We start from the raw sequence: 57,671 nt of genomic DNA, 5'->3' as shown, positions 1-57,671 counted from the left end.
AAAGACAAAATGAATGAATTTCACCAAACTGTAAAAGATGCTGCTAATATTTTAGAAAAACTAGAAATTCCATATAGAACAGTAGCATTAAGCACAGGAGATTTAGGTTTTTCTTCTAAACAAACATTTGATTTAGAATTATGACTTCCTTCAGAACAAAGATTTAGAGAAGTTTCATCAATTTCATTCTTTGGTGATTTTCAAGCAAGAAGAGCATTAATTAGATATAAAAATGAAGATAATAAAACAGAGTATGCAAATACTATAAATGGTTCTGGTATAGCTATAGATAGGGTTTTTGCTGCTATTTTAGAGCAATATCAAAATGAAGATGGAACAATTGATATTCCAAAAGTTTTAGTTCCTTATATGAATGGTTTAACCAAAATTTCAAAGTAAAATCCACAAAATATCTTACACTACCTTTCACATTAATTTTTTGATGAATTCAGCCTCAAAGGGCTGAGTTTTTTTAACCCCCCCGCCCCTTAATTGCAATTAAGGGCCTTGTTTTTCGCCAAAAAGAGCAAAAGGCACAAACAAGATTACGCCGACTTCGTCGTCTTATCTTGTGTCTTTGGAATCATTGTCGTACCACTTGTTCCATTTTGTTTAAAATTTTTTCGTTTATGGTTATAAATTTTTGTAATAATTCAAATTCTTGGTTATCAAATTTATCTTTATTAGTTGAAATTTTTTTGTCAATCATTTTATAAAAACTTTGTCCGCGAGTTTTAGTATCTTTTATTATTTTTTCAATTTCTTTCTTTTCTAAAAGTTCAAAATCATATTCCTTTTTGTTCTCTCTACTAAATTCTTCATTTATCTCTCTTGTTGTTCATATTTCATTTCCAATTCTGATTTTTATATTTAAATCACTATCTAAAACAGCAACAAATTCCGTATTAGGAATTCCGAATGTTTTTTCAAAAGTATTTTTATCTAATGTGTAATATTTTTTTATCGATTCTAAAAACAATTTGCTTGTGAATTTTCTTTTTATAGGGAGATAAATTCTTAATTGTTCTGGCTGTGCTTTTGTAAAAACATTATTTTTTGTCACTTTTTTCTTGAAATTCTCGTTATAAGAGTTTATGATATCATTGTGATTTGAATTTAAATCTTCTATGGATTTAAATTTTTTTTTGAAAAAATATAAAGGATAAAATTGTTGAGAACTTTTAAATGATTCTTCTACATTAGGTTTATGAGTAGCAATGCTGCTCGAAAACACCTGTATACCCCTATTTTTCAACTCTTGAACCATATTGGTTTCAGGATTTATATAGTTAAAAATGTTGTTCTTTTATCAGTAATAATTAGTTTTGGAAAACCATATTTTTCAAAAAGCATTTCAAGTAATTTCATATAACCTTTGTTTGTTTCTTGTGTATCAGCATAAAAAGCAAGAAGTTTTCCTGAACTTGCATCAATTGCGTGATAAATAAAAATCTTTTGGTCAAGTGATTTAATAAAATATTCATAACAAGCGTCAATTTCAACAATTTCACCAAATTCTAAAGCATTTTTGCTTATAATTCTTCTGTTATTATTTTAATCTCTTAATTCATTTTCTTTAGCAATTGCAAAAATATGGTCGGAAATTTTTACTTTTATTTTTCCGCTTTCAATTCCACTAATTCTTTTTTTAATGTCTGCTTTAGTTTTCTTTTTTGTATAAGGAGTCATTAAACATTGTTGGTTTGTTCTTCTTATTACAGTAGAATAAGAAGGTTTTTCTTTCATATTTTGCATTTCATCTTCATAGAAATATTTAAGTGGTATTCCAAGAGTTATCGCTCTTTGTTTTATTATATTTCTTAATTTCATCATTATATTTAGTAATAAATTAATCAAAAATATCATCTTTATATTTTTTTTAGAATGATCATTTCTGGCATTTTTATGTTTTACATAAATTGATTTACCAGCATTTTGTTTAATTAATTTTCTATGTCTAGTGACAGTTTTGACTGAGATATTTAACAAATTAGATAATTCTTTATTGGTTTTTTCTATGTTGTTTCTAATAAAAGTTAGTTCTTTTGCTCTCTTTTTTTGTCACTTTGTTATTTCGATTTCTGTATTTTTCATCCCTATTCTCCTTTAGCAAATATTCAATTATTATTATATATTACTAAAGAGGACATTTTGATTAGTAAATACCCCGGGACATTTTGATTAATAATTTGCATTTAGTATAAAAATAAAAAAATAATATGATAGAATTTATGTATTGAAAGAACGGTCGCTAATTAGCGGATCCCTTATTTATGTTCGTTTTTTAGACTTGGTATGGGGAACAAAGAAAACTCACTTTAAAAGTGAGTTTTTTAAATTAAATAATAGATTTATAAATTTCATATTTTTACTTCTATTAATCTTTATAAGCACTCTTCAAAAAGTATGATATTTTTTTATTTAATGTTTTTAAGTATATTTTCTATTTCATTTACCTTGTTTAATCTTTCTCAAGGTAAATCTAAATCATTTCTTCCAAAGTGTCCAAATGAAGCAGTTTGTTGATAAATAGGTTGTTTAAGATTTAAATCTCTAATAATCCCTGCTGGAGTTAAATCAAAAACATTATCTATAATTTCTAAAATTAGTGCATCACTATAATTAGATGTATTAAATGTGTTAACATTTATTGAAATTGGTTTACTAACACCGATTGCATAAGATAATTGAATTTCAATTTTTTTAGCAATTTTTGCTGCTACTAAATTTTTAGCAACTCATCTTGCTGCGTATGCAGCACTTCTATCAACCTTTGTATAATCTTTTCCACTAAATGCTCCACCTCCATGTTTAGCTGCACCACCATATGTATCTACTATTATTTTTCTTCCTGTTAATCCAGCATCTCCAATAGGTCCGCCTATAACAAATTTTCCTGTTGGATTAATTAAAATTTTATAATTATTATTTAAATTATACTTATTAGAAATAAATAGCATAATCTCTTCTTTTATAAAGGATTTAAAGGCATTTTCGTCATAATTAGCATCATGTTGAATTGACATAAGTATAGTATCAATTCTAATATTTTTTTCATCTGTATAGTCGATGGTTACTTGACTTTTCATATCTGATTTAGCTCATTTAAATTTATGACTCACTCTTAACTCTTCTGCTCTTTTAACTAATGCGTGAGCAAGGGTGATTGCTAAAGGCATAAATTCTGGTGTTTCATCAGTTGCATAACCAAACATAATACCTTGATCACCTGCTCCTATTTCTCCGTCTTTTTTATCAACTCCTTGGTTGATATCTGGACTTTGACTATTAACGTTAGAAACAATAGTAAAATCACTTTCACTATATCCTAACTTCTTAACTGTATTTCAAGCTACTTTAACAACATCTACATAAGTCTTAGTTGTTATTTCTCCTCCTATAATAATTAATCTATTAGAAGCCATAACTTCACATGCAACTCTTGCATCTGGATCTTTCTTTAAAATAGCATCTAAAACTCCATCACTAATTTGATCACATATTTTATCTGGATGTCCCTTTCCTACACTTTCACTTGTAAATAATTTTTTATACATATTTTTTCTCCTTGTTATTTGTTTTTTTAAAAAATAAAATTCTCTAATTTACAAAAGAGAATTTTTGGAACATTAAAGATTTCTATACATGACAGATATTTAATATCCCAAGGGTTTCCACCTTGCATTGCAGGTTGGCTCACTTCAAAGTTCCCTTAAACTCAGTGACTCTTAATGTATTTTTTTACACTAAAATGATACAACATTTTCCCAAAAATAAAAAAAAATAATTTTTTTTGGCAAAAAGTTAAAAAAATGGTAAAATTTTAATGAAAAATAAACTTTTTAGCAAAATGAACCAATTTTTACCCCCCAAAAATTTAAGAAAAATAGGATTTTGCAAAAATTGAGTTATATTTTTCAAATATGCCTGTTTTTCCCATATATTTGGAAAAAATAGTTAATAAAAAGTAAACAAAATAGTAAAAATAATATTTCGTATAAAGTTTATTCTTTTTAACAAGAATCTTTCTTATTTTTTTGATTTTAATTACCTCGAAATTAAAGAAATAAAAATTTCAATTAATGATTTTCTCTCTGATTTTAAAGAGAGATTTTTTTATTTTTATTAAATTAAAATATTTGAGTTGTAGTTATAAAAATTGAAGTTCATCACAACTTAAAACTAATGTATTTTTTTAAATGATTAATTTAGTTTTATTCTTTATACTTCTCCCTTTTTACATAGTTGTTAAATGTTGCTTGTAAGTCTTATAATAAATTTCAATATATTATTTTTATTTCTATATAAATAATTTAATATTCTTTGGTATTAAGATTTTTATTAAATTGCTTAATTTAGTTTTTTGTTTTTTTATTTAAATTTTAATTTTGTAGTTACCGATATTATTTATTAAGTTTTTTATTAATATAAAATAAGAATTTTGAAAATCATATAGGATTTAACTATTTTAAATTAAAAGAAAAAAATTTTTGAGTTGATTTTAATATTAAGCACTTCTAATTTTAATTGTTAATATTATCTACTTATTTTGTTTTAATAAATTAAAAATTTTATTAATATATTTTGATTTATAATTAATGTTTTTTAAAATATTTATTTCTTAAATTTATTTTTTATTTATATTAAATAATTAAAAAATTTTGTATATTTACAAGAAAAATACAACTCTTTTTTCTTTAAATTTAGACTAAAAACAAAGAAAAATGGACTTTTTTACCAAAATCTTTGTTTTTTTTTTTTTTGTATAATGCTTTATGAAAGGAGGTTTTATGAATAATAAAAAATCAATTATTTCTAAATTATTTTATTTATTGAAAGGTTATACATATTTTGAAGAAAGTTGAGAAAATGTTTTAACATCAGGAAAATTAGATGAAGTTGATATGAGTGAAGAGTGAACTTGAAAATGACATTTAGAAGGTTATAAAAACAAGAAAACAAATAAAATTAATGAATTTTCTCTTTCCTATGAATATGATTATAAACAATATCAAACTATTTCAAATTTAGTTCATCCTATTACTGTAAAATCAGAATCTAAATCTGAACCAAAATATTTTTATAATTCCGATGTCAATACCTTAGAAGAAATTTATAAATTAGCAGGAAATGAATCTGTATTAGAATGTTTTAAAAATCCAACATTAAAAGACAAATCTTTAGATGAATGATTAAATTTTGATGCTAAATTTAAAAATTATACATTCAATCCATTTTCTTTAGAAAATATAATCTATGTTGCTTTTAATGAAAAAGAAGTAATATTTAAAAAATATCTAATTAGAAAAATTGTTGAAAAAATTGCAATTGAATTCTTCAATAATGCAAAAGAAAATGTTAAAAGAAGCAAATCTTTAGAACAAGCTGAAATTTTGGATTTTAAAATTTATAAAACCAAGATACTAGATAAATTAAAAGACTATTCTTTGGTTGAAATTTCAGAAAAAACAATTGAAACTTGTTGAAATGAAATTATTAAATTAAAAATAAAAGAATATGAAAAAGAAGCATATACAAATTCAGAAAAAGTATTAATATTTTCAAATTCATCAGCTTTTGAATTGGCACTTAAAAATCACAATCCTTACTATCAAGCAGGAGAATTTATACTTTTACAAGATGCTGATGAAGAGAATAGTAATCCAAATCCAAAATATGGAAGCATAAAAATTAGCGGGCAAGAAAAGAAAGTCCTTGCAGCACAAGGACAAGGTTTTCTTGAAGCAGGTACTATGGTTAATATTCAAAGAGAAAAGCATGGAATCTTTTATGTGACTAAAGTTAAAAAAATAAAAAATTAAGAAAGGATATTTAAAAAATGATATATATAATTATATCTGTTATTGTTGCAGTTATCGTAATAGGTGCTGGTGTTTGATTCTTTTTAAAGAAAAAGAAAGAAAAAGAAGCACAAAGAAAAAAAGCGGCTTTTGAAAGAAAAAAATCAGAATTAAAAACTAAAATAGAAACTCTAAAATCTCCTGATAAAGAAAATAATTTAGCAAAACTTAATTCTATGCAAGTTGAAAATAATACAATTAAGGATTTAGAGACTTTCAGTACAGAAATCGATAATTTAATAGCTAAAATGCTTTTAGAAGAAAAAGAAAGACAAGAAAGAAGAATCGATCTTGCTGAAAATGAGTTTACTGTTATTGAAAACAAAAATACAAAAATCATTACCCAATTTTTAAAAACTCCTGGAACATATTACTGAGAAGAAGATGAAGAAATTAAAACTTCTTTATTTGAAAACGAAGGAGCAAGCAAAGCAACTTTTGGTTTAGACGAAACTCCAATGAGATTTGATATTAACAAATTGTTTACCAAAGATAACAAAAGATTAAATATTGAATTAGTATTAATGTGAAAGGTTTTAGAACCAGAATTATTTTATAGACAAAAAGAAGCTCATAAGAAAAAATTAGAAATTGGTGTTAAAAACTCTATTTCAGATTTTATAAGAAGCAAAAATTGAGAAGAATTATCAGGTATAAACAATCAACTAAAATCTAATTTATTAAAAGAAATTGAATCAATTGTATCTAATACAGGTTTAGAAATAGTTAATTTAAATAATGATATTAATTTAGACGAAGATGATGTTAAAGCATTAAAAGAAATTAACACAGCAGAAGAAAAAAGTAAAATTAAAAAACTTGAAACAGAAGATGAATATTACAGATTAAAAAGATTAGCAGAAGCAGAAAGAGACTATATTGAAATTATAAAATCTGCAAATATTTCAGAAGAAGTATTAGTTTGAAAAGCCATTGATAAATTATCCGATTTAATCAAATCAAAAAACACTAATACTCTAGTTGTTTCTCCAAATTTAAAAGAAACAGCATTGGAAATAGTTAAAGGCGAAACTAGCGTAAACAAAAAATAATGATAAATAAGAGAAAAGAGAATATAAGTTCCATACTATATCTAATCACAATTCTAACATCGATAATCATTAATTCGATTTTATCTTTTAGTGAAATAAATATTTCATTTCTTAAAGAAAATGAGCAGTTTTTTGTACTTATAATTTATATTGCGTTTTTAATATTTTTTCAATTCTATCTCATTTGGAATATTATAAGAAAAGGAACATTTTCAATATTGTGATGATTCTTGACTTTTTCTCTTGTCCCGATTACAAATGTTTTATTTAGTGTTTCTATTCTGTTTTTTAAAGGTGCTAATGAAATAGATTGGGCATACAAAGTAGGATCATGATGTTATGGAATTGCTTTTTCGATATCAACATTATTATTTATTTTAGTTTTAGTTATATTTATAAGGAGACAAAAAAAATAAATGTTTAAAAAAAATAAACAAAAAAAAGTTAGAACTTGAGAAGATGATTTGTGAGAGTTTCAAAAAAGTATATTTTTTTTTAAAATTATAGTTATTATATGTTTGCTTTTATTATTTTTTAAATTATTGTATATTTGAACAAGTTGGTTCTATATTATGAAAGATCAATTATCAACTACATTATGAGTGGTTATGTTTTTAGTGTCACTGTGGTATATTTTTTTTAGTTATAAAACTTTAAAAAAACCTTTTTATATTTTTAGAACTATAACTCATATAGCATTTTCATCTTTTTCTCTCATTGTACTTCTTTTATATATTTATTCTTATGACGGAATTTATAGTGATAACCTAGCAATCTCTTATGCACGTATAATTTTAAATCTTTGAGGTGAATGAGCGTTTTGAATTTTAGCAATTTTAATACTTTTTCCTATTTCTCTAATTAGTTATTTAAAACTTAAAAAGATTAAAAAAGATCATCCTGAGTGAAAAAACTTAGGTAAAAGAAAAATTTCAGAAAAAACAGCAAAAGGGATTGAAATAATAACTTTGGATGGGGTAAAATATTATGAACCAGAAGAGTTTGATGAAGTATGAAAAGAATATAAAATTTTACCTAGTGACATCCATGATTTAACAAAGGAAAGATTAATAAAAGTGCAAGAATTACTAACTAACAAAGAAACTATAATTGACGGAAATAAATTTAAAATTTTTGATAATAAAACTTCAGTCCTTCCAAATGAAGCTTTCGATTTCATAAGAAATAGAATTCATTATAAATTAAAGGACGTAAAGAAAAATATTGAAGATTATAAAGAAAAAAATCCAAGCATTAATCAAGAATGAATGAGAGAAATTTTAATAGAATTACTTAAATGTATAGATCTTAGCGAATAATAAAATAAATTTTAATTATAAAATTAAAGGAACATAAATTTGGTTTTCCAAATTTATGTTCCTGTTTTTTTCTTTTTTTAACATAGTTTTTTTATTCGTTTTCTTTTAATTTTTCATAATAAATTTTGAATTTTTATATATTACTTAAGATAACATTTGTTTGCTATTTTATAAATTTTTATAATTTTCTTGCAAAAAAAAAAAAAAAAGTATAATAAATATGAAAGGAGGAAAATGTTTTCAAAAAAGGATGAAAAGAACAATAAAATTATTTTCAATTATCAAGAAAATAAAAGTGAAAAGAATTGAGCGATAACGTTATTAATTTCTTTATTTTTAGGTTTAGTAGGGATAGATAGATTATATATTGGTAAATTTAATTGAGCAAAAACTATAACTGCTGGCGGTTTAGGTGTTTGATATATTGCAGATTTGATACTTATTATGTTTGGATTGATGAAAGATAAAGAAGGAAAACAAATTAAATAATTATGTCAGAACGAATAGTTTCATTGATAAAAATAAGAAAAAATTTTAAAATAATAGTTGTCATATTTATTTTATTTTTTATATTACTTATTTCCACAAGTATCTTTTTAAATTTATTAGACATATACAAGAATGATACTATTAATAGTATTTATTATTATTATAATTTATTAATATTGCCGATTGGTTGAATTGCCTTGTTTATTGCTAGTATTATTTACATAATAATAAATCTTATATATTCTTTAAAATTACAAAAAATAAATAAAGAATATAGGAAAATTTTGATTGTTAATATTTCTGTCTTAACTTCATTATTTATAGATATTATTATATTTTCTATTTTTTTAATAATTTTCGTTAAAAGAAATATACAAGATGAAAACTGATTTTTAAATATTTCTAATATTGATTTAATTATTTTAGGTTTAATAATAATTTTAATATCTACCTATCTTTTTTTTGTAAATTTATTTATGGTTTGAAAAATGGATAAAACTATACTTCCATTATTATTTAAGCACCAATATAATATCCATAATATTTAAAATAATTTGTTAAAAAAAAGATTCAAATATATTGCGATAGGGGATTCTGTTGCATCTGGTTTTAACTTAAAATATTGTTTTGAAATGCCAGATTTACAAACAAAAAATGTTTTACCATCATCTTATCCTTTTTATATTTACCAGAATATTAACGATTTAAATAACAAAAAAATTCAAAAATTTTCTAATTTTTCATTAACAGGATCGAAAATTGAAGATTGATTAAATTTATTAAAAACAAATGAAGTAAAAAATAAATCTTTTTCTGATTTTTTGCTTTTGTGAGATTCTGATATTCAAAACCCGTTCAAAAATAGAATTTCAAAACAATTCAAAAATTTTGTTAAAAATAGCGGTTCTTTGTTAAAAGAAGAAATAAAAACTGCAGATTTTATAACAATAACTTTAGGAGCTAATGATTTCTTAGCTAATTTAATTGAATATATATTTCAATTTTTGGTTAAAAAAGACACTTCTTCTTTAATTAAATTAAGAGAAAAAATAATTGAAATTTATGAAGTTAACAAAAAAAATTTATTTGATTTGATAAACTTAATTAAAAAAGAAAATAACGAAATAACTATATTTTTAGTAGGTTACCCTCTTGGGTTTTTAAATATATTTCCACTTTTTAATCATTTCTTTTTAAAAAAGATAAAGGTTGAAGATTTCTTTTTTTGAATCAATAATTCAAAAAAAGAAATAGCAAAAAAAATGAATTTAATTTATGTTGAGCCTGATAATAAAAAATGGATAAGAAAAAGAAAAAAATTTTCAAACTTTTTTTTAGATTTACACCCAACTGAAGATGGTTATAAGGAATTAGCATTAGATTTTATAAAACAAAATAAAGATTTTTTTTCAATAAATAATATAAAAAAAGCAAAATGATTTTGAAAAAACAAAAAAAGAATTTATGAAAATATAGATAATTCTTATCATCTTTTTTCAATTAGTAGAATCGTTTTGTATTGAATAGAAGCTAAACTTTTAATGACAAAAAAAATAATTCAAAAGTTTTTTTTGCAAATAGAATCGTATTTTATATTTAAACAGGAATTTAAATTGTTTTTAAGTCAAAATGACTTTTTATTTATATTTGAATTAGTAAAACAAATAATAAAAACAAGAATCTTAGATAAAATTTTTATAGAGATTCAGTTTATATTCGAAAATAAAAAACTTGATTTCTTTAAATTTAACAAAATAAAACAGTTGAAAATTCTTAATTCAAAAATAATAAGTGTATTGTTACTAAATTTTAATGATTTATTTATATTATTTAAAAAAATAAATAAAAAAGAATCAAAAGAATTTATGAATCATTTGATTAATTTTTTCTTAATAAATAAAAATAATAAACTTTTTAAAAAGATTCCTTTGTTTTTGATTTCAAAAGAAACTAATAAATTTTTAAAAGTATTACTAAAGGAATTATGTGACTTAACTAATCAAATCCCTAATTTTGATTTACATTATTTTTTGAAAAACATCAGACAAGAAAATTTTTATGAACTGTGCCTTCTGTTAAATTCAATTATACAAACAACAGATATAGAAAAATTAGAAGAATGATTTCTGTTAACTTTTAAAACAAGAAGAATAAATAATTTGAATTACAATAATATTGAAATAATAGTTAAAGAAATTTTTAAATATTATTGAATTTTTAAAAAAAATAATCCACTATATAATGATAGACTTAATCCGTTTTATAAATTAATTAATAAAATTATAGCAATTATTTTGTGACTTTTATACAAGAAATATATAAATAAAAACAAATTTAAAAAATTTTTATTTCATTCTTACTTGCCGATAACAATAGAAAGAAAAGTTTTTAATTTCTTTTGTGAAAAAAATCCTGAATCAAAAGAAATTATCACACAAATTTTTGGTAATCGTAAATTTATACCTTTTTATAAATTTAACAAAATAGATAAAAATGATTTAGTTAAAATTATATATTTTAGTGATAAAAAAGTAAAAGGTCAAGAAATTTTTTATAGAGAAATTTTTATACAAAATTTAAAAAAATAAATAAGGAGAAATATATGCAAAAAGCAGGATATTGAAGAAGATTTTTAGCAAACCAAATAGATTTTTATTTAGGTGGTTTAACATTTGGAATTATGTTTATAGTTCAATTAGTTCAGTATTGTAAAGGAGAAGCTACTCTTGGTATGAAAATTATGCATTTAAAGTATAGTTATGGAAAAGGTAGAATGTTGAAATTATGATTACATAATTTTTGATGAAAAATGACATTTATAAGTTTTATTGTAGATATTATTACAATTGTAGCAAAAAAAGGAACTTTTCCAGAAAAATGGGCTGATAATTACATAATTCTTGATAATAAAGAATATTAAAATAGAAAAATTTTATAAAAAGGAAAAATAGTATTTTTGTAAAAAACACGAATTTTTTTGTGTAAAGTAGGATAATTTATTTAGACACATTTTATCAGTAATACCACTGGTAAAATTTTTTTATTTTGAAATTTAAGAATTTCAAATTTTGTTTATTGTTTTTCAATAAAAAATTCAATTTTTTCTTCCATACAAATAGTTATTTTAAGTAAAACTTCATAAATTAATAATTTTAGCATAAATATTAAGGCAAACTGCAAAACACAGGAAAAATAAAGAATTTTGTAAAAAAACACAAACAGATTTGTTTGTAAACAGGGACATAAATTTGGTGTCCCAAATTTATGTTTTTATTTAAGGAGAAAAATGTCAAAACAATTAAAATCAGAAGAATGAAAATATTGAATTGAAAGATATTTAGATAATTGCGAGAAAATTAGAAATTTAGATTTATTTTGAACTGAATATTTTCATTTTAGAAAAACAAAACCAACTTATTTTAAAAAAATGTTTTTTAAAGAAAAAGTTAAACTTTATAATTTAGGTATGAATTTAGAATCTAAAACAGGAAAATCACCTAAGAAAAATAAAGGCGTTGGAAGAAAAAGAAAAATCTTAACACCAGAAGAAGAGAAAAAAAATTGAGATAGTATCCCAAAAGAAATTTTAATTAAATCCATAAAAATTTATCAAGATGTTTTACCTAAAGAAGTTTTTGATGAGATTTTTAATCGTGTTGTAAAAGAACATGAAGAAGAGCAAAAAAAGAAAAAAAAGAAGCAAAGAATTTTAGAAAATTTCTTTTTACTATGAAAATTTCTAAATCAACTTTTTACAGAAACAAGAATAAAAATGTTGAAGCAAAAGAATTGAATCAAGAAGAAAAATTGATTTATGAAGGTTTTACTGAAAATAACTGTTTATATGGAAGAAAAAGACTTGAAGTTTTTATACAAAAAAAACATAAAAATAAAGATAAATTACAGGAAAATAGGTAGAATTATGAATAAATTAAATTTATTTTGCATAGTTAGAAAAAAATCAAAAAGAAGAGAAGATAAAAATACTTCAGCAAAATTTGAAAACATAATTAATAGAGATTTCCAAGGAAAAAACAACAATATTTTTGCAACAGGTGTTTCTTATATAACATCTCCTAAAGATGTATTTGATTCTAATCATGTATATTTTTCAGCAACAATTCATCACAAAACTAAAAAGATTGTTTCTTGAAATTTATCAAGAAATAATGATTTGAATTTGGTTATAGAACATAATAAAGATTTAAGTTTTAATGAAAAATGAATTATGCATACTGATTCATGGAAGTGTTTATTCTTCTAATAAATTTGTAGAAATTATTGAAAAAAATAATGGAATAATTTCAATGTCAAGAGTTGGTAATTCATTAGATAATAGAGAAATTGAATATTTCTTTTCTAACATAAAGAGCGAATGTTTATCACACATTAAAATTAAAAATTTAACTTTTAATAATTTAAAAGAAATGATTAATAATTATATAAATTGATATAATCAAGAAAGGCCACAATCAATTTTAAATTGAAAAACCCCAAATGAAATTTGAAATTCTTGAATTTCAAAGTAAAAAAATTTTACCAGTGATATCACTGGTAAAATGTGTCCCAATAAATTGTCCCACTTTAGAGCTAAATGAATATCATCTAAATTTATTTCTTTAAGAATTGATTCCCTTTCTTTAATCATAATTACCTCTTTTCTAAAATAAGTATTTTTTCCACTTTGGTAGCATTTCCTTTTTTTGTATTCATTGCTCTTAGTGATTTCTTATTATTTTCAATTTTTTGAATTATTAAGTCTACTTTTATATAATTTACATCATTTTTAATTTTTGCTCAAGTTTCTTCTATTAAATTAGTATTATAAACATCCCCTACTACAAGGCAAACTTTAGATCCTATTTTAAGTTTTGGATAAATATTGTTTAGATATAATTTTATAAAATCAATATATTCATTTAATTTAAGTTTATCTTTTAATTGAATTTCTTTTGAAACGTTTTTTCTATCATATCCTAATAATCATAATTTTATTCAATTTGATCTTGTATAATCTACAATAGATAAATAAGGAGGAGAAGTTATTACTAAATTAATAGAATTATCTTCAACAAATTTTAGTGGTTTTAATGAATCTCAATATTTAAATTTTACTTCATTTTTTTTGGATAACAAAAAGTGAAATTTTTTTTCAATTCTATTTTTTATATTATTAAAGATATTAATATTCGGAGTTGTTAAGTTATTTGTTTTTTTATATTTTTCAACATATCCTGGAGACATCGAAATAATGTTAGACATAGACACCGAGAAATAAATTGTATCACCATTTTTTTTCATTGGTCCATGCATCAATCCTAAAGATATTGCAAGTAAAGCATTCATATATTTACCATTAAATTTTCATTTTTTACCAATTTCTTCTCTTATAAAAATTAATTGCTTTAATGTTGGTTCGGAGAAATAAATAAGCATTTCTTCGAAGTTTGTTATCTCTATTTCCTCTTCTTTTTCTTTAAATTTTTTTTCTAGTTTTTCTAGTTGAAGTAGAAGTTTGTGTTTAAAAAGTTGAGATATTTTAAATTTAGACAAAACATAGCTATAAGGGTTTAAATCATTTCCAACAAATTTTCTATTTAAAAATCTTGAGCTAATTGCAGTAGTGCCTCTTCCTGAAAAATTATCCATTATAACATCATTTTCTTTTGAATATTTTTTTATAAACTCTAATGGAAGATCAATTGGAAACATAGCTAAATAAGAAGAAATTGAATTAATTTCTTTCAATTTATTAATTTCTTTTTTTTCTAAATAAGTATTTCTTTCCATATATACTCCATTATTTTAATTTTATCATTTTTCAATAATTTTAAATCAAATATCATATCCTTATTTTTAAGACATAGTTTCATTTATAGTATGTTTAAAACAAACAGATAAATTATAATTATTATATTATAATTTAATACCTTATTTTTGATTTTATTATATTTAACTACATAAACAAGAAAAAGTTTATATGTTTTATTTAAAAAAATGGAATTTTACCAAAAGAATAAAAATATATACAAAATAAAAATAAAAAATAAAGAAAATGATAAAAAAACACTATTTTTTATTTTATGTTTTATAATTTTAATGTAATAAAAATTAATAAAAGGGAGATTTTTAATAAATGAAAGCAACAAAAGTTATTTTAGTAGGAGCAGGAGCGGTTGGTGCTTCTTTCTTATATTCTGCTATTAATCAAGGATTAGCTGCAAAATACGGAATCATTGATAAATTTGAAGGACCAAGAGATGGAAATGTTCTTGATTTAGAAGATGCTATTGTTCCTTCTGTTAGAAAATATGAAGTATTTTCAGCAAATTATTCAGATGCTAAAGATGCTGATATAGTTGTTATAACAGCAGGAAGACCACAATTACCTGGTGAAACAAGATTAGAAATGGTAAAAGACAATTCTTTAATTATGAAAGATATTGCAAAACAAATTAAAGATAGTGGATTCAATGGAATTACAATCATTGCATCAAATCCAGTTGATATCCTTACATATGTATACCTAAAAGAAACAGGTTTTGATCCTAAAAAAGTTATTGGTTCAGGAACAATTCTTGATACTTCAAGATTAAAACAATTACTTTCTAAAAAAACAGGAGTTTCAACAAGCAATATAGAAGCATTTGTTATTGGTGAACATGGAGATTCTTCATTAATTAACTATTCAACTTTTAAAATAGCAGGGTTACCTTTTAGTAAATATGAAGAAAAATCTGGAGTAAATGCTTCAAATTATGAAGAAGAATTAGAAAAACCAGTTTATACAAAAGCATATAAAATTATTGAAAGAAAAAGAGCAACCTTTTATGGTATCGGTGCATGTTTAGCACAAATAGTTAGAGTAATTCAAGAAGATTCTAATGCTGTTTTACCTTTAGGAGTGTATTTAAATGGCGAATATGGTGCTTCTGATGTTGTAATCGGAGTTCCTGCTATTGTTGGTTCTGAAGGAATAAAAGAAATAGTTAATTTAGATTTAAATGACAAAGAAAAAGCAAAATTCGCTAATTCTGTAAGAATTGTTAAAGAAACAATCAAATCAATTCAATAAATAATTTAAGAGAAACTTTTCTAAGTTTCTTTTTTATTAAAATAAAAAATATATTTTAAAAACTTAAAATAATAGTGGTAAAATTTAAATAATTATATATAAGGAAAGATTTATGAGAAAATTTAATGCAAAAACAATAGCCTTTGTTGCTGTTTTTATGTCCATATCTACAATAATGCTTTTATTGGGTATTAGATTTTTTCCTTTTGCAGCTTTACCTAATTTTCGTTTTTCAATAATTGGTTTACCTATTAAAATTACAGGATTTATTTTTGGACCAATTGTAGGTTTATTAACAGGATTTTTATCAGATTTAATTTCTTTTCAATTTGTTCCTAGCACCTATTCAATTTATTACACTTTAGCTTTATCTATTACTGGATTTATTCCAGGAATAATTTCATGATTATTTTTTGATTTTATTAAAAAAAGATTAAATGAAAATTATATTCAAAAAAATATAAAAGAAAAAAGTAAATTTTATGCTTTAAAAATAGAAAATCTTTCTTTATCACTACTTTCTCTTTCTAATGAAAAAGAAATAAAAAAAATTAATAAAAAAATTTCAACAATTTCTAAAAGAATTAATAGATTAAATAAAGAAACACAACAAAATACTTTATTTACTTCTATGTTAATTTTTTGTTGAATTATAATGATAGTTGTTGCTGCTATTGTTTCTACCATTGTATTTTTAGCTCCTGATAAATTATTAGAAGAATCAAAATACATAAAAAATAAAGTAGGTTTTTTAATTTTAATGTTATCTGGAAACGGAACCATGTTGATTTTTATAACAATAGCAAGATTTTTAAAATTTTTTCAACAAAAAGATAGATTTACTACAATGGTTCCTATTATTGCTTTTTCAGTTATTTTAGAACCAACATCAAGTGCAATATTAGCTTTAGGTGATGTTCAATCTGGTGCTTTCCCAACTTTTGAAGTAGCACTAATTACACATTTTATTGTGTCGCCTATTAAAATTTGAGTTAATTTATTTGTTATTTACCTTACAAGTTTAGTAATCCTTCCGATTGTAAAAAACAAAAATAGAAATAATTATTAAAGGAAAATATGGAATTTACAAACAAAATAATTTCTTTACTTGATGTTACTTATGAAGACAAATTAAAAAACTTAAATTTAGAAATAAATAAAGGAGAAGATGTCCTTATTTTTTCTTCTAATAAGAAAATCCCTTTTTGTTTTAAAGAACTCTTAGTTTTTAAAAATAAAAATTATTCAGGCGTCATTAAAATAGGAAAGAATTTTTTAAAAAAGAATTTTAAAGATTTTTGAATACCTGAAAAAGTTTTATCAATTTTTTCTAATAAAAATAAAAATCACTATTTCGATAAACCATTATTTGAAATAATGAAATATTCTTTTAATACTAATGAATATGATTTTAAATTAATGAGAGATTTCCGTAAAGATTGAAAAGAAGTCAGTGACGAATATCATTTTTTCATAAAAGAAGAGGAAGAAAAAATATCATACGATCTTTTTGAAACACAAATTAAAATTTTTGATCAATTTTTTAAAAAAATTAATTATAAAGAATTTTTACAGAAATTAGAACAAAATAATTTTAATTTAAGTGAGTTAAATGATTATTTAGATAAAAGAATAGATATGCTAAATACAAGTTTAAATAATATAACTTACTATGAAATTAAAAAATTTAATGTTTATGAAAAATATAGAGATAAATACAGAAAAAACGAAGGAAAATTACAAAATTTAAGAACTGAATTTGAAATTGCTGAAAAAGAAGTTGAATCATTTGAACATTCTTCAGAATTTGAAATCGCTTCTCATAATCACTTTCAAGAAATTAATCAATTAAAAGCAGAACTTAAAAAAAGAAATGAATTTTTAAAAAACGGGTTTTTAAAAAATGGAATATATTATTTACTTATAAAATCATTGAAACTCAAAATTAAAGAAACTAAAAAGGATTTAAAAGAAGCATATAAATCTGCAAACAAAGAACAGATTGTAAAAGCTAAAATTAATTATTGAATCAAAAGAAAAACACTTTATATTTTTAAACATAATAAAAAGCATCTAAAGTATGTAAAACCGAGCGTTGTTAAAGGTTTTTATAACACTATTAAAGAATTTGAAATTGAATTTTTCAATAACCTATTTTTTGATTTTAAAAGGGGTAAAACAATTAAATTGGATAATCAACTAGAAATAATAGAAGAATATCACGAAAAGAAATTTACACTAAATAAAATAAAAATCTTAAATGAAAAGAAATTATTAGACACTTTAATAGAAAAAAAAGAATTAAAAAAAGAAATAAACTTTTTAAAAAAAGCAACAATTGAAGGTTCTAAAGAAATCGATCAAGTAGAAAAACATAAAAAAACAAATGTTTTATGAGAAAAAAAAGCAAATTATGTATGAGAAAAAGAAAAAAATGAAAATTTATTAGCTAATAGCATTGAAATTAAAATGCAAAATAATTCTAAATTAGAACAAGAAATTATCAATAATATTATTGCAATTACTAAAATTGATAGATTTTTATTTTCTTTCTTAAAAAGAAAAAATGAAAATAGCAATGAAGTGGAATTAGAAATATTTAAAAAAATAAAAAACGTAATTTTTTTAAATGATCATTTTTATGTTATTTATCACCCTATTTCTTTTTTATATACAAATGACTTTGAAGATAATGAAATCATTCAGAACGTTATTATTAAAAATGAATTATATAATTTTTTAAAATCTATTAATATAGGTATTGATAAACTCTGAATTCCTTATTCAGATTTAACACAAGAAGAGAAAATAAAAATAGACATAGGAAAATTAAAATTATATTCTCCAGAAGTTGCTCTTGTTGATTTAAATAAGACAATTTTTGATAAAACGTATGTAGATCAATTGGTGGCAAATAAAAATCCAAATACTAGTTTAATAATTTTTGCAAGTGATTTTATTGAAACAAAGCATATTAAAAATTTTGTTTTTATAGAAAAATCAAGAATAATTGAATGTTCATTTAATAATATTAAAAAGGAATTTGAAAGTGAATTTGCTAAAAAATTTTATAAATTTAAATCTTTCGATTTTTCTATTATTGATAAAATTAGCGAACATGAATATGATGAATTATATTCTTCAAGAAGATACTTTAAAAGTAATCGATCAGAAATTTATATTTCAGATAATGAATTAATTTCATCTAAAATTTTAAGTCATAGACAAAAACCGAAAAAAACACCTAATTTTGTAAAATTAGAAGACACGGTTATAATTGATTATACAGAAGAGAAAAGTTTAGAAAATACAGAATAAAAGGGGAAATATGGATAAAAATTTTAATCATAAAGATATAGAAAAAAACAGAAACCAGAAATGAATTAATAAAAAATATTTTTCATATCACGATTCGAGTAAAAGACCATTTACAATCATTGTGCCACCTCCTAATGTTACAGGAAAATTGCACTTAGGACATGCGTGAGATGAATATATTCAAGACACTATTATTAGATATAAAAAATTAAAAGGGTATGATGTTTTATTTTTACCTGCAGTTGACCATGCGGGTATAGCAACTCAAACAAAAGTTGAAGAATTATTGAGAAAAGAAAATAAAACTCGTCATGACTTAGGAAGAGAAAAATTTTTAGAAGAAGTTTGAAAATGAAAAGATGAATATTACAATAAAATTAAAGAACAGTGAAATTCTTTAGGTTTAGCACTCGATTACACAAATGAAAGATTTACATTAGATAAAGATGCTAATGAAGCAGTTTTAAAGATATTTGTTGATTTTTATAATAAAGGATGAATTTATAAAGATAAAAAAGCAATTAATTGAGATCCTAAACAAAAAACAGCTTTATCAAATATTGAAATAATTAATAAACCAATTAATCAAAAAATGTATTATATTAAATACTTTATTGAAAACAGCGATGAATTCTTAACAGTTGCTACAACAAGAATTGAAACAATTCCTTCTGATGTGGCACTTGGTGTTAATCCAGAAGATAAAAGATATAAATCACTTGTGGGTAAAAATGTTATTCATCCTTTTACTAAAAAAATAATTCCTATAATTGAAGATGATTATATAGATAAAAAATTTGCTTCAGGTGTTATGAAAGTATCTGCACATGCTATGGCAGATATTGATATTATAAAAAAACACAATTTAGAAATTAATGAATCAATCAATCCTGATGGAAAAATGAATAGTTTAGCTTTAGAGTTTGAAGGATTAGATCGTTTTCAAGCAAGAGAACAAATTTATCAAAAACTATTAAAAGAAAATTATATTGTTAAAACTGAAGAAATAATATCTAATGTAGGGTATTCAGAAAGAAGTGGTGAAGTTTCTGAAATAATTATGTCAGAACAATGATTTGTAAAAATGGAAGACTTACAAAAAATGCTGCTAAATCATTTAAAAAGCAAAAATGCTGTTAAATTTTATCCAAAACGTTTTCAAACAGTTATTAAAAAATGAATGGAAAACGTATATGATTGAACCATCTCACGTCAATTATGATGAGGACATAGAATACCAGCATGATATAAAAATGAAGAAATGAAAGTGCAAATTGAGTCTCCAGGTGAAGGATGAATTCAAGATCTAGATGTTTTAGATACTTGATTTTCATCAGGACTTGCACCATTTGTTTTTTTAGGCTGACCACAGTCAAACGAAAAAATCAATAGATATTTCCCTACTTCATTGCTTGTAACTGGTTGAGATATAATTTTCTTTTGAGTTGCAAGAATGTATTTCTTTAGTTTAAGTGTTATGGATGAAAAACCATTTGATGAAGTATTGTTGCACGGATTGATAAGAGATGAAAAAGGGATAAAAATGTCTAAATCACTTGGTAATGGTATAGATCCTATGGAAGTTATTGAACAATACGGTGCAGATGTTTTAAGAGAATCTTTAATATTTAATTCAACACCAGGGCAGGATATTAAATTTTCTAAAGACAAAATAGATGCTGCTTGAATTTTTAATAACAAACTATGAAATATAGTTAAATACTTTTATGAATTAGAAGAATGCAGCACTTGTCAAGAAATTACAGACAAAGATAAATGAATATCCAATAAATTGAGTCATTTAAATAAAAATATAGATAAATTTATGAAAAAATATGATTTTACATTAGTTTATAAAGCAATACATAAATTTATTTTTGAAGATCTTTCGTCTTGATATATTGAATTATCTAAAACTAACCCAAATAAAACATTTGGATTAGAAATAATTAAAAAATTATTAATTATTCTTCATCCATTCTGTCCTTTTTTAACAGATTATTTATTTGAAAAATTATTTAATCAAGAACTTTTAGAACACGAAAATACAGATATTACAACTTATAGAAATGTTAATTATATAGATAAAGTTATTGAAATAGTTAAAAATTTAAGACAATATAGAGAAAAACATAGCATTTCTAAAAAAGAAGTTCTAAAATATTGAATCGTAGATAAAAAACTTGATGTAACATCAATATTAATGATAAATAATATGTGTAATGCTGAATTATTTGAAAACAAACATTCAGTTTTAAAAACAGAAAATTTTGAAATTTATATTCAGCTATCTGCAGAACATGAAAAAAAAGAAGCAGAAAGAATAAAAGAAGAAATAAAAATAATTGAATTTGAAATAAAAAGAGCAGAAAATATGCTATCAAATTCTAACTTTTTAGCAAAAGCACCAAAAGAAAAAATTGAAAATGAAGAAAAAAAGTTAAAATTATATAAAGAAAAGTTAAAATTATATATAGAAAAAAATAAATAAAACATATTTAAGGAGAAAAAATGATAAAGTACGTTGTAAACCATAATGGAGATTGAGCTGTAAAAAACGCAAATGCAGAAAGAGCTACAAAAATTTTTAAAACTCAAAAAGAAGCTATTGAATATGCAAAACAATTAAAAGAAACAACAGCTGTTATGATCCAAGGAAAAGATGGAAAATTTAGAAAAGGGTAAGATTACCTTTTTTTATTTTCAAAAATTAAAATGACAAAAATTTTAGATGGTAAAAAAGCTTCAGAATTTTTTTTTCAAAAACAGCTTAATTTTTTTAATCTTTTACCAAAGAAAGCAATATTTAAAATTGTTCAAGTAGGTAATTTAGAAGCATCAAATCGTTATATAAAAAATAAATTAAAAAGAGCTAAAGAATTAGGTGTTAATGGTATATTAATTAAATTAGATGAAAACATCACCGAAGAGTCTTTGTTATCTATAGTTAGACAAGAATCAATAGATTGCAATGGAATAATAGTTCAATTACCTTTACCAAAACACATAAACTCGCAAAAAGTTTTAGATACTATTCCTGTTGTTAAAGATATTGATGGACTTTCAAGTAAAAATCAAAATCAATTTTATAATAATCAATTTTCATTAACTCCTGCGACAGCAAAAGGAATTATGATGTTATTAGATTTTTACAATATTCAAGTTCAAAACAAAAAATGTTATGTTATTGGTGAATCTAATTTAGTAGGAAAACCCACAAAAAAATTACTTACTAATGCAGGAGCTTTTACTCATAGTTTCAACAAAGAAACAGGAATTAAAGGTTCTGAAGAAGCTGATATTTTAGTTGTAGCAGCAGGAGAATCACATTTAATTAAAAAGGATAATATAAAAGATAAATCGATAATTATCGATGTTGGAATAAATACTTTATCTAATAATAAAATTACTGGTGATGTTGATTTTATGGATGTTATAGATAAAGTAGAAGCTATTTCTCCAGTGCCAGGTGGAGTTGGTCCTATGACTGTAACAGCATTATTTGAAAATTTAATGATAACTATAAAAGAAAATTTAAAAAGTAATTCATAAATAAAATATAAGTCAAAAATGATTTATATTTTTAATTAAAATAAGTTCAAAACTATCATAAAAATAATATTTTTTTGAATTTAAATGTTAAAAATTCAAAAAATTAATAAAAAAATGAATTTTTATACTTTAAATTGAAATAAAATCAATAAAAAGAATATAATTATAATATTAGTTTAAATTCTAATTAATTTTAAAAAAATAAGGAGTAAAAATGCAATTTAAATTTGTTAAACCTGGCAAAGTTATGTTTTCTAAAGACGAAATCATTCGTTTTTTAGATATAGATGGAAACTTAACTAAAGAAGGTAAAAACAACGAACCAAAATTAAGCAAAGAAGAATTATTAAAAGCTTATAAATTTATGGTTCTTTCAAGAAGACAAGATGAATATATGTCACAGTTACAAAGACAAGGAAGAATGTTAACTTTTGCACCTAATTTTGGTGAAGAAGCACTACAAGTAGCTTCAGCTATGGCTTTAAAAGAAGATGACTGATTTGTTCCTGCATTTAGATCAAATGCAACTATGTTATATATGGGAATGCCTATAAAAAATCAAATGTTATATTGAAATGGAAACGAAAGAGGAAGTGTTACACCTGAAGGAATCAATTTACTTCCAATTAATATTCCTATAGCAACACAGTGTTCACATGCTGCTGGTATTGCTTATGCATCAAAATTAACTAGAAAAAATGTAGTTTCAATGTCATTTATTGGTAATGGTGGAACTGCTGAAGGTGAATTTTATGAAGCAATTAACACATCAGCAATTTGAAAATGACCATCAGTATTCTGTGTAAACAATAACCAATGATCCATTTCAACACCAGAACATTTAGAAACTGGTTCAGAAACTATTGCAGCTAAAGCAGCGGCTGCTGGAATTCCAGGAGTTAGAGTTGATGGAAATGACTTATTAGCTTCCTATGCTGTAGTTAAAGAAGCTGTAGAATTTGCAAGATTAGGAAATGGACCTGTTGTTGTTGAGTTTATAACTTGAAGACAAGGACCACATACTACAAGTGATAATCCAAGAATTTATAGAACTATAGAACAAGAGCAAGAACATGAAAAATGAGAACCAATGCACCGTATTGAGACTTATTTAAAAACAAAAGAATACTTAACTGACGAAGAAAAAGATCAAATTTGAGAAGATGCTATGGAACAAGTAAAAGCAGCTTATCAAGAATCATTAAAAGAATTAGATGTTGATTTAAACGAAGTATTTGATCATACTTATGCAACATTAACACCTGAATTAGAAGAACAAAAAGCAGAAGCTATCGCATATTATTCAAAGGAGAATAAATAATGGACAAAAAAATGTTAGAACTAAATAACATCGGTGCTGTAACCAACGCAATCGATTTAATGATGGAACAAGATGCACACGTTGTTCTTTGAGGTCAAGATGCTGGATATGAAGGTGGAGTGTTTAGAGCAACTGAAGGATTACAAAAAAAATATGGTGTTGAAAGAGTTTGAGATACACCTATTGCTGAAGCCTCTATGATGGGAATTGGAATTGGAGCTGCTCTTTTTGGACTAAAACCAATTGTTGAAATGCAATTTCAAGGATTTTCTTACCCAGCATTCCAACAACTTATGACTCATGCAGCAAGATATAGAAATAGATCAAGAGGAAGATTTAGTGTTCCTTTAGTATTAAGAATGCCAATGGCTGGTGGAGTTAGAGCTCTTGAACACCACTCAGAAGCAATTGAAGCAATGTTTGCACATGTGCCAGGATTAAAAGTTGTTATGCCTTCAACACCTTATGACACAAAAGGTTTAATGATTGCAGCTTTAAACGATCCTGATCCTGTTGTATTTTTAGAACCTAAAAAAATCTATCGTTCTTTTAAACAACAAATACCAGCTGAAATTTATGAAGTTCCAATTGGAAAAGCAAATGTTTTAGTGGAAGGAACAGACTTAACATTAGTAACTTATGGTGCACAAGTTCACGATTCAATCGAAGCAATTAAAAAACTAATAGAAGAAAAATCTTCAATTAGTGTAGAATTAATTGATTTAAGAACAATTAAACCAATAGATACAGATACAATTATTAATTCTGTAAAGAAAACAGGAAGATTATTAGTTGTTCATGAAGCTGTTAAATCATTTTCAGTTTCTGCAGAAATTATTACAAGAGTTAATGAAAAAGCTTTTGAATACATTAAAGCTCCTTTAACAAGATTAACAGGTTATGACATTACAGTTCCTTTAGCAAGAGGAGAAAAATATCACGCAATCGACAGTGATAAAATTGTTTCAAAAATAAAAGAAGTAGTAGGATTTAAATTCTAAAAGAAAGGAAAATATGAATAAAATAATTTCAACCCCTTTAGCAAGAGCAATTGCTGCAAAAATGGGAATTGACATTAATCAAGTTAAAGGTACAGGTCCATTTGGAAGAATTTTAAAAGATGATGTTTTATCTTTTAAAAGTGCACCTAAACAAGAAACAGTTGCTACAACTTCAGCTAAAGTTGAATCAGCTGCTTCAGTTAATTATTTAGATGGTAAAAGAGAAAAAATTACACCAATTAGAAAAGCAATTGCAAAAGCAATGATTAATTCAAGAGATTCAGTTGCTTACTTCAGTTTAGTTAACGAAATCGATATGACTAAATTATGAGATTTAAGAAAATCAATTGTAGAAGATGTACAAAAAACTACAGGTGTAAAATTAACATTTTTACCTTATATTGCAAAAGCAATTTTAGTAGCATTAAGAGAATTTCCAATTCTTGCTGCTAAATACGATGAAGCAAATTTAGAAATTGTTTTTCCAACAACATTAAATCTTGGAATTGCTGTGGATACAGAAGCAGGATTAATGGTTCCAGTTGTTAAAGATTCACAAAACTTAACAATTGTTGAATTGGCAAAAGAAATTTCAAGATTAGCACTTGCAGCTAGAGATAGAAAAATTAAACCAAATGAAATGTCCGGCGGATCATTTACAATTACTAACTATGGTTCAGTAGGTGCCTTATTTGGAACACCAGTTATTAACTATCCAGAATTAGCAATAGCAGGAGTGGGTTCAATTGTTGACCGTGCAGTAGTTAAAAACGGAGCAATTGTTCCAGGAAAAATTATGAATTTAACTGTATCAGCTGATCACAGATGAATTGATGGAGCAACTGTTGGAAGGTTTGCTTTAAGAGTTAAAGAACTATTAGAAAAACCAGAAATTTTAGGAGTTTTATAAAATGCATAAATTTAAATTTGCTGATATAGGTGAAGGATTACACGAAGGTGTAGTTGCTGAAATCTACAAAAAAGAAGGGGATATGGTTAATGAAGGAGATTCTTTATTTTCTGTTGAAACAGATAAAGTAACTTCAGATATCCCTTCTCCTGCAACAGGAAAAATTGTTAAAGTTTTAATGGCAGTAGGAGATACAATCCACGTTGGACAAGAAATTTATCACATTGATGATGGAAAAGGTGATGTAGTTTCCCAAGAACCTAAAAAAGAAGAGTCTAAAAAAGAAGAATCTACTGGAGGAGGTGCTTCTGTTGTAGGAGAAGTGAAAGTTTCAAATCAATTATTTGATTTATCCTCATTAAAAAAACCTTCTACAACTGCTACAACTAAAGTTGAATCACCATCAGAAAGAAAAGAAGCATCTTCAAATAAAGAACAAGGCAAAGCATACACAGGAAAAATTGAAGAAGAATTCGATGTTATTGTTATTGGATCAGGTCCTGGTGGATACTTAGCAGCTGAAGAAGCTGGTGGAGCTGGACTAAAAACATTAATTATTGAAAGAGAATTCTGAGGTGGAGTTTGTTTAAATGTTGGATGTATCCCAACAAAAGCACTTTTAAAAACAACAGAAGTTCTTCACTCAGTTAAACATGCTACAGAATACGGAATTACAGGAAATATAAACGTAAAAATTGACTGAACTAAAATGCATGCAAGAAAATCTGAAGTTGTTAAACAATTAACTTCAGGTGTGCAAGCATTAATGAGAATGAATAAAGTAAAAACTATTTTTGGAACCGCAAAATTTGTAGGTGCTCACGAAGTGGAAGTTGATTCTAAAGTTTATAAAGCTAAAAATATTATTATTGCTACCGGTTCAAGTGATAGAAAAATTCCTTTACCTGGATTTGAACAAGGTTATGCTGAAGGAAAATTAATCACTTCTAAAGAAGCTATTAATTTAGAAAAACAACCAAAATCATTAACAATTATTGGTGGTGGGGTTATTGGAGTTGAATTTGCTCAAGTATTTGCTTCAGCAGGAACAAAAGTAACAATCATCCAAAACTTACCAACAGTGCTTGGAATGCTAGATAAAGATATTATTAAACAAGTTTCAAATGACTTAGTAGAAATGGGTGTTGAAGTTATAGCAAATGCCAACACAACTAAATATGAAAAAGGTAAAATTTTCTATGAAGTTAATGGAAAAGAAGAATCAATTAAATCTGATTTAGTTTTAGTTTCAGTAGGTAGAGTTCCTGAATCTCTTGGATTAGAAGAAGTAGGTATTAAACTTGGAGACAGAAAACAATTAGTAGTTGATGAATACTGTCAAACAAATGTTGAAGGAGTATATGGAATAGGAGATGTTGTAGGACAAGCTATGTTAGCTCACGTTGCTTATCGTCATGCAGTTGTTGCTGTTTCAAATATTCTTAAAAAACAAGTAAAATATTCTGCAAAAACAGTTCCAGCATGTATTTATACACACCCTGAAATTGCTGTTGTTGGTTTAACAGAAGATCAAGCTAAAGAACAAGGTAAAGACTTTATTGTTGCAAAACACCAATTTACTTTCATCGGAAAAGCATTAGCAGCTCATGAATCAAAAGGATTTGCTAAATTTATTATTGATAAAGAACATGGAGAAATTATTGGTTGTCACATCATTGGTGCTGCAGCTACAGATTTAATTTCTGAAGTAGTTCTTGCAATGGATTTAGAATCAACAATTTATGACATCGCTTCAACAATTCACCCACACCCAACATTTAGTGAAGTGTTATGAGAAGCAGCAAGAAACGCAGTTCACCAATTAAACAAACTTAAAAAATAAGTTTTAAAATATAAATAAATAAATAAACACCACTTTAAAATTTAGTGGTGTTTTATTAATTTTATTGAATTTTTACCAAACAGAAATAATTTTCATTTTAATAATATATTAATATAATAGTTAAATTTGATAAATTTGAGCAAATTTTTAATATTATATTAAATTTTATAAATAAATTAATGAGTATTAATAAATTTTTATGAATTTTTGCTATAATTTAATTGTAAAAAACATAAAGGAGATTATATGAAAAAAAGTATCAAAAAGAAATTTTTAATGACATTATCTTTACCAATTATTACATTTAGCACCATTTTTCCTACAATAAGTTTTAAGGAAAAAAGCGACAATAACAGTCAAAAATATATTGAATTTACATATAATTCATCAGAAAACGAGAAAGACAAATCATCAAATAACACCGAGTTTTGAAAAAATAAAAATTTAAAATATATTTCAAAATTTGCAGAAAAAAATAAACTATTAAAATTTGAATTTAGTTTAATTGAACCAAAAATTTGAGTTTATGGTTCAGAAAAATTATTAATAGAATTTATTGATAAAGAGTTAAAAAACAATTTAAAAATAAATAAATTTTCTTTAAAAAATATTGTTGATAATTTTAACACTATTAAGAATTATATTCCAGATTATTATAAAAGCGAATACAAGCAAGAACAAAAGGATTCTAAATATAACAATATTTCCTTTGAAAAATTGTTTAAATTAATAGAAATATATTATGAAAGACAAAAAGAAAATAATTCTAACCTTTATATAAAAAACGAAAATAATATTGGAATAATGGAGACCAGAACAAAAGATGATCAAAACAATTTAAATATAAATAATAGCAATTTTAAAAATAGATTAATTGTTGCTAAAGATTTTGATAAATTAGATTCTAATGTTTCAAATCACGGTACAAACGTAACTTCAATCGCCACAGGAAATGAAGGAATAGATAGATTTTCTTCAATAAATTACGCTAATTTTTCTTCTTGAAATGAATGGAGAAAAAAAATAGAGTGATTAATTTTAGAAAGAAAAGTGAAAGTGATAAATCATAGTTATGGAACTAACGGAGATAACGATGAAAATGAAGAAGCAGAAGAATTTTTAAACACAATTGCTAGAAAATATGGAATTATAAATGTTTTTAGTTCAGGAAATAATGATGACGAAAGAGAAACTGGAAATGAATTTATAAATTCATACAAAAAAGCATATAATAATATTGTAGTAGGTTCATCTTATTATGATTTTGATAATAATATTATGTTAAAGTCTAATTTCTCAAATTATTTATTGCATGAAAAAGATAAAGAATTACCTCACCCACTTCTTGTTGTTCCTGGGGAAACTTTATTTCTCAATGATAAACCAGAAAAAACATTAATTGGTACAAGTTATTCTGCACCGATTGTTACTGGAGTTATTTCTCTATTAATGAGAACAAAAGATTTAGATTTTGGAATTTTAAATCCTTTAATTTATAAATCAATTCTGACTACATCTGCTGATACTGAAGATTATAATGGAGCCATTGTAAAAAATACAAATGGTTTGGATAAAAAAATAGGTGCTGGCTTAATTAAATACTCAAAAATTTTAGAGGCTAAAAATAATTTAAAAACAGTTTCCATTCCTTTTGAAGATAAAGAAAAAAAATATGTATTAACTTCTGAAAATATTCATTTAAATAAAGGTGAAACATTACAAGCATCTATTGCTTGAAGTTATAATGCAGGTTTACTAAAAGAAGAGGAAAAAATCCCAGAAGTAGGATGATGAGAATTTTGAAATTATTGAAAAAAAGATGATTGGAATAAAAAACATATTTCATCAAAACAATTAAAAAAAGAAGAAACAATAAAAAGACAAAATAATTTAAAATTTTCTAATTATAATTTAATTTTAGAAAAAAAATTAAAAAATAATACATGAGATAAGGTTGTTGAAATTAATTCAAAAGATTCTAATGTTGAATTTATTAGATACAAAGTAAATGAAACTGGTGATTATAGATTAAGAGTTTTAAATAAAGAATCAGCTTTATTTAAAAATTCAGTAGATGATTTATTAGCGTTATCTTATGTTAAAAAATAAATTATTTTTTTCATTTATTTTGCCCATTTCTGTATTAACAACTTTTGTTTCTTGTAACATAAATGCACACTCAATTGATGAAAGTGAGCAATATAATATATATAAAAAGGAATTTAATAAATATCAAGAAAGTAAAATTATAAAAAATAATAAAAATTTTACTTTCTTAACTAATAGCGAAAACACCAAAAATGAATTGCGAGAATTTTATATTATTCAAAATGAAGAAGATATTAAGCAAATAAAAGATATTTTTGCATCTTATATTGAAAAGTATAAAGAAGAAAAAAATGAAGCGAGATTTAAAAACGAAAATCTATATAATTCAATCAATTATCAAAATTTATTAATTTATTTAAACAAATTAGACTTAAATAACAATATATATATTTTCAATAATTTTGCTAAAAGTAGAGATTTATTTGCCACTTTTCAAAATTTGTATAAAAGTTCAGATTCAGATTTTAATAAGATAAATAATTTTGAAATTGAGATTCCTTATTATTCAATAGTACAAAAAAATAAAAATGAATTAATTTTTAATTCCGCAGATTTAGAACATTATTTATATTTAAAGAGCAAAAATAAAGAAGAACCTATTTTTAAAACTACTGAGTATTTTTGACCAACTTTTAGTTATACTGCTTTTAAAATTTCTAAATCATTATTCTCAAATGATGAATTAAATAATTTACAAATAAAAAGCAAATTCTTAAATTACAAAGAATTTAGAGAATTTATAAAAAAATAGCTTTAAAGAATAAAGAAACACCACTTCAAAATTTAGTGGTGTTTTATTAAAACAATGTAAATTATTAATCAAAATGTCCCTTTTTTAGTGATATAAAAAATAATAATTATTTTAATTAAAATAATGATATCAAAAAATTAAATTTCATATTAATTTTTTGTTAATTACAGCTCCCAAAGGGCTGATTTTTTAATCCCCCCCGCCCCTTAATTGCAATTAAGGGGAGCACTCTTTTTCGCCAAAAAGAGCCAAAAGGCATTAACAAGATCAAGCCGACTTTGTCGTCTTATCTTGTGTCTTTAGAATTGTTCTCATACAACTCTTCCATTTTGTTTAAAATTTTTTGGTTTAAAACTATAAAATTTTTTATTAATTCAAATTCTTCATAATCAAATTTATCTTTATTTGTTGAAATTTTTTTATCGATCATTTTTTAAAAACTTTGTCCGCGAGTTTTTGTTTCTTTTAATATTTTTTCTATCTCTTTCTTTTCTAAAAGTTCAAAATTATATTCTTTTTTGTTTTCTTTACTAAAATCTTCATCTATCTCTCTTGTAGTTCAAATTTCATTTCCAATTTTAATTTTTATATTTAAATCACTATCTAAAACAGCAATAAATTCCGTATTAGGAACTCCAAATGTTTTTTCAAAAGTATTTTTATCTAATGTGTAATATTTATTATCAATTCTAAAACAATTTGCTGTGAATTTTCTTTTTATAGGAAGATAAATTTTTATTTGATCTGACTCTGCTTTTGTAAAAACATTATTTTTTGTTTCTTTTTTCTTGAATTTATCATTATAAGAGTTTATAATATCATTGTGATTTTGATTTAAATCTTCTATAGATTTAAATTTTTTTTAAAAAAATATAAAGGATAAAATTGTTGGGAACTTTTAAAAGATCTTTCTACATTAGGTTTATGAGTAGCAATACTGCTCGAAAACACCTGTATACCTCTATTTTTCAATTCTTGAACCATATTAGTTTCAGGATTTATATAGTTAAAAAATGTTGTTCTTCTATCAGAAATAATTTGTTTTGGAAAACCATATTTTTCAAAAAGCATTTCAAGTAATTTCATATAACCTTTATTTGTTTCTTGTGTATCAGCATGAAAAGCAAGGAGTTTTCCTGAACTTGCATCGATTGCATGATAAATAAAAATCTTTTTATTAATTGACTTAATAAAATATTCATAACAAGCATCAATTTCGACGATTTCACCAAATTCTAAAGCATTTTTACTTACAATTTTTCTGTTAATATTTTCATCTATTAATTGATTTTCTTTAGCAATTGCAAAAATATTATCAGAAATTTTTAATTTTATTTTGCCGCTTTCAATTCCACCAATTCTTTTTTTAATTTCCGCCTTAGTTTTCTTTTTTGTGTAAGGAGTTATTAAACATTGTTGGTTTGTTCTTCTTATTACAGTAGAATAAGAAGGTTTTTCTTTCATATTATCTATTTCTTCTTCATAAAAGTATTTAATTGGTATTCCAAGAGTGACTGCACTTTCATTTATTGTGTTTTTAAATTCATCATTATAATTAGTAATAAATTGATCAAAAAAAGCATCTTTATATTTTTTAGAATAATCATTTCCGGTATTTTTATGTTCTACATAAATGGATTTTCCGACATTTTCCTTAATTAATTTTTTAAGTCTTATGACGGTTTTAACCGAAATATTTAATAAATTAGCTAATTCTTTGTTTGTTTTTTCTATGTTATTTCTAATAAAAGTTAGTTCTTTTAGTCTCTTTTTTTGTCATTTGGTTGTTCTGATTTTTGTGTGTTTCATTTCTATCTCCTTAAGTAAATATTTTAATTATTATTATATATTACTAAGAGGGACATTTTGATTAGTAAAACCCTAGGGACATTTTGATTAATATTTTATATGTTTTATTAAAACAATATGAACAAATAGTATAATTTATATATACAAATGGAGGTATTATGTCATTAATTAAAAAAGTATTTAACATAGGTTTACTAACAGTAATTTCAGCAACTTCTTTTATTTCTTGTAGTCAAATACAAAAAGAAGAAAAAAGAGATATAGGTAAAAAAGAAGAAGAAAAATTTGAATGAAAATATGATGAAACAAAAATAAAGGAAAAACCTGTATTTTATTCTAATATTGTTTTGAGTGATAAAGAACTTCGAAATAACTTCTTTACCAATACTTTTGAAATGGAAGGTTTTATAAAACTTCTAGTTAACGAGATAAAAACTAATGAAAAATATTCAAATATAAATACAGAAGAATATCTTAGAAAAATAACAAAAAGTTTTGAAGAAAAATTTCCTAAAAGTCTTTTTTATGATAAATTTGTTGTTTTTATTACAACACCAGAATTTATTGTCGATAAGGAAAAAGACTATGAATTAGTTTATCATGATAATATCAACATTGAGTTTTATAGATTAATTGAAAAAGACTATTATCAACTACCGGAAAATGTACCAACGATATATTCACCAGAAAAAGAACAAGAAAAAAAGATAGATGAACTCATTCTTAGTGAAAATATCAGTAATGAAGAAAAATCTAAAAACAAAATTATGAAATTTTTTATTTTTGATAAAAAAGACGTTATATTCAATAATTTAAAAATTTATTATGATTATAAAACTTATAATGAAGATAATTCCATTAATGATAAATTACACCATTTTCAAGAAAACAATATTAACCATATTTATTGAGAAAAAGTTGAAAAACTAAATAAAAGATAATTTTCCATTATTTTTGAATTTTTATAAACAATATTATCTAATTTAATAAAATAAAATGAATAAATGCTATAATTTATTAACATAATTAAAGTTATTCATATGGAGGTATTATGTCATTAAAATTATTAAATAGTGTAGTGGGAATGTTGAATATCCCAACAGCAGCAGTTGCACAAAACTATGAAAATCAAAATATAAACTATAAAGATTTATTAGAAAATTTTGATAAAATTGATTTAAATGATTTTACAAAAGAAAAGGAAATAAAATCACTTAATTTATCAATAACTTTTGAAGAAAACTCAAAAGAAGAAATTAAAGAACTTCTTTTGAAAACTAAAAATATTAGTGAAATAAATTTTACAAAATACTTTAACTTAGTTTTTTTTAAACTTGAATTAAATAAAGATTCTTTGTCAGATGTTATATCTATAATATCAAACCCAAAAGTAATAAAATTAAAATTTTCTAATTTAGAAAATAAATCAATTGTTGAAGAAGAATCTTCTTCCACAGAAGAGAATATACCAGAAAATGATAATACTTCGACAAAAGATTTTTTAATTAAACAAAAAGAAACTATTCATTTTGAAAAGTCAAACAAAGATGAAACTGATAAACAACCTATAAAAGTTGGAGTTATGGAAACCGGTAGTACACCTTATTATAAACATTTTAAAAATATAGTATATTTTGATAAAAATGACAAAGGAATAGAATATTCTCATGCAGATTCTGTAGCAAGAATAATAGCTGATAAAGATTATGGTTTAAACCCTAATTCAATTATTTATGCAGCAGATTTTAAAGGTGATGAAAACGAAAGTGAATTTAGCAAATGAATAAAAAGAATGGAGTGAATGATTGATAATGGTGTAAAAATTATTAATCATAGTTATGGTGTCAATTATGTAAATAGCAAAGGTATACCTACTTATAAAAATACAAATGAAATTTTGAAAAAAGAAAACTATAATAATTGAGCATATTATTTAGATTTTATTTCTAGAAAATATGGAATAATTAATATTTTTTCATCCGGAAATGATGGTGACAATAAAGATTTTCATTTTGTAGATGGAAAAAAACTATCGCAAAATTCAATAATAGTTGGTTCAACCAATATAAAAGGAAATTCGATTTCTTCATTTTCTTCTTGAGGTTATGTTAATGAAAAAATAATAAATAAACCATTATTAGTTGCTCCAGGAGAAGGATATGAATTTCAAAAAGGAAAATATTCAAATGGAACATCATTCTCTTCTCCTTTAGTTGCTGGAATTATTTCAAAATTAGCTTATGAAAATAGAAAAATAATAAATAAACCAGAAGCCATATTATCAATTTTAAGTTCTGATTCAGAAGAACCATTATTAAATAAAAATGAACTTTTACCTAATAATTTTAATTTAAAATTCGGTTCAGGTTTAGCTAATTACAAAAAAATTAAAGGGGCCATAAGTAATTTATTTTCATTTGATTTTAGTGAGTATTTTACTGAAAAATTTTATGATATTAATTTAAAAGAAAACCAGATCATTAATATTTCAGGAGCCTGATTATTTAATGCAGGATATGTGAAAGAAGGAATTAAAGAAGTTTATAAACCTATTAAACCCAATAATTATAATAACCCTCCTAAATTAGAGCAATTACCTTGATTTTTGGATATTTTTGGTATTGCTAATGCTTCATATAAATCAATTTACGAAATTCAATACAAAAATTGATTAAAAGAAAAAAATGATTATGATCTTAAATATTCTGAATATTTAAAAGAAAAAGAAATATTTGATTCTAAAGTTAACAACCCTTTAATTAATAAATATTTAATTCTTAATAAATATAAAAATTTTTGAACTTCTTTTGATTATGAAAAAAAAGAAAAATCAAATGATGATTTATGATTTACACCTCGAGATATAGATTTATATTTAGAATTTTTTAATCCAAATACTCATAAATGAGAAACAGTTTCTTCTTCTACATCAAATTATAGTAATGTGGAACTAATAAGATATAAAGTAAAAAAAGAAGGTAATTATAGAATAAAAGTATCTTTAAAAAGAAATGATAACTTAAATGAAGAAATAAGAGGGGCTATTTCATATGTCATTAGTTAAAAAAATATTAAAACTAGGTTTACTAACAACAATTTCAGTAACTTCTTTTATTTCTTGTAATCAAGTAAAAAAAGAAGAAAAAAAAGAAATATATAAAAAAGAAGGAAAAATTATGAAAGAACAATTTGAATGAAAATACGATGAAACAAAAATAAAGGAAAAACCTGTATTTTATTCAAATGTTGTTTTTGAAAAGTATAAATTACAAAATAATTATTTTACAGAGACAGAATTTTATTCTTTTTTAAATTTATTGAGAAACGAATTTGAAACAAATTCAAATTATTCCAAAATTAATTCGAAAGAAAATATAGATAAATTAATTAAAACATTAAAAGAAACCTTTACAAAAGATTTATTTAAAGACAAGTTTGTTGTTTATATAACTTCTCCCAAATTTGTTGAAGGTAAAGAAAAAGACTATGAATTAGTTTATCATGATAATGTAAATATTGAATTTTATAGATTACTGGAAAAAGAATATTATGATAGTTTGAGGGTTAATAGAAGTAATGATAGTAATAATGAAAATAATGAAGAAATTGAACAGGGAGAAAATAAAGTTTCATCATTGATATTAAAAAATAGTGTTTCAAATGAAGAAAAATCAAAAAATCAAATTATGAAATTTTTTGTTTTTGATAAAAAAGATTTTATTTTTAACAACTTGAAGATTACTTATTTAAATGAAACTTTTGATGCTAAAACTAATTATATTGATAGTGACAGTCATGCATTTCAATTGCCACATTACAATTCAATATTTAGAGATGAACTTGAATTAAGAGAAGATAATTCTAAAAAATAATAAAGAAATTTGTGAATTATTTTTTGAATATTTATAAATAAATAACATAATATATATAATATATATGGAGGCGATATGTCATTAATTAAAAAATCATTAAGTTTGTTTTCATTATCTGTTATTTCAACATTTGCTTTTATTTCTTGTAATCAGGTAAAACAAAAAGAACAACTAAGTATCAATCCAAAGGAAGATGAAAATATTCAAATTCAAAATAAATTTGAATGAAAATACGATGAAACAAAAATAAAGGAAAAACCTGTATTTTATTCAAATGTTGTATTCGATAATTATGAATTACAAAATAACTATTTTGCTTCTTTGGAAGAATTTGATGATTTTTTACATCTACTTAAATATGAACTAAAAAATAATCAAAAATATTCTAATATTAATTCAGAAACCAATGTTAATGAATTGGTTAATTCTTTACAAAATCAATTCCCAAAAAAATTATTCGATGATAAATTTATAGTTTATATTACAGCTCCACAGTTTGCAAAAAACAATGAAAAAGATTATGAATTAGTTTATCATGATAATGTAAATTTTGAATTTTATAGATTGTTAAATAAAAGATATCTTGAAAATTTAAGAAGTCCAGAACCTACTGGTTGAATTGGAGAAAGAAGTACTAATTCAAAAGTAAAAGATACTAAAATACCATCTTTAATTTTAAAAAATAATATTTCCATTGAAGAAAAAGAAAACAACGAAATAATGAAGTTCTTTGTTTTTGATAAAAAAGATGTAATTTTTAACAATTTAAAAATTTATTATTCAACAGTAACATATAATCCAGATAATTCAATTAATGAAGAAAAACTTAATTTCGAAATGCCACATTATAATTCTATATTTAAGCAAAAAATAAGGGAAATTAAAAGAGAAAAGTAATTAAAGACGTGTAAATCAAAAATATTTAGAACAAAGAAAAATTAACACTATTAGGTGTTAATTTTGTTTTTAGTTTTTAGGATTTAATTCATAGTATATATCTGGTTTTTTGCTAAAATCAGTTGATTCGTATTTATCTGGATATAAATATGACATTAATCTTGTTCTTTCATAAAAAGAAGAAGGATTAGTTGGATGATTTCCACTGCCATAATAAGTATATTTTTGATTATCTATTATATATGAACCAAATTTATTAAAAGTTCCATCTGTATTTTTATTTAATGAAATTGTTTCAAATACAGAAACTAATTTTCCATCTGCATCATAAGCAAAAGTTCCTGATGAACCTGAAGATAAATCTATATTATTTCTATCAAAAAGATAAGTGCTGTTTTTAAAATAGTAAGTTTTATTTTTATTGTTTACTGGAAACGTTATAACTGAAGCACCGAAGTTAGTGTGTGGAGAATTTCCAAGTAAATATTCTCTATATCTAATAGATCTTTTTTCTGGAGAAGCTGGATCATCGTTTGTTTGTGTTCTTTCTCAATATGGAAAGGATGCAAGAGTATAATTTAAATTATAAATATTGCTAATAAAATTAGAAGTATTGGAAATTTCAAGAGTTTTGAGATTTTTCCAATTTAAAAAGAATTTAACAACTTCTTTTTGATAGTCACTCAATTTATTATTTTTATCTAAAGTTTCAAGTTTATAGTTATTTTCAAAATAACTAATATCCATAATTCCTATAAATAAATCTGCTTTTGAATATCAATAATCACTATTATCGACTTTATCTACATTGTCATTAGCAACTTTTTTACCAAGATTATTTCTAAAAGAAGCAAATATCGGGAATGAAGATTCATCATTAAAATTCATATATTCTTCAATTTTAAAAATGTGTTCAAAATATCCATAATATTCATGCTCATTTTCTAAAATTGGTTTTGTTTTATCTGTTTCATTTTTATCAGTTAAAACAGGAATTTTAAATACAGGATTGTGGAATCATTTAGTTAAAACATTTGTTTTAGGATCTCTATGATTAATTTCTTGTTCTGATCATCAAGAACCTATTTTGAAAGGATCTTTTCTTCAACCACCATCTCAGTTTCAAACGTGTCATGCTGTTGAAATATAATATCTATGATCATTTGGATCATTTGGTTTAACTTTTCCAATTAAATTATAAGTTCCACCTCTTCTAGATAAAGCAAAGGATCTTGCACGAGCTTCTTTTAGTGCTTCTGATGAATCATCTTTAAATAACCTTTTAGCATTGTTGTTTTTATCATCAATTTCTGTTTTAAATGAATAAGTATCTTGTGTTTTATTAATTATTTCAGTATTGCCTGCTATTAAAGTTTCTTTTTTGTAAGGTGTTTCTTCAAAAGTTATTGAATTATCTTGATTTTGTTTGGACTGTCAATGAACATAAAAGATAGTATTAGAAATAAATACTGAATCAACTTGTGAAAAATTATGCGAAGTAGTGTCATCATACAATTTGATGTTTCCATTTTTTGAATTTACATTAAATGTTACTGTATTGTCTTCTAAATTATAAGAAGCATTAAAATTAAATTTTTCTTTTAATTCTAAATATCGTTTTTCATTTGTTTTTTTGTCATCAAAATTAAAATCAAAATTGAAGGGTAAATAATTTAAATGTTTTTTATCTTTTAGATCTTTTAATGGAACAAATACATTTATTTTTGCACCAGTTTTTCATCCGTCTATTTTTTGATCATTTACTCTATATGGTATTTTAGTGTTTAACACAAAAGAAAATTCTAAAATTATATTTTCATCTTGAATTTTATCTAAGTTTTTATATCTATTTAACTCTTTTGTAATGCTTGCTTGAGTTTTGTTTGAATTGAAGTTAAAAAGAGTTTTATTAATAATTTCTCTACCACTAATTGAATTTGCATACATAACTTCATTTTTGTTGTTTATAAAGGAAAAAACCTTTTTATTTGGTAAATTTTGATCAGAAAGTCAGCCTTTATAAATTTGATATTGTTTTAAATATTCTTGGTAAGAAATAAAGTTCTGAATTGAATAAGGAATAGAAGATTTAGTATTTTGATCCAGTCATAAACTAACTATTTCATCTTTTATTAAATCTTTTCTTTTAGTAATTAAATTATCATTATTAACATTTAAAATTTCATTATGATTGTATTTTAAGCCTAAATCTTGTCAATTATAATTATTAAAATTAAAAGCAAATTCTTTATTTATTTCATTTTTTATTGGGTTTATAGAATTATATTCTTTTAATGAATATGGCTCATTAACTGTAATATTTGTTATTTCATATCTTTTGTTTTCATCTAATTTATCTAAACTAAATTTTCATAATTTAGAAAATGGTACAACAATTTCTGGTCTAATATCAAAAGGAAGTCAAGGAACTTCTTTTATTTCATTTCTTAAAGCATGGAAACTTACAACAAATCATTTATCTTTATATTTTTCAATATCTTGTTCTGAAAAATCAAAAGAAATTGAACCAAAAACCTTTTTATTTTCTTCATCTTTAAAAACATTAAAATCTTTTAATGTTAATTTATCTTTAAAATTACCAAGATCAAATTGAACTTTATTAGTGAAAGCAAATTCTTTACCTTTATTATTTATAGAGATAGCTGTAAAAACTAAATTATTTAAATTTGCAGGTATTTCACTTCTTAAAAATCTCACTTCTTGAGCCACAATATCATAATCTAGATCAATAACTTTTGATCAAGGTTTTAAAGGATTTAGATTTTTAACTAAAATCTTACCTTTATTAAATTCATAAATGTTTGTTTGGTGGAATTTTAATGCAATATATTTTTCAGTTACTTCAACTTCTCTTTCATCAAATAATAAATCATTTGATTTTATTTCTAAATCTTTTTTAGAAGCAGAAGTGGTTGTGTCTTCATTTCCTTTTGTTTCTAAATATTTTTTGTAATTTTCATTTTGCTTGTTTAGTAGTGTTTTATTATCATTTTCTTTTATTTTCGTTATATTTTTATCATCAGAATAATAAAAATTAAAAGTTTGAAATACTAAATTATTTTTTTGTGAATTAAATTCAGGATTAAAATCAGTAATTACTTTTTCATCGCTTAAAAAGTTAATTTCTTTATTTAAATTAACTTTTTTGCCATCAATTAAAATTGATTTAACAAGAAAATCTTGTTCTTTTTCAATGTTTGCCTTTGATAAATTAAAAACAACTTTATTTGTTAAATTATTTTTAATATTTTCTTCAATAGAAGATTTAACTTTGGTATTTCTGTTTAATAAACTTATAGAAGCGGAGTTTGCTCCAGTAAGTTCTTGATTAAAAGTTAATTCAATAAAAGATTGGTTGTTTTTAAATAAGAATTTGCTATTTTCTAGTTTATATTCTTTTTTGTTTTCTGGTGTTTTTTCAGAAGTTTGGTTTTTATCAACACAAGAAACTGCAAACAAAGTAGGTAAAGTTACTACTGACGAACCAATAAATAATAATTTTCTTTTTTTCATATTCCCTCTTTACTTTCAAATATAAATATTATTAAATTATAATATGAAATACAGAAATAATAAGGATTTTATTCTTTTATAGTAAGTTCTCTTAATTTGAAATAAATTATTAATTTTTTTAAAAAAATAAAAATTTTTGCAAAAAAAAAAAAAAAAAGAAGCGTTTTTATGGTAGAATAATAACGCATAGAGAATTATCTATGCGAAATATTATAATTACTTTTAGATTTGTTTTATTTAATTTATTTTCTTAATTTTTAATTTTATTTTAATATAGTTTTGTTAACTCCTTTTACTTCACACATAATTTACACTTAATATACACACTATATATTTAAATTTTTAATTAAATTCTTGTAATTCATAAATTATATTTGTTTTCAATCATAAATTTAGTTAAATAGTCATATATATTAAAAATTCAGATAAATTAATTAATACTATATTCATAGCACCCGTCAGGGTGCTTTCTTTTTATTTTTTTGTGGTATGAATAATTTTTATTTTTGCTTTTTTTTGGTAAAATATTAATGTATTTTATATAATAAATAAATACTAAAAATTAAACGCGATTGGATAGGAAATAGATGAAAGACTATTCTTTGGTTGGTTTTAAGCGCGTTTAAAATAAAATAAATTAATATAAATGAAAGGAAATATAATGGCAAAATTAAATTTTGATCGTTCAAAAGAACACGTTAATATTGGTACAATTGGACACGTTGACCATGGTAAAACTACTTTAACAGCAGCTATTGCTACAGTTTTATCAAAAAAAGGATTAGCAGAAGCTAAAGACTATGCATCAATCGATGCTGCTCCAGAAGAAAGAGAACGTGGAATTACAATTAACACAGCTCACATTGAATACGAAACAGAAAAAAGACACTATGCACACGTTGACTGTCCAGGTCACGCTGACTATGTTAAAAACATGATTACAGGTGCAGCTCAAATGGATGGTGCTATCTTAGTAGTTGCTGCTACAGATGGACCAATGCCTCAAACAAGAGAACACATCTTATTATCAAAACAAGTTGGGGTTCCAAAAATCGTTGTTTTCTTAAACAAAGTAGATATGTTAGTTGGTGAAGAAGAAATGGTTGACCTAGTTGAATTTGAAATTAGAGACTTATTATCTTCTTACGAATTCGATGGTGAAAACACACCTATCATTAGAGGTTCAGCTAAAGGTGCTTTAGAAGGAAAACCAGAATGAGAAGAAAAAATCTTTGAACTTATGAATGCAGTTGACACATATATCGATGCTCCAGTTAGAGAAATGGATAAACCATTCTTAATGGCGGTTGAAGATGTTTTCACAATTACAGGACGTGGAACAGTTGCTACAGGAAAAGTTGAAAGAGGACAAGTTAAAATTAACGAAGAAGTTGAAATCGTTGGTTACAAAGAACAACCTAAAAAAACAGTTGTTACTGGAATTGAAATGTTCAGAAAAAACCTTGATTCAGCTATGGCTGGAGATAATGCTGGAGTTTTACTACGTGGAGTAGATAGAACAGAAATCGAAAGAGGACAAGTTATTGCTAAACCAAAAACAATAGTTCCTCACACAGTATTTAAAGCAGCTATTTATGCTCTTAAAAAAGAAGAAGGTGGACGTCATACACCATTCTTCCAAAACTACAAACCACAATTCTACTTTAGAACAACAGACGTTACTGGTGGAATTAAATTTGAAGCAGGAAGAGAAATGGTTATGCCAGGAGATAATGTTGACTTAACAGTTGAATTAATCGCTCCTATCGCTGTTGAACAAGGTACAAAATTCTCAATCCGTGAAGGTGGAAGAACAGTTGGTGCTGGTTCAGTAACAGAAATTATTAAATAATTTCAAAGCAAAAGAAAAAAGTTAACATTCAAAATGTTAACTTTTTTATTAAATAAATAATGAAATTAATTGCTTTGTAAAAAAGTAATCAAGAGTAATTTAAACAAAATGTCTTATGTTACCTAAATACACTCAGATTTTACATTATATTATTTTATTTCCTTTTAATTACTCATTTTCCGAGTTTGGAAGAACCCTCATAACGTACCAATCCTTCCTTTTTCATTTTTCTTAAATGATAACGAACTCCATCTATTGTGATGTTTAATTTTTCTGATATTTCTTTTGTATTTATTAATGGATTTTTCTCTAATAAATTAAGAATTTGATCATATTTAAGAGTAGTTTTGGTGGTAGTTTTGGTGGTAGTTTTGGTGGTAGTTTTGGTGGTAGTTTTGGTGGTAGTTTTTTTAGAAAAACTATTATCAAAATTTTTATAAAATTCTTCATTTATTTTAATAATTGCATTGGTAAAATTACTTTTTTCATCCCCTGAACTAAATAGTAATTTAGGTGAATTATTTTGCAAAAGAGTTGATTTTGCTCTTCTTATCCCTGAACCATAAGATTCTATTAATTTCAGTGCAAAAAACATATTTTTGATTTCATTGTTTATATATTTTCTTTGATCGAAACTGGTTTCATTATTTAGAGATTCTATTGTTACTGGCGGTAATGGCTTGTTGTGGTTGATGAAAGAGATTCTATCTTTATAAATATAAATCCCAACAAATTCATTATTTTCATATTCTTTGTGTAAAATTGCGTTTGTTGCTAATTCTTTGAAAGTTGCAAGTGGATAATTATAAATAATTTTATGTTCTATTTTGTTATCTTCTCTTATTGTGTAGTATGTCATTATATTATTTTCAAAATACTTATTAACTTGTTTTACTTGAAGTCAAATTGGTCCATCAAATATTTTTTCTTCCATCTTGTCAGTACCATCTACTTCTCTAATCACTTTAACAAATGCATTAGGAATAAATTTACTTGGATTTTCTGCAAACATTAGAACAGCAAAATTTTTTGCTCGATAATTTTCAAATTTATTATCACTTATTAGTCCCATACTTTTTGCCATATCAATTTTAGACATTTCTATAATATCTTTTTTAGCATTTGTTAATATCAAATATTCTTTCATATATTCATAATTTAAATCATCAATTGTTGCAATATGATTTAAATTAGAACTAAAAGAATAGTTAGCAAATTTTCTTAAAAGTTCAAATTCTTCAAGGGGTTTAGGTAATCTTGTGTCTCTTCCTATTCTTATATATCGTCCAGGTTTTAATCCAATCTCTTTTTCTGCCTTTTCTGTTGTTTGAAAAGGTCCGTTATTATTGTCTTTTATAGCGATAATTAAATAATACTTGTCATCTATTTGATCAGTTAGGAGATTGTAATTTATTTTAGGGTAAATATTAACTAGTAGAGATTTTATTTTATTTTCTAGGCTTTCTATTTTTGATTCTTTTATACCTGTTATTGGGCGTTTTGGAAATGCTTTATCACCAGTAGTTGTATCATTTACTTCTTCAATTCCAATAAATAATAGACCAATTTCATCATTCATATAGTTATTAGCAAAAGCGCAAGCAGTTTTTAGAATTTTATCTTTAAAGTCTAAAGATTTTTTATATTCTATAAAACTATTTTCTATATTTTGGTTTTCAATGATTCTATGAGCAATTTTTTTGATGTCTGAAATTTTCACACTATCCCCTATCTTTTATAAATTATAATATATTTAATTTTATTATATCATTTTACAATTTTATATTTGAAATTAATAATTGATTTTAAAATATTTTGGTTTTATTTTGAAAATTTTGCAAAAAAGTATTATAATGAAATTATGGTTGCAGGAGGAAAAATGAAAATAACTAAAAATATTATTATTTATAATATCAAGAAGTTAATTATTAAAATTAACCAGTATTTTCATTTTTACTTTTTTAGGACTTTAAAATAAATTTATTTATTTAATAAAATAATAAACTAAACAAAATCCTAATTAAGTTTAGGATTTTTTACAACCTTTTTAAATAAAACAAAGGAGTTATCTAAAATGAAACTTAATTCCAATATAGCACTTAAAATAAATTATTTTAAGTTAACGTCTTTTTGATCGTTATTTTGAGACATTGTTTTTGTTATAAACTTTATCATATGTTTTGTTGGTTCATTTTATCTTATTAATACCAATTATGATTGATATACTTATCTTTTTTTCTGAATTGTTTTCTTTATTTGAACTTACCTAAGTATTATTGTCATTTTTCATATTTTATTTATAGTTTACTATCAAAAAAATAAATTTGTAACAGCAAGAAAAATACTTAGTATTATTATGTTTCTAAAATTTAATTTTAAATTATTTTCTGAATTTAAAATGGACAAAGAAACTAAAAATATATTCAAGGTAGCAAAAGAAATCAGTAAAAACAACCAAAATGCCTTATTTTTAGGTAGTTTTGCTTCCTATTTAACTTTTGAATTTAATAGGAAAATAAATGATTTGGACTTTTGTTCTCAAAGTAGCAAAGTTCTTAATTTAAGTAGTTTAAACTTAAATAATAATGAAAATTTAGTTAATACCAAATTAGTTGCAAAAGGAAAATATAAAAACATAAAAATTGATAGTTTATTATTTAGATTTATTCCAGAAGAATATTTAGTTAAAAAATATAATTTCACAATTCCTAATAAAGAATTTCAATTTGCCTCTAAACTTATTCAGTTATATAAACAACTCAATTTAGAAAATAAAGATGAAACCAAAATAAGTAATTTAATTTTGGATTTAAAACATTTAAGTTTGGAGAATTGGGAATTTTCTTTAGATTCTTTCAAAGAAATTTATAAAGATGTTATTTTACACTCATCTCAGTTTTCACTAATTTCAGCTTTTGATCAAATGTTAAAATATAATATTGATTTAAAAATTGAAAAGATTAGTTTTTTAAAAGAAGAAGAAATATTTCTTGAAATAAACTTTAAAAAAATTAGTTTATATTCCTTGTTGGAAAATTTAGAAACAAATTTTGAAGTAAAAACACTTAGAAAATCTTTTGATAATGAATATGATGATATTATGAAAAATTATGTTATTCATAATACTACATTTTCATTTGAAAATCCTGTATTTTTCTTTAAAAACGAAAAAGAAAAAGAAGAATTTTTAGAAGAACATAAAATTAATAAAAATTTTGCTTTGTTAGAAAATTTCTCTTTTGAAAATACTAGAAATTCTATGGATAGAAGAGAATTATATATGAGATTAATAGCAAAAAAATATGAAAAAATACTTGGAGAAAAAAATGAATAAGTTTGAATTGTTAAGTGTCTATATCAAATCTTTGAAAAGCACTAAATCAGTAATAATAAGTTTCTTTATTAGAATACTTTTAATTATCTATTTTTTAAGTATGGTATTACTTCTTTCTTTTATTTTAGTTCAAGATCCAAAAACAAAGGACGCTCCATTAATATTGATTATTGTGATTCCACTTTTTCTACTGAGTTTACTAACATTTATTAAACCTGTTTTTCTATTATTATATTTAAAAAGAGATTATAAGCAAATTGAAAAATTAATTCAAAATAAATTCCTTTTATTTTTACATAATTTTAGTTTTTACTTTATTCTTAAAAAAGTAGAAATTAAACTAAAATACTTAGAAAAATACAAAAAATTAAATATTTTATATAAAAAATAAAAGTTTAAAAAGTAAAGTTAATGAAAATAAATTCATATTATCAATAATAAAAGAATTAAAATTAAAAGCAAATTCCTAATAAAAATTAGGTTTTTGCTTTTTTCATAACTTATTAATCTTTTTTTGAATGTATAATTTTTAAAAGGACAAGAAAATATGAATATTAAACTTTTTACTTCTAAAGAATTGGAAAAACTAACTTCAACCGAAATGAATTTAATAAATTTTGCTTTAGATAATCCTAAAGAATTTTATAGTTTTTCCATTAAACAAATAGCATTAAAAACTTTTATCTCCACTTCAGTGATTTCAAAAGTTGTAAAAAAATTAGGTTTTAACTCATTAAAGGATATGCAATTCTATGTATTTCACAATTATTTGAATTCTAATGAAACACTAAATGGTATTAAAAAAGAAAAAATATAGAAATATTAAATAAATTATTTAATTATTATAAAGAATCAATTTTTCAAACTGCTCATTTAGTTGACTTAAAAGAAATTAATAATTTAGTTCATGATATTGTAAATTCGGAAAAAACTTATCTTTTTGGAGCAGGAAGTTCTTTTCTTTCTGCTGGCGAGTTGGGAATTAATTTGCAAAAAATCGGTTTGAATGCCTTACCTTTTAAAGATTTTCACTCCTTTTTACTTATATCAGCACAAGAAAGAAAAGAACAAGTTACAAATATTTTATTTTCAAAATCTTGTGATACAAAAGAAATTAAACATATTATAAATTTGTTTGAAGAGCAAAAAATTAAGTTTTATTTAATAACAGCAAACAAAACCATGAAAGAAAAATATCAAAATGTAATTATTTATCATACCTTAGAACAAGATAAAAGATTAGTATCCATTTCTTCCAAAATAAATCAACAATTTATAGCGGATTTGATATTCTTTCTTTTAATAGAACATAAGAATCATAATTATGATGAAATTTATTTAAAGAATTTAAAAATATTAGAAGGTTGAAATAAATAAGAAAAATATTTTTCTTAATTTTACATATAAAAAGTAAATTTTTTTCCTTTTTCCTTTTTGTTTTCTTTATAAAAATATAATTTTATTATAGACATAAGGAGGAAAAATGGAAATTTTTTCAAAAGATAAAATTTTTATCAACGAAGATTTAACAACTCAAGATGAAGTTTTTAATTTCATAGCTAAAAAAGCAAGTGAACTAAAAATAACTTCAGATTCTTATGAAGTTTATAAATCATTGATAAATAGAGAAAATCAAGTTTCAACTGGTATGGAACAAGAATTTGCTATACCCCACGCTCAGTCTGAATACATTGATAAACCAGCTTTATTTTTTATAAAGTTGAAAGAAAATATAGAATGAAAAACATTTGATAATTCTAAAGTAAAATACATATTTTCAATTTTAGTTCCATCTAAAACTGAAAATAATATTCATTTAGAAACATTAGCAAAAGTTTCTACAATGCTTTTAGATTCTCAAATGATTGAAAAACTTAAAAGTAGTTTGGATAAAGAAGAAATAGTAACTTTATTTAATAACTTTATAAGCAAGAAAGAAGAAACAAAAGTAAAAGATTTTAATGGTAAAAAAGTTATAGGTATAACTTCCTGTGCTGTAGGAATTGCTCATACTTATTTATCTGCAGAAACATTAGAAAAGAAATTAATAGAAAAAGGATATATTCCTAAAATTGAAACTCGTGGTTCAGTAGGTTCTAAAAATACTTTAACATCAAAAGATATTGAAGAAGCTGAATTTGTGATAGTAGCAAGCGATGTAGAAGTAGATTTATCGATTTTTAATAACAAAAAATTATATACAACTTCCACAAAAGAAGCAATCCACAATACTGAAGAAGTAATCAAAAAAGCAGAAAAATCTTCAGTGTATAAACACACTGAAAAATCAACAAATATAAAGGAAAATACAGATAAAAAAGGTTTATTAAAACATATTGTTACTGGTATTTCTTATATGATTCCATTTGTAATTTTTGGTGGGATCATGATTGCTTTATCTTTAGGAATCGGAAAAAGTATTTATGGAAATAATTCTGCAGCACCAAAAGGTGATTTTCTTTGATACATACTACAAATAGGAGTTGTATCATTTACCTTAATGATAGGTGCTTTGGGAGCATATATCGCTTATTCAATTGCTGGTAGAGCTGCAATAATGCCAGCATTTGTTGTCTCCACTGTTGCAAATATGAATAGTTTATTCTTTAGTATTGGTAACATAAGTGTTCAAACTCCAATGGGATTTTTAGGTTCAATTCTTTTTGGAATTTTAATTGGTTATACAGTTAAGTGATTAGCACAACTAAAAATTCAAAAATCTATTGCTGCAATAATTCCAATGTTTGTAATACCTATCGCTGTAACTTTATTTTATTCATTATTAGTTATTTTTATAATAGGAGCTCCTATTGGTTTTATAATGGATAAATTTATTAATGCACTACAAAACTTATTTAAAAGTGGTGGAGCATTAAATTTAGGAATTGCATTTCTAATTGGTGGTTTACTTGGTGGAATGGCAGGATTTGATATGGGAGGACCAATAAATAAAGTAGCCTTTTTAACTTCTACAGCCTTAGTTGCACAAAAAGTTTTTGAGCCAATGGGAATGGTTGCTGCTGCTATACCTGTAGCACCACTTGGAATGGGATTAGCAACAATAATTTTTAGAAAAAAATTCAATGAACAAGAAAGATCATTAGGTATTTCTGCTTTAATTATGGGATTTATTGGAATTAGTGAAGGAGCAATACCTTTTGCAGTAGCAGATCCAAAAAGAGTTATTACTGCTAATGTAATTGGTTCAGCAATTGCAGGAGCAATGGCTGGATTATTAAGTGTTACAAATGCAGCAGCTCATGGTGGACCTATTGTTGCAATTTTAGGAGCAGTTGGTTCTAATGTTCATGGTAGCGGATTAGGAATCTTATTCTTCTTTTTATCAATTATTGTAGGAACAACAATTACTTGTTTAATTTATGGATTTTGAAAAAATTCAAAATCATCAAATATAAATATAAACATACCTTTTTTAAATAATTTAAAAAATAAACTCAATTTAAGAAAAGGGGCTAAAAATGAATAAAATAAGTTTAAATAAAGACAAAGTAATTTTATATCTATTTATATCACTTTTCTTAATTTCTCTCATTATTGGTATAATATTAACAGTTTTAGGTACAGCAGATTATGATAAGTTTGTTGAGTTAAACAAACAATTATCAACACTAAAAGAAGGAAGTGAAAAATATAATTCTATTAGTAAGATGCTGGAAGCAGTTAACATCACTAAATTTATATATGGAATATTTTTATTATTAATTTCATTTCTATCATTAATTTTTAGTAGTTTGACTGCAAATTCATTATTTAACAAAAAAATGAGATAAAATGGAACAGATTATTTTTTTAAAACCATATTTTAAAAAAACTTTATGAGCAAATAACAACATAAAAAAGATTTTTAATTTAAAAGAAAATATTGGTGAAGCATGATTGATTTCAGCAATAAAAGATTGTGAATCAACCTTGAGCAACACAAATCAAAAATTTAGTGATTTTATAAAGGGAAATCCTTTATTTTTTGGTTTAGACAAAAATGAAGTTGAAACATTTGTTTATCCTAATTTAACTAAATTTTTAGATGCAAAATATCCTTTAAGCATTCAAGTTCACCCCGATGATGAATATGCTAAAAAATTTAATTCATTAGGTAAAAATGAATGTTGATATGTATTAGAAAATACAGGAAAACCCTTTATTTTAGGTTCTACAACAACAGAAAAAAAAGTTTTTGAAAAAGTTATTAATAGTAAAGAAACTGAAAAATATTTAAATAAAATAGAACTTAAAAAAGGAGATTTTGTTTTTATAGAATCTGGTTTAATTCACGGAATACCGGAAGAAACTATGGTTTTTGAATTGCAACAATCTAGTGATATAACTTATCGTCTTTATGACTATGAAAGATTGGATACAGATGGTAAAAAAAGAGAAATTCATATTAGAGAATCTCTTGAAACTATGAAATTAAATTTACAAGCTATTATTCAAAAACAACTAAATCAAGAAGGGTTTTACAATACAAAAAATTTTAATTTAACTAAAAAAGAAATAAATAATACTACAAAAATTATTGACACAACAAAAGCAAAACATTGTACAGAAGTTGTAGTTTTTGAAGGAGAAGGTTTTTTAAATAAAACCACAAGAATTAAACAAGGCGATGTTTTTATTATTTCTAAGCAAACTCCAAATTTTTCAATAAGTGGAAATATTAAAATTTTTATAAATTTTGTATAAATTAAAATCAACCATCTTAATTGTGGTTGATTTTTTTATAATTAAATCTTAATTTTCAAAAGTGTGACTTTTGGTTTCTAATTTGGGATTATTTTTGTCTGTAATGTCAAATATAGCTCTGTATGTTCTATTTTTATATTTTATTTTTCTGACTTGATAAGTATAACCATCAATATTTCAGGTATTTCTATATTCTCTTTCTGAATTTGTTTTGATATGAGTTACTGTTAAATTTATATAGGCGTCTGTTCCACCTTCTGATACAGGTACAATATGTTCAATATTTCATGCGTATTTAGAATCTTTTCCGTATTGGTTTAAATGTATTTCTCTTCCTGCATAATCATAAACAGAAGAAGCATCACCATAAATTTTTCTTCATAAAGAAATGTGTTTCATAAAAGTTCTCCTTTCATTTTTATAATTAATAAAACTCATTTTAAACTAGAAAAATTTTTAAAAATATTTACTCAAAATTTAATTTTTAAATTTTATTTAAAATGAGTTACTTTTATTTTACAAAAAAAAAAAAAAAACAAAGCAATTGGAACAAAAGAGTGCCAAATTTGAAATAATTTTTATTTTTTAAAACTTCCTTTAAAAATAAAAAATCTCTTTTTTTATCTTTTTAAAAGAAAAATGCTATAAAATAATAATATGAATTATGATGCTAGTAGTTTAAAAGTCTTGAAAGGACTTGAAGGTGTTAGAAAACGTCCAGGAATGTACATTGGTTCTACTGATGTTAATGGTTTACACCATTTAGTTTGAGAAATTGTTGATAATGCAGTTGATGAATGTTTAGCAAGTTTTGCTAAAAAAATAGAAGTAACTTTGAAAACAGATGGTTCTATTGTTGTTGAAGATGATGGAAGAGGGATTCCTGTAGATAAACACGAAAGTGGTTTAACAGGAGTAGAACTTGTTTTTAGTGAATTACATGCAGGTGGCAAATTTTCTGAAGGAGCTTATAAAACATCTGGTGGTTTGCATGGAGTTGGTTCTTCTGTAGTTAATGCATTATCTAAATGATTAAAAGTTTGAGTTTTCAAAGACGGAAAAGAATATTATACTGAATTTGAAAATGGTGGTTCTATAAAAAATAAAACCAAATTAATGGGAAATACAGGCAAAAGAGGAACAAAAGTTCACTTTTTTCCTGATTATGAAATTTTTAAAAAATCCAAATTTTCTTTTGAAACAATTAGTGAAAGATTAAGGGAGTCATCTTTTTTATTAAAAGGTATTACAATCAAAATTGTAGATGAAAACACAAATGAAAGTGAAACCTTTAAACACGAAAACGGAATTAAAGCTTTTGTTGAATTTATTAATGACTCAAAAGTTGCTATTAATAAAGAAATAGCAACTTTTAGTGATAGTAAAAATAAAATAGAAGTAGAGTTTGGATTTCAATATACAGATAGTTACTCTGAATCTATAATTTCGTTTGTAAATAATGTTAAAACCAAAGATGGTGGAACACATGAAATAGCAGCAAAAACTGCATTTACAAAGGTTTTTAATGATTATGCACAGGAAAAAAACCTTTTAAAAGGAAAAATTACATCTTTTGATGGTAGTGATATAAGAGAAGGTTTAACTTTAATTTTATCTTTAAAAGTTCCTGAATCAATTCTTGAATTTGTAGGGCAAACTAAAGATAAACTGGGAACTCCTGAAGCTAAAACAATAGTAGAAGAAGTTGTATCACGTGAATTAAAATTTTGAATCAATGAAAATAAAGAAGAAACTCAAAAAATTATAGAAAAGATTAAAAAATCTTTTGAAGCAAGAAATGCAGCAAGATTAGCAAGAGCAGAAATAAGAAAAACTAAAGATGCTTTAAGTGAAAAGAAAATTTTGTCAGGTAAATTAACTCCTGCACAAAGTAAAAAACCGGAAGAAAAGGAAATTTTTCTTGTTGAGGGTGACTCTGCTGGTGGAAGTGCTAAATTAGGAAGAGATAAAAAAACTCAAGCTATTTTACCACTAAAAGGTAAGGTAATAAATGCAGAAAAATCTAAATTATTAGATATTTTAAAAAATGAAGAAATTGCCACTATTATTAACACAATTGGTGCTGGTGTTGGAAGTGAATTTAACATAAAAAACGCCCAATATGGAAAAATTATAATAATGACAGATGCTGATACAGATGGTGCACATATTCAAATTTTATTATTAACTTTTTTATTTAGATATATGAAACCATTAATTGAATATGGAATGGTTTATATAGCCCAACCACCTTTATATAAAATAACAAGAAAACCTAAAAATCAAGTAGTTTATGCTTGAAGCGATGAAGAATTAAGAGAATTATTAAAAAATAAACCTAATTCAGAAATTCAAAGATATAAAGGACTTGGAGAAATGAATGCAGAGCAACTTTGAGAAACAACAATGAATCCTGAAACAAGAACTTTAATTAAAGTTTCAATTGAAGATGCTGCAATTGTGGAAAGAAGAGTTTCTATTTTAATGGGAGATAAAGTGGAATTAAGAAAAGAATGAATCAATAAAAATGTAGATTTTTCATTGGAAGACGATTTTGAAATTAATATAAATAAAACAGGAGCAAATAATGATATTTAATAAAAATAAAGAAAATTTTTTAGCTAAATCATTAGATGCTATTTTATCAGATCGTTTTGGTAGATATTCTAAATATATAATTCAACAAAGAGCTCTCCCTGATGCTCGTGATGGTTTAAAACCAGTTCAAAGAAGAATTTTATATTCAATGTGAGAATTGGGCTTAAAAAGCGATAAACCTTTTAAAAAATCTGCTAGGGTTGTAGGGGATGTTATTGGTAAGTACCATCCACACGGAGATTCATCTATTTATGAAGCTATGGTCCGTATGGCTCAAGAGTGAAAAATGAATGTTCCTTTAGTGGAAATGCACGGAAATAAAGGTTCTATTGACGATGATCCTGCCGCTGCAATGCGTTATACAGAAACTAGATTAAGTTTAATTACTAATTTAATGTTAGAATCAATTAATAAAGATACAGTTTCTTTTGCTCCAAACTTCGATGATTCAGAAAAAGAACCAACAGTATTGCCTTCTTTAATTCCTAATTTATTAATTAATGGAGCAAAAGGGATTGCTTCTGGTTTTGCTACAGAAATCCCACCACACAATTTAGGCGAAATTTTAGATGCTGCTATTGCCAAAATAAAAAACCCTAATATTGAATTGAGAAAATTATCAGATATTGTTAAAGGACCAGATTTTCCTACAGGTGGAACAATATACGGAAAAAACGGTATTTTAGATGCTTTTGAACGTGGTCAAGGAAGAATCGTTTTAGTTTCTAAATATAGAATTAATGAAGAAATTAATAAAAAATATATAGAAATTTACGAAATTCCTTTTGGTGTAGTTAAGTCCAAATTAATTAAAGATATTGACGAAATTAGAATCGATAAAAAAATTAATGGTATTAAAGAAGTTAGAGATCAATCAGATAGAAATGGAATTTCTATTATGATCGAAATTGAAAATGATACTAAAGTAGAATCTGTTTTAAATTATTTATTATTAAAAACAGAAATGCAAGTTTATTATTCTTACAACTCAATAGCAATTGAAAACAATGCACCTAAATTAATGTCTTTAAATAACCTTTTAGATGCTTATTTAAATCATGTTAAAACTTATAAAACTAAAGAGTTAAAATTTGATTTGGAAAAAGATAAAAGAAAATTAGAAATAACTCTCGCTTTAATTAAAGTTGGCGATATTACTGAAGAAGTAATTAGAATCATAAGAAATTCAGATAATTCAAAAAAAGGAGTAATTGAAGCTCTTATGAAAAACTTTGGTTTTAGTGAATTGCAAGCTACAGCAATTGCTGAAATGAGACTTTATAGACTTTCTAGAATTGATCAACAACTTTATATAGATGAAAAAAATATGCTTGAAAACAGAATTGAAAAGACATTAGATCTTTTAAACAACAAATCTTCTTTTGATCAATTTTTAGTTTCCATATTTAAAGACATTAAAAAAGAATTTGCTACAGAAAGAAAAACAGAAATTTTTGATGAAGAATTTAAAGTGGAAATAAATAAAGAAGAATTGATAAAACAAGAAGATTTTTATGTAGGTATTTCTCGCGATGGTTATATTAAGAAAGTTAATGTTAAAACATATGATTCCAATGAAATAAATTCTTACTTATTAAAAGAAAAAGATCCACTTTTATTTTTAGATAAAGTTGAGTCTATTGATAAACTTCTAATTTTTACAAACTTAGGAAATTATATTTATTTACCTGTTCATAAAATTGAAGAATCAAAATGAAAAGATTTTGGACTTCATTTAAATAGTTTTGTTTCTTTAAAAAACAACGAAAAAGTAGTAAGCGTTGTGGTTGTAAAAGATTTTGAAAAAAATAATTATATTACTATGGTTACAGCTCAAGGAATAGGAAAAAGAGTTTTAGTGAAAGATTTTGAAGTTTCAAGATTTAATAAAACAATTTGTGCTATAAAAATTAAGCAAGATATTGACTACTTAGTCAGTGCTAAAATAAGTGATAATTATAAAGATATAATAATTATTTCTAGTGAAGGAAAAGCAGTAAAATACAGCGAAATAGATATTCCTATTTATAACACCAATTCTTCTGGAGTAAAACTTATTTCTTTACCTAAAGATTCAATAGTTTCATCATTTGTTTTAGTAGATCAAGAAGATGATGTCCTTTTATTTACTAAAAAATCCCAATACAAAAAAATCAATGCTAAAAACGTTCCTTTTAGTAATAAAACAACTCAAGGAAAAATGATTTTTTCTCAAAACAAAGTTTCCAAATTTGATGTACTTGATTCAGTAGTTATTCAAAAAAATACAGCAATTTATGTTTTTGACTTAGATAATAATGTTTCGATTTTTAATTTTAATTCCTTAAATTATTCAACACCAGAAGAAGGGTTTACAAATAGCAAAAATAAAAACGCTTTTTATGTTGCAAAAATAAATGCTAATATTATTGGAGAAAACACTAAAAGAAACCAATATACAGAGACAAAAAAAGAAGTTCCTATTTCCAAAGAAAAGGGAAAATCCTTTATAAAAAAAGAAAAATCAACTAATAATACAAAGGAAATTGCTTCAGACAAAGAAACTAATAAAGTTCAAACAAACGCCGTTAAAACAGAGATGACTGAAGCAGAAAGAATTAAAAGAGCAGAAGAAAAATTAAAAAAATTAGAAGAATTAAATATAGATGAATTAATGAAAAAATTCAAAGATAAAATTAAATAAAAACTACTATTTTTGAAATTTAGTATGAATAATTTTGAAAAAAAATAAAACTTTTTTGAAAAAAATGTATAATATTAAAGTTAAATCAAAAAAGAGGAGAAAAATGAATATCATTGTTATTAAACGTATTTTTAATAAAAACATTGTTACAAAGATGATTAAAAACAATGATTTTTTCTTTAATTTCTTTGAGATATAATAAAAATTTTAATATTAATAAAATAAATATACTCTTATAGAAATTAGAAAAAACTAGTTTTTATAAGAGTTTTTATTTTAAAATATTTGAATTTACAGTAAGAAAGGAAAGGTATGAAAAAAAGAAAACTATTGATCGGTTTTTCTGTTCCTGCAGTTTTAATTGGAACATCAGCAACTGTTGTATCTTGTTCTACAATTGAACCACATTATAAAAGACAAGAAATTAGTTCAATTGTAAATTTAGCAACTTCAGGTTATAAAAAATTCGATCAAGATTTTAGTGTTGTATTAGGTTCTCCTTCTACACCTGCAAGTTACTTTACAACAGCAAATCTTTTTGCCACAGTTAGTTCAGGGCAAGCAGAATTCGAAAATGTAAAACCTAATAATGGAAATAAATTTGAAGAAGGTGTTTATAAAATCAAGAAACCTACTTATCAATGATATAGTTTAATATTAGTAGATAAAATTTATGTTACAGATTTAGATGGAACAATAAGCGTTTTTGATAATGATAAACACGAAAAAGGAATGTTTAATGAAGGAGAAGAAATAACTTCTGCTTTAGTTAAATTAACTTCAGATGATCCAAAATCAATAAACAGTTTAAACTTTTTAAATAAATTAAGTAAGGCATCTAAAATTCAATTAACTATTAAAAAAGATATTCCTTGAGTTAAAAGTAATGGACAAAAAAGTCAATATAATGTTGAATTAGAAGATTTTGTTTACGGTTGAAACAGAAAAATGCTTTATGGTGGTGACTATAGAGCAAGTCATGGTGGTTCTAAAAAAATAGATGATGATATTATTAGAAAATATTCATTAGGTTCATCAAGTAGTTTTGATAGTACAAACCACGTTTCAAATGATTATCTCTTTAAAGTTTTTGGAATTCAGAAAGATAACTTCTCAAAATCAGAAACATTTATTACTGATATTAAAGATACAAATGAAAAAGGACTAACATTTTTAAAAATTGAAAATAAAGAGGCTAATTTTAATGAATTATTTAAAAAATTATTATTAGATTCTACTTATTTTAGTCCTGTATCACATAAATTTATCGACGATAGAAACAAACAAATTTTTGATATTACTGGAAAACACGAAGGAGAATTTGGTGAAACAGGTGATGCATTTAAATATGCATATTACTGATATGGAAAACAATATGATGAAGATCAATTATATGCTTCACCATATTTACCTTTTTATTTATCAAACGATAGAACAGTTTATATAAGAAATGATTATTATGCAGAGACAGGTTGAAAAGAAAAAGAGGCAACTTCAGTTAAAAAAATAACATCAAGATATAATTTATATCCAGATTCAGTTCAATTTAATAGTGCTCAATTTAATAATTACTTAGAAGGAACAGTTTCAATTCTTCCATATTCTAGTTTATCAGATGCAAATAAATCAATAATTTATAAAGATTTATCACAAATTCATTTTAGAAAAACACCTGATAAAGGGCTTTATAAAGGAAGTTTATCTAAAGACGTAATTCCAGGTGCCAGAGATTTACTTGAAAAAGGAACAAACTTTAATGGTGGTCAAGCTGATAAAAAATACTACTT

The 57,671-nt window shown here is 23.8% G+C and carries 45 protein-coding genes (2 of these 45 cut by a window edge); 36 read left to right on the top strand and 9 right to left on the bottom strand.

The window, feature by feature from the left end:
• On the top strand, positions 1-399 hold the 3' portion of the coding sequence (serS, locus tag ACR34G_RS03855) for a serine--tRNA ligase (RefSeq protein WP_436358662.1). 873 nt of this gene lie to the left of the window's left edge; 399 of the gene's 1,272 nt are visible here — the last part of the coding sequence; its start codon lies off the left edge, out of view; the stop codon is at positions 397-399.
• Between the two features lie 73 nt (positions 400-472).
• Here the strand turns inward: serS and ACR34G_RS03850 are convergent, their stop codons facing one another.
• From ACR34G_RS03850 to metK, 3 genes are all read right to left on the bottom strand, one after another.
• Positions 473-1,267 carry a hypothetical protein gene (locus ACR34G_RS03850; RefSeq protein ID WP_436358661.1) on the bottom strand — a complete coding sequence of 265 codons (795 nt, stop codon included), beginning with the start codon at positions 1,265-1,267 and terminating at the stop codon, positions 473-475.
• Between the two features lie 287 nt (positions 1,268-1,554).
• Positions 1,555-2,094 (bottom strand): hypothetical protein, encoded by a 540-nt coding sequence (locus tag ACR34G_RS03845; RefSeq protein ID WP_436358660.1) that lies wholly within the window; start codon positions 2,092-2,094, stop codon positions 1,555-1,557.
• Positions 2,095-2,417: 323 nt separating this feature from the next.
• Positions 2,418-3,557, bottom strand: coding sequence for a methionine adenosyltransferase (metK, locus tag ACR34G_RS03840; RefSeq protein ID WP_436358659.1), 1,140 nt, complete (start codon positions 3,555-3,557; stop codon positions 2,418-2,420).
• Positions 3,558-4,790: 1,233 nt separating this feature from the next.
• On the opposite strand from metK, the gene ACR34G_RS03835 reads away from it, so the two are divergent.
• The 8 genes from ACR34G_RS03835 to ACR34G_RS03800 all read left to right on the top strand — a co-directional run bounded on the left by ACR34G_RS03835 (position 4,791) and on the right by ACR34G_RS03800 (position 13,250).
• The gene (locus tag ACR34G_RS03835) at positions 4,791-5,822 is read left to right on the top strand and encodes a hypothetical protein (protein WP_436358658.1); all 1,032 of its coding nucleotides are present in this window, start codon (positions 4,791-4,793) and stop codon (positions 5,820-5,822) included.
• A gap of 17 nt (positions 5,823-5,839) precedes the next feature.
• A complete protein-coding gene (locus ACR34G_RS03830; RefSeq protein WP_436358657.1) occupies positions 5,840-6,913 on the top strand; it encodes an SPFH domain-containing protein in 1,074 nt (357 codons plus the stop codon).
• A 572-nt stretch (positions 6,914-7,485) separates the two neighbouring features.
• Complete coding sequence (locus ACR34G_RS03825; protein WP_436358656.1) at positions 7,486-8,232, top strand: hypothetical protein; 747 nt, start codon at positions 7,486-7,488, stop codon at positions 8,230-8,232.
• Between the two features lie 234 nt (positions 8,233-8,466).
• Positions 8,467-8,721, top strand: coding sequence for a TM2 domain-containing protein (locus ACR34G_RS03820; protein WP_436358655.1), 255 nt, complete (start codon positions 8,467-8,469; stop codon positions 8,719-8,721).
• 554 nt (positions 8,722-9,275) lie between these two features.
• On the top strand, positions 9,276-11,309 hold the full coding sequence (locus ACR34G_RS03815; protein WP_436358654.1) for an SGNH/GDSL hydrolase family protein: 2,034 nt from the start codon (positions 9,276-9,278) through the stop codon (positions 11,307-11,309).
• A 14-nt stretch (positions 11,310-11,323) separates the two neighbouring features.
• Positions 11,324-11,641 (top strand): hypothetical protein, encoded by a 318-nt coding sequence (locus ACR34G_RS03810; protein ID WP_436358653.1) that lies wholly within the window; start codon positions 11,324-11,326, stop codon positions 11,639-11,641.
• Positions 11,642-12,007: 366 nt separating this feature from the next.
• Entirely contained in the window at positions 12,008-12,985 is a 978-nt protein-coding gene (locus ACR34G_RS03805) for a hypothetical protein (RefSeq protein ID WP_436358652.1), read from the top strand.
• Positions 12,936-13,250: an integrase core domain-containing protein gene (locus ACR34G_RS03800; protein WP_436358651.1), complete on the top strand. Its 315-nt coding sequence runs from the start codon at positions 12,936-12,938 to the stop codon at positions 13,248-13,250. The genes ACR34G_RS03805 and ACR34G_RS03800 overlap by 50 nt, the downstream gene beginning before the upstream one ends.
• Positions 13,251-13,371: 121 nt before the next feature.
• On the opposite strand, the gene ACR34G_RS03795 is transcribed toward ACR34G_RS03800, so the two are convergent.
• Positions 13,372-14,511 carry a DNA methyltransferase gene (locus ACR34G_RS03795; RefSeq protein WP_436358650.1) on the bottom strand — a complete coding sequence of 380 codons (1,140 nt, stop codon included), beginning with the start codon at positions 14,509-14,511 and terminating at the stop codon, positions 13,372-13,374.
• Positions 14,512-14,857: 346 nt separating this feature from the next.
• Here ACR34G_RS03795 and ACR34G_RS03790 point away from each other — a divergent pair, with 346 nt between their 5' ends.
• From ACR34G_RS03790 to ACR34G_RS03735, 12 genes are all read left to right on the top strand, one after another.
• Positions 14,858-15,796, top strand: coding sequence for an L-lactate dehydrogenase (locus ACR34G_RS03790; RefSeq protein WP_436358649.1), 939 nt, complete (start codon positions 14,858-14,860; stop codon positions 15,794-15,796).
• A gap of 112 nt (positions 15,797-15,908) precedes the next feature.
• Positions 15,909-16,865: a hypothetical protein gene (locus ACR34G_RS03785; RefSeq protein ID WP_436358648.1), complete on the top strand. Its 957-nt coding sequence runs from the start codon at positions 15,909-15,911 to the stop codon at positions 16,863-16,865.
• Positions 16,866-16,873: 8 nt separating this feature from the next.
• Entirely contained in the window at positions 16,874-19,114 is a 2,241-nt protein-coding gene (locus ACR34G_RS03780; RefSeq protein ID WP_436358647.1) for a hypothetical protein, read from the top strand.
• Between the two features lie 10 nt (positions 19,115-19,124).
• Entirely contained in the window at positions 19,125-21,605 is a 2,481-nt protein-coding gene (locus ACR34G_RS03775) for a valine--tRNA ligase (protein ID WP_436358646.1), read from the top strand.
• A 20-nt stretch (positions 21,606-21,625) separates the two neighbouring features.
• Positions 21,626-21,799 (top strand): DUF2188 domain-containing protein, encoded by a 174-nt coding sequence (locus ACR34G_RS03770; RefSeq protein WP_436358645.1) that lies wholly within the window; start codon positions 21,626-21,628, stop codon positions 21,797-21,799.
• Positions 21,800-21,829: 30 nt separating this feature from the next.
• A complete protein-coding gene (locus ACR34G_RS03765) occupies positions 21,830-22,666 on the top strand; it encodes a bifunctional 5,10-methylenetetrahydrofolate dehydrogenase/5,10-methenyltetrahydrofolate cyclohydrolase (protein ID WP_436358644.1) in 837 nt (278 codons plus the stop codon).
• 214 nt (positions 22,667-22,880) lie between these two features.
• Positions 22,881-23,987, top strand: a complete 1,107-nt coding sequence (gene pdhA / locus ACR34G_RS03760) for a pyruvate dehydrogenase (acetyl-transferring) E1 component subunit alpha (RefSeq protein WP_436358643.1) — start codon at positions 22,881-22,883, stop codon at positions 23,985-23,987.
• Positions 23,987-24,988, top strand: a complete 1,002-nt coding sequence (locus ACR34G_RS03755) for an alpha-ketoacid dehydrogenase subunit beta (protein ID WP_436358642.1) — start codon at positions 23,987-23,989, stop codon at positions 24,986-24,988. The genes pdhA and ACR34G_RS03755 overlap by 1 nt, the downstream gene beginning before the upstream one ends.
• 13 nt (positions 24,989-25,001) lie before the next feature.
• Entirely contained in the window at positions 25,002-25,898 is an 897-nt protein-coding gene (locus tag ACR34G_RS03750; protein ID WP_436358641.1) for a 2-oxo acid dehydrogenase subunit E2, read from the top strand.
• A 1-nt stretch (position 25,899) separates the two neighbouring features.
• Positions 25,900-27,741 carry a dihydrolipoyl dehydrogenase gene (gene lpdA, locus ACR34G_RS03745; RefSeq protein WP_436358640.1) on the top strand — a complete coding sequence of 614 codons (1,842 nt, stop codon included), beginning with the start codon at positions 25,900-25,902 and terminating at the stop codon, positions 27,739-27,741.
• 246 nt (positions 27,742-27,987) lie between these two features.
• Positions 27,988-29,850: a S8 family serine peptidase gene (locus ACR34G_RS03740; protein WP_436358639.1), complete on the top strand. Its 1,863-nt coding sequence runs from the start codon at positions 27,988-27,990 to the stop codon at positions 29,848-29,850.
• Positions 29,837-30,601 (top strand): hypothetical protein, encoded by a 765-nt coding sequence (locus ACR34G_RS03735; RefSeq protein ID WP_436358638.1) that lies wholly within the window; start codon positions 29,837-29,839, stop codon positions 30,599-30,601. The genes ACR34G_RS03740 and ACR34G_RS03735 overlap by 14 nt, the downstream gene beginning before the upstream one ends.
• A 286-nt stretch (positions 30,602-30,887) precedes the next feature.
• On the opposite strand, the gene ACR34G_RS03730 is transcribed toward ACR34G_RS03735, so the two are convergent.
• Both ACR34G_RS03730 and ACR34G_RS03725 read right to left on the bottom strand, forming a co-directional pair.
• Positions 30,888-31,031 carry a hypothetical protein gene (locus tag ACR34G_RS03730; protein WP_436358637.1) on the bottom strand — a complete coding sequence of 48 codons (144 nt, stop codon included), beginning with the start codon at positions 31,029-31,031 and terminating at the stop codon, positions 30,888-30,890.
• 413 nt (positions 31,032-31,444) lie between these two features.
• The gene (locus ACR34G_RS03725; RefSeq protein WP_436358636.1) at positions 31,445-32,410 is read right to left on the bottom strand and encodes a hypothetical protein; all 966 of its coding nucleotides are present in this window, start codon (positions 32,408-32,410) and stop codon (positions 31,445-31,447) included.
• Positions 32,411-32,568: 158 nt separating this feature from the next.
• Between ACR34G_RS03725 and ACR34G_RS03720 the strand changes: the two genes are divergently transcribed.
• From ACR34G_RS03720 to ACR34G_RS03705, 4 genes are all read left to right on the top strand, one after another.
• On the top strand, positions 32,569-33,351 hold the full coding sequence (locus ACR34G_RS03720; protein WP_436358635.1) for a hypothetical protein: 783 nt from the start codon (positions 32,569-32,571) through the stop codon (positions 33,349-33,351).
• A 110-nt stretch (positions 33,352-33,461) separates the two neighbouring features.
• Positions 33,462-35,474, top strand: coding sequence for a S8 family serine peptidase (locus ACR34G_RS03715; protein WP_436358633.1), 2,013 nt, complete (start codon positions 33,462-33,464; stop codon positions 35,472-35,474).
• Positions 35,461-36,282, top strand: coding sequence for a hypothetical protein (locus ACR34G_RS03710; protein WP_436358632.1), 822 nt, complete (start codon positions 35,461-35,463; stop codon positions 36,280-36,282). Before ACR34G_RS03715 ends, ACR34G_RS03710 begins: the two co-directional genes overlap by 14 nt.
• Before the next feature lie 75 nt (positions 36,283-36,357).
• A complete protein-coding gene (locus ACR34G_RS03705; RefSeq protein ID WP_436358631.1) occupies positions 36,358-37,179 on the top strand; it encodes a hypothetical protein in 822 nt (273 codons plus the stop codon).
• A gap of 69 nt (positions 37,180-37,248) precedes the next feature.
• Here the strand turns inward: ACR34G_RS03705 and ACR34G_RS03700 are convergent, their stop codons facing one another.
• On the bottom strand, positions 37,249-40,713 hold the full coding sequence (locus ACR34G_RS03700) for a hypothetical protein (protein ID WP_436358630.1): 3,465 nt from the start codon (positions 40,711-40,713) through the stop codon (positions 37,249-37,251).
• 661 nt (positions 40,714-41,374) lie between these two features.
• Here ACR34G_RS03700 and tuf point away from each other — a divergent pair.
• Positions 41,375-42,565: an elongation factor Tu gene (gene tuf, locus ACR34G_RS03695; RefSeq protein ID WP_436358628.1), complete on the top strand. Its 1,191-nt coding sequence runs from the start codon at positions 41,375-41,377 to the stop codon at positions 42,563-42,565.
• Positions 42,566-42,719: 154 nt separating this feature from the next.
• On the opposite strand, the gene ACR34G_RS03690 is transcribed toward tuf, so the two are convergent.
• Entirely contained in the window at positions 42,720-44,285 is a 1,566-nt protein-coding gene (locus ACR34G_RS03690) for an RNA-binding domain-containing protein (protein ID WP_436358626.1), read from the bottom strand.
• 354 nt (positions 44,286-44,639) lie between these two features.
• Here ACR34G_RS03690 and ACR34G_RS03685 point away from each other — a divergent pair, with 354 nt between their 5' ends.
• From ACR34G_RS03685 to ACR34G_RS03655, 7 genes are all read left to right on the top strand, one after another.
• Complete coding sequence (locus ACR34G_RS03685) at positions 44,640-45,899, top strand: MAG4530 family protein (protein ID WP_436358625.1); 1,260 nt, start codon at positions 44,640-44,642, stop codon at positions 45,897-45,899.
• Positions 45,892-46,290 carry a hypothetical protein gene (locus tag ACR34G_RS03680; RefSeq protein ID WP_436358624.1) on the top strand — a complete coding sequence of 133 codons (399 nt, stop codon included), beginning with the start codon at positions 45,892-45,894 and terminating at the stop codon, positions 46,288-46,290. The genes ACR34G_RS03685 and ACR34G_RS03680 overlap by 8 nt, the downstream gene beginning before the upstream one ends.
• A 156-nt stretch (positions 46,291-46,446) precedes the next feature.
• Positions 46,447-46,716, top strand: coding sequence for a hypothetical protein (locus ACR34G_RS03675; protein WP_436358623.1), 270 nt, complete (start codon positions 46,447-46,449; stop codon positions 46,714-46,716).
• A 170-nt stretch (positions 46,717-46,886) separates the two neighbouring features.
• Positions 46,887-47,276: a hypothetical protein gene (locus ACR34G_RS03670; RefSeq protein WP_436358622.1), complete on the top strand. Its 390-nt coding sequence runs from the start codon at positions 46,887-46,889 to the stop codon at positions 47,274-47,276.
• Positions 47,277-47,382: 106 nt separating this feature from the next.
• Positions 47,383-49,386, top strand: a complete 2,004-nt coding sequence (locus ACR34G_RS03665; RefSeq protein WP_436358621.1) for a PTS fructose transporter subunit IIABC — start codon at positions 47,383-47,385, stop codon at positions 49,384-49,386.
• The gene (locus ACR34G_RS03660; protein WP_436358620.1) at positions 49,379-49,690 is read left to right on the top strand and encodes a hypothetical protein; all 312 of its coding nucleotides are present in this window, start codon (positions 49,379-49,381) and stop codon (positions 49,688-49,690) included. Before ACR34G_RS03665 ends, ACR34G_RS03660 begins: the two co-directional genes overlap by 8 nt.
• A 1-nt stretch (position 49,691) precedes the next feature.
• Positions 49,692-50,603, top strand: coding sequence for a type I phosphomannose isomerase catalytic subunit (locus ACR34G_RS03655; protein WP_436358619.1), 912 nt, complete (start codon positions 49,692-49,694; stop codon positions 50,601-50,603).
• A 48-nt stretch (positions 50,604-50,651) separates the two neighbouring features.
• Here the strand turns inward: ACR34G_RS03655 and ACR34G_RS03650 are convergent, their stop codons facing one another.
• Positions 50,652-51,002: an HNH endonuclease domain-containing protein gene (locus ACR34G_RS03650; protein ID WP_436358618.1), complete on the bottom strand. Its 351-nt coding sequence runs from the start codon at positions 51,000-51,002 to the stop codon at positions 50,652-50,654.
• Between the two features lie 258 nt (positions 51,003-51,260).
• On the opposite strand from ACR34G_RS03650, the gene parE reads away from it, so the two are divergent.
• From parE to ACR34G_RS03635, 3 genes are all read left to right on the top strand, one after another.
• On the top strand, positions 51,261-53,201 hold the full coding sequence (parE, locus tag ACR34G_RS03645; RefSeq protein WP_436358617.1) for a DNA topoisomerase IV subunit B: 1,941 nt from the start codon (positions 51,261-51,263) through the stop codon (positions 53,199-53,201).
• A complete protein-coding gene (parC, locus tag ACR34G_RS03640; protein ID WP_436358616.1) occupies positions 53,191-55,884 on the top strand; it encodes a DNA topoisomerase IV subunit A in 2,694 nt (897 codons plus the stop codon). Before parE ends, parC begins: the two co-directional genes overlap by 11 nt.
• Before the next feature lie 312 nt (positions 55,885-56,196).
• Positions 56,197-57,671, top strand: partial view of an OppA family ABC transporter substrate-binding lipoprotein gene (locus ACR34G_RS03635; protein WP_436358615.1) — the beginning only. The gene runs 1,549 nt beyond the window's last position; 1,475 of the gene's 3,024 nt are visible here — the first part of the coding sequence; its start codon is at positions 56,197-56,199; its stop codon lies beyond the right edge, outside the window.

The organism is Mycoplasma sp. 480 (genome assembly GCF_051353065.1).
Lineage (GTDB): Bacteria > Bacillota_I > Bacilli_A > Mycoplasmatales > Metamycoplasmataceae > Mesomycoplasma_A.
Note: the sequence above shows the minus strand (reverse complement) of the source record. Positions and strands in the feature narration are given on the sequence as shown.